This window comes from Rhodococcus sp. IEGM 1307 (genome assembly GCF_030056915.1).
GTDB lineage: Bacteria > Actinomycetota > Actinomycetes > Mycobacteriales > Mycobacteriaceae > Rhodococcus_F > Rhodococcus_F opacus_D.
Genome location: NZ_JASHKW010000009.1, coordinates 1 through 57,671, shown reverse-complemented (window position 1 = coordinate 57,671; position 57,671 = coordinate 1). Strand labels below are relative to the sequence as shown.

The window sequence follows — 57,671 nt, the reverse complement described above, 5'->3', positions numbered from 1 at the left end:
CCTCGCCGCCGAAGCGTACGAGTTCGATCGTTCCCTGGATCTGCCCCGATTCCATGTGCACGGAACCGATCGAGGATGCCCAGTCGAGGGTGACGGCAGGGTCGGCGAAGGCGACGAGCGAACCGTCGGGAATGTCGAGGTACGCCGGCAGGATCAGTTGCTCGACCAGGGGGCCGGGTACGAGCCGATCACCGACCAAGGCGATCAGACCGGCGACCGCGGTCAGGTCGATTCCTAGACCACCGCGGTTTTCGGGGCGGGTCAGCTCGGACCAGCCGAGGTCGTCGAGTTCGGCCATCAGCTCCGGGTCCCAGCCGCCGCCGCTGAGCAGGGCATGGCGGTAGTCGGATGTGACACGGCGGTCAAAGAATTCGCGGATCGGGGTGACGAGGTCCACGTCAGCTACGGTGAGAGTCATCATCAGCTCCTGGGTAGGCCGAGCAGTCGCTCGGCAACGATGTTGCGTTGGATCTGTGATGTACCGCCGTAGATCGATGCGGCACGCGAGAAGTAGTGATCGTGAATCAACTGCGCGGCGTTCAGCCCGAGAGGTTGTGATTCGGTGTCGAGGCGGAACGGTCCGAGGAGATCGGCGAGGGCGCGGCCGACCACCTGCTCTGCGTCGTTGAGGACGAGCTTGTCGATCGAGTCGAGCGGATGTGGTCCCTCTTCGTCGATCAGGCGTTGCACAGTTCGGCGGATCTGAGCATCCAACACCCGCAGCGCCACGTGTGACTCTCCGATGGCGGTGCTGATCCGACGATTGGTCGTCGATTCCAAGGAGGTGCCTCGTAGTCCGTCGATCGTCTTCTCGACACCCCAGCCGATCTCCACCTGTCGGCGCATTGCATAGTTGCCACGTTCCTGAGACAGGGTGTCGAGGGCAATTCGCCAGCCGTCGTTTTCCTTGCCGACCAGGTTGCCGACCGGGACTTCGACGTTGTCGAAGAAGACCTCACAGAATTCGGCATCGCCTGTCATCTGGACGAGTGGACGGACGGTGATTCCGGGGGAACTCATGTCGACGATGAGGTAGGAGATGCCGGCGTGCTTGGGTTCGGCGTCGGGGTCGGTGCGGCACAGCAATGCGCACCAACTGGCCTGATTGCCCCAACTGGTCCAGACCTTCTGTCCGTTGACGACGTACTTGTCCCCGTGGCGAAGAGCGCGGGTCCGCAGTGATGCGAGGTCGGAGCCGGCAGAGGGTTCGGAGAACCCCTGACACCAGATGTCTTCGCCCGCGAGCAGCGGTGGCAGAAAACGGGAGCGCTGCTCGGACGAACCGTACCGGTGGATCGAGGGGCCGACCACATCGAGGCCGATCAATCCGATCGGGGCGGGTGCATGAGCGCGCGCCAGCTCCTCGGAGAAGACTTGCTGGTGCCGCGCGGTGAGGCCACGTCCGCCCGCTTCACGTGACCATCCCAGCCCCATCCATCCGGCATCGAATAGTGTGCGCTGCCATCGACGAAGGACGTTGTACCGTTCCTCCAGCTCCAACGGCACGGTGGGGATCTCTGTTTCGGCAAGCCACCTCCGAGCCTCGCGCCGCAGATCGGCGATCTCGGTGATCTGCTCGACCGGCACAGGTGAAACAGCATTCATCTCAAGCTCCCGTGTAGGCCGGTGCGCGATGCTCGAAGAATGCTGCTACGGCCTCTTTGGCGTCTGAGTAAGCGGACAACTCGCCGGAAAGACCCTGCTCGAACTCGTAGCCGCCCTTGAGGTCCTGGTATTCGATCGCGTTGAGGCTGCGCTTGGCGAACCGCAACGTGACCGGCGAGTGCCGGACCATCTTGGCCGCCACGTCGTAGGCTACGTCGAGTAGCTGATCGGGATCGACGACTTTCAAGACGCCGCCCTGCTGCGCGAGTTCCTCGGCAGACAGCGGTTCGCCGGTGAGGTGCAGATAGCGGACCAACTGCTGCGGTACCAGGCGTGAGGCATGTTTGGCGCCGCCCATCACACCGACGTTGACCTCGGGAAGCGTGAAGGTGGCGCCCTTGGCTGCCACGACCAGATCACACGACGCTGCCAGGGCCAATCCGGTGCCCACGGCCACTCCGTGGACAGCTGCGATCACCGGCAACGGGCAATCGTAGATCGACCAGAACGCTTCACGGACCGCAAGCATGCGCTCACCGGCGTTTTCCGGCGTCATCGTCTGGAATTCGGTGAGATCGTTGCCGCCGCAGAAGTGCTTGCCGGCGCCGGTCAAGACGATCGCCCGAGCCTCGGGGAGGTACTCCTCCGTGTGGGTGAAGAACCACTTGATCTCTGCGTACATCTCGCGGGTGACCGCGTTGACCGGTGGGCGGGTAAGCCAGACCGTGCCTACCTTCTGATCGGTCTTCCATTGCAGAAATTGCAGATCCTTCATCGAGGTTCCTTTGTTCGAACGGGCGTAAGCAGGAGCTGTGACCGGCCGGGTGCGGATGGTCGCCTCCGTGAGGCGGCATGTCCTTGATCCCTAGTGGTTTGCGCCACGACCGGGTGTGCTTCTACTCACATTAGTAGGCCCCACCCCATAGATATGTCAATAGCTCGTATCTGAAAATGTGAAACTGCTCAAAGCCAGAGAGTTCAGAGGATGCATGGTTGATTTTTCGTCCATTCGGAAGCATATGACCTGTTCAAGCGGCAAATGTCGAGCAGGACGAGCTGCCGATCCGCTAGTGAACCGCGGCAATGCGAGGGGCGCATCGCTAAGTGTTGAGCCGAAAATGTCAGGCAAACGTATCTTTCATCGAATCAAGCACGTAGCATCGTGTAACGGAAGTTGTCCATGACTCTTATCGAAAATTGTGCATGCTGTTCGGGCTGCGGCCGTAGTGGAGACTTCACCTACGCTCGTACGCAGTGCGCCTGCGCCGCCCCGCGTAGAAGGAGGCATTGTGTCCGATCGGCCCTCGAACGGCGGTAGTGCGGGGTACTGCGGGGGGACCGTCCGCCGCCGGTATATCGTCAGAAGGCTGTATCAACGGCTGCGCCGCCAGTCCGGACATCGTGTGCATCCATATGGGCCTCGAGGAGGAAAAGGGGCGTCGTGACCGCATCGCAAACTGTGAAGACGTCCGCTGCCACGCGCCGGCGACCCCGTGACCGGCGTGCGCAGATACTCCACAACGCCAGTGAATTGTTCACGAAATACGGGTTTCACGCCGTGCGGATGGAAGACATCGCCGAGGCAACCGACGTCACCGCACGGGCGATCTACCGGCACTTCGCCAACAAGCAGGATCTACTGTCGCAGGTGGTCCTCGAAGACCAGGACCGACTGCTCATGGCAGCCCAATCCGCCGAGCGCTCCGAAACCGGCGTCTGCAGCTTAGAGGAGTTATTGACGCGGATGGTCGAGGCATCACTGGAGAGCCTTCGACTCGGCCCCCTATGGCAGCGAGAAGCACGGCACCTCACCGCCGATGACTTCGAGCGAGTGCGCGAGGGTACTCGTCGCATCGGAGGCGCGGTGCGAAGGGCCATTGAAAAAGCCGATCCCTCCAAGAGCAGATTCGGTGCCGACGTACGCGCGTGGATGGCGGTGAGCATCATCACCAGCCCAGGGCACTACGACCGGTCACTGTCACAGCGTCGCCTGTCCCCACTGCTGGTGTCTGCTGCGTTGGCAGCCATCAATACCCCCGAAAGCGCGTCAGCGTCACCCGAGTTCCGCGATGCGCCAGCGGCGGAGGCTCCAATCGCAAATGAACGACCAGGTACATCACGTCGCGAACAGATCATCGCAGCAGCGGCGCGCGCGTTCCGGGAGCGCGGTTTCGGTGGAGTCAGCCTCGACGAGTTCGGCATCGCAGGCCCTGCCGTCTACCGGTACTTCGACAGCAAGGCCGACATCCTTTCCGCCATGATCATCCGAGTACAGGAATGGATGGCCCTGGAGAGCTCCAGGGCCATGCATCACAGCGCCTCCGATGAACAGGTCATCGACGGCCTCGTGAGAGGTTATGTTCGTATCGCAACCGAAGCAACGGACCTGTTCGCGGTTTCAGTTACCGAAGCCCTCAACCTCCCCGCTAGTGCTACCGAGCGTGATCGGCGAATCCGCCAGGACGACCTCGCCGAATGGGTCAAATGGCTACGAACCTCGCGTTCAGAAGTCACCGAGGCAGACGCACTCGCGCTGGTGAATGCGGTTCGCACAGCACTCAACGATCTTGTCCGTATTCCGCACCTCTCACGACACGCCGAGTTCCCCGACGAGCTTGTTGCGTGCTCGATGAATGCTCTTCTAAATACCCCGATGCCATCGGCACGATCGGGTCGGCGGCGTGATGAATAACCGAGTAAACGCCGGCGATGGTTGCGATCGCGACAAGAGCGCTGGTACCTATCGCGGCTTTCCTCACCCTCATGATCTAGGTATCGCCCCAAGTCGACGCAACGTGACAAGCGCGTGCAACACCGACTCCCTGGTTTGCTCTCCATCATCGATCGGCACTCCGCAGGTTTGAATATCCCGCATTACCAGTAGCGTCGTACGCTCCGAGGATCAGCACGGCAACCGACCGGCTGCAGCCGACGAAGCCGATCGCCAAAACCGAACTGCGAGTCCGGATTGCGTGCTTGATCCAGGCTCAGCTCCGCTGGCCCGGAAGGTAGATCGATGTCGACCGTTTGGCCAAAATTCCTTCCATTCCAGCACTGTTCGCGGCATTTAGCATGATTCTGCTGCTCTGATTTTCCCAGTGCGGGGGACGGTGATGGGCAGGCCGCCGACGTTCTGGATGATCGACTCCAGCTCGGCCAGCTCCGCCCGCCGATCCAGGTAGGACGCGCTCACGATGTCCAGGTCGTCGAACGCCAGGACGTCAAAGGGTGAGAATGTCACAGGGATTCGTCGTTGAAACGGCTTCGTCGCGTGTGCAATCCCCATGCGCCGCTGGAGCAGGCCGAACGAGGGCTTGCCGTGATCGAGTACGACGACCCCGCCGTCGAGAACGATGCGTCCGCGGCCGCCGATCTCGGGATATGAGGTGTCACCACGTTCATGGCGCGGGTCCACAGCACCGGCTCGCAGCCGCCCACCGAGGCCAGCATCCGGCACCCGTCGTACTTCATCTCGAAACTCCACGGACGGTCCGTGTTGTCCGGGAGTGTGCCGGCCGTGGCCAGCATGGGCGCGATCAGACGCATACGCCCGATTAAGCCCGTGACCTGGCCAAAGACGGTCCGCTTATTCCGGAACAGCGGTGATGTGGTCCGCCATAGTCATGTCAGCTGCGCGCGGTAGGTACTGGGTCAGTGCCAGGAGTTCCACCAGAGAACGATGGGCACCAGCCAAGGTGTCCACACCATCCAGCTGTCGCCCAACCCGTACGGGGGATCGGAATCACTGTCATCACCTCCGGGGTTAGTTGAAGCATTCGATCAATGCCACGATGGCACGCGCAATGTCCTCCGGCTCGGTTGGGTCAGGCGGTGATAAATCTGCTCGTTCGTGGTTCTCATACTGAGCTCGCGGGCGGCTGGGCGGTCATTCTCCGGTGATACCGACCCAGCCTCGAGCGATTCAGGTGCTACTCACCTGTGAAGGAACCCGGACGCTTCTCCATGAACGCGCTGACGGCCTCCCGGTGGTCGGCGGTGTGATGGGACAGCGCTTGCATGGCAGCGGACAACTCGAGCAAACTATCGAGACTCAGATGCTGGGATTCACGCAAAAGCTTCTTTGCCATCCGCACCGAGTTCGGCGGATTGACCGCTACGCGCTCCGCCAGCCCGCGCGCCTCGTCGAGCAGCTGCTCCGGGGCGACGACCCGGGAGACCAGCCCCCATTCCAGTGCAGTCGCCGCGTCGACGCGGTCCCCGGTCAACGTCATCTCGGCAGCGCGGGCCGCGCCGATCGCGCGTGGCAGCAACCACGCTCCACCGTCCCCGGGAATAATGCCCAGCTTGACGAAGCTTTCTGCGAAGAAGGCCGTGTCGGAGGCGATCCGCATGTCACACATGAGCGCGAGATCGCAGCCGGCGCCCACTGCGGGGCCGTTCACCGCCGCAATCAGGGGGACGTCGCAGTTGTACATCGCCCGAGGTATACGTTGAATTCCCTTCCGATAGCCCTCGCGCTGCTGGTGAGGCTTGCCTCCGAAGAGCCCGCGGCCTTCCGCCATGTCCTTCACGTTACCGCCCGCCGAGAACGCGGAACCGGCGCCCGTCACGATGACTGCTCTGGTCTCATGGCTGGCATTGACAGCGGCCACGCACGCTACGAGCGCGTCGATCACGTCCTCGCCGGAGATCGGGTTGCGCTCTTCGGGCAGATTGATTGTCCAGGTCTCGATAACACCGTCGCGCTGGACGAGAACGGGATCATCCATGAAAGTTGCTCCTTGTGTGAGGGTCAATCAGTCACGATGACTGACTTATAGTTGTCGGTCCCGACTTCGGCTGCAGTCCGCAGATTGTTCAGTATCGGCACGGCCGAGATCTCGGAATCAAGGACGGCAACGCCGACTACGCCGTTTCCGCAACATTTGATGGCATCGACGAGTTTGTCGACGTGGTGCCCTCCGCTCACCTGCTGAGCGGAGGGCACCACGTCCAGTTGATCGGGGGCGCCGACGTTCAGTGAGAACCGAGGGTGGGTTCCGGCCTCTCGCGCGACCGAGGTGGCCGAACGAGAAGTCGGAGTCGCTCGCCGAAAGTCGGTCAGGCCGGCTTCGAGGCTCGTTCGGTCAGAGTCTCACCGCCGATGGCCCAATCGTCCTTCGACACTTCTTCGATCGTCACCCAGACACTTGCCGGTTTCGCTCCTGTCGCGTCCACGTATGCAGCGGTCAGCTTTTTCAATAGCTCACGCTTTGCTTCGGCGGATTGGCCGGGGGTCTGGGTCACATGCAACAGCGGCATAGCGTGCTCCTTGAGGGTTTTTGTTGGGGAAAGGCACTCGACAAACCACTTCGCTAATCGAGATCAGTTGATCGGTGGGAACCGTGCCACGGCCAAGGGTAACAGCCTTAAGTATCGATTAAAAAGGTTGGGGTGCAACGAATATGATGATACAAGGTTGGTGTGTCGTGTCACTTAGCTTGCAGTAAAGCAAGTGTCAGATAGCCATTCTTCATGGTGGATGAGATCATCTGTGGAATAACCGCGTTGACAACGCGTCGGTAGTACGGTGCCTGGAAGGCGAGCCCTCCGGGGCCTTCAGGGTTGATGGGCGAAAGCGCGCGGTACGAACATGAGTTTTCTGAGCAATTGTGAAACACCATTACGAGATTGGGCGTGAATCTATGATCGAACTCGATCGCGACTGGCCGCGGCTTCACGTGGTGGCCGCGACCGCCCGGCCGCACTGCGCGACGACGCCGAGGCGCTGCGGGAGTGGCCGACGGCGCGACTTCTTCGAGTCGACGGGCTCGGGCAGGTTCGTCTCACGGAGAAGCGTGTGCTGCTGGAACCGGCCTCCGACCGCTACTTCGAGCCTCCCGAGCATGCGGTGCTGCTCGGGGTCTTCGACGGGGACCACGAATGGGCAGTGTGGGGCGACGAAGGTTTCAATGGTCGCTTACTTCCAGGCCGGTGCGATGGCTCGCTTGGATCGGGTTGGACGAGGCGTTCGCGCTGTGGGGTGGACCGCCGCTGATGTTGCGGATGGACAACGGACCGGAGTTCGTATCCACTGTGCTGCAATCGGTATGCCGTCCTCGGAACGCTCCCGAATGACGGATTTCACGGGTGTTGCGGCCCCGCTACTCCGGCAATACCCCGGAGCGGCGTAGAGACGCAACTTCGTTCTCGGAAAATCCGAGCTCGTCGAGAACAGCGTCGGTGTCGGCGCCGCGATGACGAGGGCCGAATCGTACCGAACCGGGGGACTCGGACAGCTTTACTGGTACGCCGACACCTCGGTACCCGTCGCATTCGATCACCATCTTTCGGTGCCGCACCTGCGGAAGGTTGAGTGCCTCCCCGACATTGTTCACGGCCCCCGAGGGAACACCGGCCAGTCGAAGCGCGGCGGCCAGGGCCTCACGCTGCCAACCGCCGATGAGTCCGCCGAGGACCTTGCGCAGCTGTACTGCGTTCGCCATACGATCGGTATTCGTCGTGAACCGTGGGTCCTCGGCGAGCCCGGGCGCGTCCAACGCGTTGGCGAGCGACCGGAACTGCCGGTCGTTGCCGGCACCAATGAAGAACGGTCCGTCACTGCAGATGAACGTCTCGTAAGGACAGATGGTGGGATGCGCGACGCCGGTGCGTTCCGGCGCGACGCCGGTAGCGAACCATTTGCCGGCGTGTGGGTGCAGGATCGACACCGCGCTGTCGAGCAGCGCGAGGTCGACAAGCTGCCCGCGCCCGGTCTGGCGCCGCACGTGCAGCGCCATGAGGATGCCGTTCATCGCATTGAGGCCGGTGATGATATCCACCAGCGGGATCCCGATCCGCATCGCCTCGCCGTCAGCTTCGCCGTTGATACTCATAAGCCCGGACAGTGCCTGAAGCACGGCGTCGTACCCGGGCGCGCCACCAAGCGGCCCGTCGGTACCGTACCCGGTGATCCGGCAGTGTACGAGGCGCGGGAACTCCGCGGCGAGTACTTCGTCGCCCAGGCCCCACCTCTCGAGCGTCCCGGCCTTGAAATTCTCGATCACGACGTCGGCCTCGGCGAGCATTCGGCGCAGGAGTTGCTGTCCTTCCTCGATTCGTAGGTCGACGCTGATGTTGCGCTTGTTGCGGTTGAGCCCGTCGAAGTACGTGCTGTGGTCTTCTCTGACGAACGGCGGGCCCCAACCGCGGGTTTCGTCGCCGGCTGGTGGCTCTACTTTCGTTACGTCCGCACCGTGGTCAGCGAGCATCTGCCCGCACAGTGGTCCGGCGAGCACCCGCGACAGGTCGACGACGCGAATGTCTGTGAGCGCGCCAGTCCGCGGAGGCAGCGCGGCTGAATTGGAAGAGGCGTCCCAGGCGTCGGCCGAAAGGGCGTTGACTGTCGAGTTGGTCATGGCTGCTCATTCTGGTGGGTATTGAAGGGTCGGGCCGGCCGAGGGGGAAGGTAAATCATGAAGCCTCTAGGCATCCAATTGAACAGGGAGTGGGGTCGGAAGGCTCCGAGGCGACTAGACATAGATGGACCTGTATTCAAGATAGTAATCCAGCGCCTCAGGGCCGAATTCTCGCCCAATTCCGCTGTGCTTCACGCCACCGAAGGGGGAGCCCATGTCGATCGAAAAATAATTGATCCCCATTGTGCCAGACCTGATCCGTGACGCGATATCTAGGCCATGCTCGTGATCGTCAGTAAAGACGACCCCGCCCAAACCGAAGACGGTGTCATTTGCGATACGAACGGCCTCATCCTCGGACCCGTACGGGATAACGGAGATGACAGGACCGAATATCTCCTCCTGTGCCAGTCGACTGTTATTGTCCACGCCTCCAAAAATAGTAGGCGAAACAAACCACCCTCGCGTTAGGCCATCAGGCGGCTCGGCGCCGCCACGGACAAGCTGGAATCCCTCAGACTCCCCAAGCCGGATATAGTTTCTAACTCGCTCTCGGTGTCGATCGCTCACCATCGGGCCCAAAGTGACCGCGTCGTCAAGCGGGTCCCCCATCGCCAGATCATCCACATAGGCAGCCAGGACATCTAGAACTTCCCGGGAACGACTATGGGGAACCAAGATACGGGAGTTTGTGGTGCACGTCTGCCCCCCGTTCTTGAACACAGCGTCGTCCAGGCTCCTAGCGAAGACATCCAGATCCGCATCAGGGAGCACAACGGCCGCCGACTTGCCACCGAGCTCGAGCGATACCCTCTTAAGGGACCGGCCTGCCGCCTCGCCTATCGCCTGCCCTGCAGCCGTTGACCCGGTAAATGCAATCTTGTCCACACCCGGATGAGCCACAAGGGCCTCGCCCGCGCGAACGCCACCAGCAACAATGTTGAGGACTCCAGGCGGTAGACCTGCATCTTCCGCTGCTTCCCCGAGCACATAGGCGTCAAGCGCAGTTTCGGGGGCTGGTTTCAAAACGATAGTGCACCCAGCGGCGAGAGCAGGAGCGATCTTGGCCATAGCCAGCAACTGAGGATAGTTCCACGCAACGATTGCACCAACAACACCGACTGGCTCTTGCCGCACAATGGTGTGCCCCTTCTTGCTGGGGCGGCGAGTCTCAAAAGTCCGTGCCTCGGCGAGCTCAGCCATTGAACGCAGTATCGCTACCGGGGCCGCAGCGTTACTGATAATCGATAAAGGCCTAATCATGCCATTCTGCTGACTGACCAAGCGCGCGGTGGATTCTCCTCGGCGCTCGAGGCTATCGGCGAACCGCCGCATAGTCTCGGCCCGTTCGTGCGGGGTGGAACGCCCCCAGGGGCCGTTGTCGAGTGCCGCCCGCGCGGCCAAAACAGCTTCGTCAATCTCCGAAGGACCACCCATTGCGGCAACGCCCAGCGGCCGCTCGGTTGCTGCTTCTGCAATAGTAAATAATTCTGGGTCGACAGCTTCTCGCCACTGACCGTTAATATAAAACTGTCTGCGGTCGGCGCCACCGGCTGGGGGCATAATGTAACCTCTCTGAAGTGGTCATATACCTTGTCTTCCAAGGTTGCTTACGAAAGACGATTACGGTCAATGCGCTGCCGCAGCCAAACGAAGGGCAAAGCGCTGGAGCGTCTACAGTTGAAGCGAATGACTAGATGACTGCTCGGCACCGTACCGATCGGTCCGTCTCGGGCCAGATCGAACTCCGTACGGACGGCCCACATCTAGGGAGATCAGGCCGGCCTACTGTGCGACGCCACGTCGATTCACCTGCGCGGTGCGGACGGTGCCTTGTGACTTACCTTGACCGAACTGCTCGAGAGTGGTCGCATTGCAAAACATGTACAGCACATCCAGGTCTGATCCGCCAAACGTGCACGCAACAGCCCAGGCGTCAGGCACGAGAACGGAATCGGTGATCTCGCCGCTCTCCTCAACGCGATAGAAGCCGCTCTCCGGACCGTTGGTCACGCCATTGCCGAACCAGACGCCACCTTCGGTGTCCAGTGCAATCCCGTCAGGGTGCATGCTCTCGTCGAGTTGTGCCCACACTCGGAAATTAGTCAAAGAACCATCGGCGTTTACGTCAAAAGCATCAATCCGGTGACCGAAGGTCTCCGCGAGGAGCAAAGTTCGACCGTCCGCACTAAGAGCAGCTCCGTTCGGGAATATCGCATCGCCTTCAACTCTGCTTACGTTGCCCTCGGGTGTTACGTGGGCCAAAGTTGTCGCCTTCGGATCCTCAGCCCCGAGGTCAAAGCCAAAGTTGCCAATGTAGGCATGTCCGGACGGCGATACCAGCATGTCGTTCGCCATTCCGCGGGCGATATGCGCGATATCGGCGTACTCGCTGACGGATCCGTCGGGCGCGATTCGCACAACCTTCTTCTTCGTCGGATCCAAGAGGACCACTAAGACCGATCCATCCTGTAGGAAACCGAGCCCAGACGGTGACTCTTCGAGCGTCGCGAATGCAGTGTGGCTGCCGTCCTCTTCGAAATGAAGGACGTGCTTGCCAAAAAAGTCGCTGGCCCATAGTCGACCATCGTGCCAGCGTGGTGCTTCGAGGTAGCCATGCCCACTGGATATTGTCTGCAGTGAATGGTTCTTCATTGCCTGCCCTTTCGGTGGTAGATATGGCGATTGCAGCTTCGAGTTAACGCATCCTAGGCGCTGGTCACGCCTCAAATTGCACTACGGTGTATTTCGCCGCGAACTTGGAGAGCAGCTCCTTTGCGCGAATATGAGCAGGATGCACGTCGTACTCGGCGTAGCCTGTTGGATCATGAAACGCAGCGGAAATCCCGTAGTCGCTGCTCACGTCGCGCGAACTGATGTCTCTTCCATGAGCGTAGGCATGTAGCAGTTCTGTACATTCGGCGGACAGCTGATCAAGCGCAATTGCGAAAGCCGATATATTCGAGTCATCGATCGACCGGGTCCATGATATAGCGACCAAGTGATGAAAAGTCATGACACGGTCAGCCCATCGGTATATCCGGACTCCTTTTCCTTCTGCCAGAACTGCAAGTATGTCGGTACGCCGTTTAGATACTGCAGCATCTGCATTTTCTTGCCCGGAATGTTGCCCCCGTTGTACCAAGACTTCGCCCGATTGAATAGCGCCGTGTCGTCGGTCTCGTTGATGTGCGCGGTCCAAGCTTTGTCCGCTTCAACTGTCGATTCGAAACGGGTGAGTCCGTTTGACCGAAGAAATTCGAAAAAGTCGACCATGACCTCGCCCTGAAGCTCGGCGTTCGTGGACCCGTTCGCAAATGCAGCAGGACTCTGGGGGCCGTAGACGAAAATGGCGTTCGGGAACCCGGCTGTGACTGCTCCGAGGTACGCGTCTACGCCCTGGCTCCATTTGTCACGTAAAGTGACGCCATTCGCGTTCTGAACGTCGATCGAGGTTAGTGCGCCGGTGTTGTTGTTGAAGCCTGTAGCGAGAACGACAATGTCAAACTCGCCGTGCTCGACTCCGTCGGCTGTGCGAATCCCAGTTTCGGTGAATCCGACGATCGGGGTCTCTTTGGTGGAGACAAGAGAGACGTTCGTCTGATTCATCACCTCATAATAGTTTTGATGGAGGGCCGGCCGCTTGGCTCCGAAGGGATGAGGGGCGATTTCTGGGACCAGCAGCTCTGCTTTGACTGGGTCTTTGATCTGGGGCTTGATCTTGTTCTTCCAGAACTCATATGTCAGCGCATTTGTTTCGTCATTGAATAGATAGTCCGAGAAATTTCCCAGCCAGAATGCGAATCCGCCCTGATTCCATAGGCGCTCAAAGACAGCATTGCGCTCGTCCTCTGGGGTTTCGACACCGCTCCGGGGGTCAAAGTCGTAGTCGATCGCTGCGTGGGTTTCGCGACATTTCGCGGCAACCTCGGGCATTTTGTTCTTCAGGGCGGCTTGTTCCTCATCATCCAAGTACTTCTGTTGCATAGGCAACGAAATATTCGGAGTGCGCTGGAAAACCGTGAGGTTTTCGACTACTGGGCCTGCTTCCTGCACTACCTGAACAGCGCTTGCGCCAGTTCCGATAATCGCGACGCGCTTTCCCGTCATGTCCAGATCGGAACGCCATCGGGCGGTATGAACCAGTTCTCCTTGGTACGCATCCATATCTGGGATGGATGGTGTGTAGGGTTCCGTGGTCGACCCTGTAGCGAACACCACAAACCTTGCCCGGAAAGTGGCTCCGTCCTGTGTTTCGAGGTTCCACATCCGCTGCTCTTCGTCGAACGTCGCGCCCACGACCTTAGTGTTGAATCGACTGTCCTTGCTCAGGTCCAGTTTGGAATCAACATAATTGAAATAGCTACGCATTTCCTCATGATCGGGGTACATCTGCGAGAAGTCCCAATCCTTCCAGAGGTATTCGTCAGTGAACTGATATACCGGTGCGTGGCTGTCCACCCTTGCTCCCGGATAGCGATTGAGGCTCCATGCCCCGCCGAAACCGCCACTGGCTTCAAGGAGGATCACAGAGAATCCCCGGTCCCGAAGATGGCGTAGCTGATAGATGCCACCGAAACCACCACCGACAATGATGACGTCATAGGTAGGTGTTTCTGCAGACTGTGCCAGGTCGTTCTTTGGAGCGTGGATTGCGGTCATCGATTTGGACCTTTCGAACGCTGAGATGGGGCAGGGTTGCCGCTCGCTGTAGCCCTCTGATCAGAGGTGATTAGAGGGCCGAACGAGCTGGAGGGGAGCGAGACCTGGAACCTGTGTGACTGCGACCAAGTCTTGCTTGGGATGTGGTGTACACCATAGGCTTCAGGCTTCAAGTCCGCAACTAAAGAGAATAATTCATAACTACGTAAAACACGGACGCTTCAGTAGTGTTTTGCTGCGTTGGCCGCGCGGCGCGGGCGGGCGATGGCTGGAGCGGCGAGCACGATGGTCGGGTACGCCTCGATCGACTCGCGGGTGCGGTGGAAGACCGGTCGGGCCTTCAGTTCGGACTTGGCGAGGCGGAAGAACTGCTCGACTTTCCGCAGGGTGTGATAGGTGGCCACGACCGCCTTTCCGACCATCGCGGTCGGCTCGATGTCGGTGACGTAGCCCTTGTGGCCGGCGGACTGGCGGGCCCGCTCGATCGATGCCTCATCCAGGATGACGCTCTGTCCGGTGACCTTGACGGATCGTTACCTTCGTAGTGGTTCTGCCCGGTCGCCTACGCGCTGGGTGCGGTCGATCTGCGCGTTAGTGGTGCGCCGGTCGCGTTGGGCGCGCTGCCACTTTTAGTGCCACACCACCCTGCGGTCGCGCCGGTCAGGGCCCTGGCCCATCGAGCGGGTCAGCTCCGCGGTGTCACCTTCGGCGATAGTGTTACCGCGGCGGCCGAAGTGATCCTCGAGTTTCCCTGGGGGCCTTGGAGGTTCGGGAGGCGACGATGAACGACGGCCCCGCAGGTTGGCGTTGATCGTGTTTCGGGGGGTGCTTGGACGCCGATGTCTTCGAGCGCCCGGTCGTGTCGAGCTTGCCGTTCGGCTCGATCAGTCGGGCGCACACTAGCGACTTTGAATGTCTCATCGCCGATCTCATCGAACCCCAGCGCCTAGTACGTCCCGACCAGGTCGGCCCACAGGACCTCGCTGGAGTGCGAGCGCACCACCGCATCCCCGCCCGCGCGGACCTGCGACTCCGGTCCAGCTCCAGCTCGAGACGTGTCTGATCAGCGTCGATCCTGCCCCTGGTCACCGCCATCAACGTCGTGGGCTCGACTAACCTGCGGGTCGCCTCGCCCCGCGCGTTCTTCGCCGCACCGGGAACGACCCCAGTGGCACGAAGCCCTCCTGTTGCGGGAGTCTCAGCACCAGCCGTTGGAGTCACTGCTCTCGAGCTGTCGGCCGCTCTGTGGGCGCTCGCGCATCACACCGAGGTCACCGTGAGGCGCTGACGGCGTTCGCGGGCAAACGCGCCGGCAAATATCAGGGGCGTTGACCCGAGAGATCGCGTTCGTCCTACATCTTGTGAGAACGTTCGTGCACTCGGCATTCGCACGGAGTCGCGCGCCTAGCGGTCAGCGAAAGCCCCACTCCTCGGCGTGCCGGAGACAGATCTTAACGAGCTCGTCGCGCCGCTCTATGATCGTCTCGCGAACGCCGACCACACCGAGTGTGGCGATGGTTCGGCCGCGTTCCCGGAGAGCCACCGACACGCCGTCACCGCGTTCGACAGCCACGCCCGGGGCTGCACACACGCCGGTCGCCCGTAGTGCCTCGAGGGCGTAGAGGAACTGCTCGATGTAGTCGGCGTCGGCCACCGGGCGGGAGTTGAGGTAGGCCCAGATGTCGCGCTGCTCGCGGTCGGCCAGTAGCAGCCACCCCGCGGACGTGCGCAGCAGGGAGCGCCGCAGGCGGTTCTCCGCCAGGTACGCGTACTCCGGTTCAGAGGAGACGTGGTCAACGTAGAACAGGTCGTCGCCCACCGAGGTGGACAGCGCGATGGTCAGTCCGGCCTCGGCGTGCACTTGCTGGAGCTGTTCGTGACTTATCGACGTGACCGGGGGGCGTCCCGCGATGACGTTGAGCAGGTAGGGCGCTGTACCGAGGGTGTAGATACGGTCGCGCTCGTCGAGGTAGCCGACGGCGACGAGACCGTTGAGCAGCCCATGCACCGAACTCACTGGGGCGTTGAGAGCCTTTGCCACGGCCGTGAGGGTGAGACCGGCACCGGAGCGGGCGACGAGTTCGAGGATTGCCGCGACCCGGTCGATCATGCGATGGCGGGGACGCTCGGGAACCTGCTCGAAAGGTACAGCTCCGGCGGCCGGAGAAGTTTCCGTCATTGCGAAAGCGTAGCAATGGCATCCACGCTCACTAGATAGCGTATATACGTAGTCTGCTTCGCTATTGTGTATCTCTAGCGTTTCTGGAACACTTTCCAAGTGATGCGGGGCATCCTTCGCGGCAGGGCGACCCGCGGTCTGGACTGACCCTTGATTTGACTGTGCGCACTCCCCGAACAGCGGCACAGTCGACCCCGATCGCCCGGGCGCCGCCCGGGCAGGACTCATCAGGAGGCCCCATGAGTTCGACTCTCGCGCCACCGACCACGGTGGCGACCGATGAGATGAACGCCCTGCGTGCCGAGGTACGCGCGTTTCTCGCCGAGGTGGTCGACGCCGGGCGGCTCATACCCTGGATCGACACCTGGCTCACCCGCTGGGACGAGGACTTCACCCGACGCCTCGCCGAACGCGGCTGGGTCGGGATGACGATCCCCACGGAGTTCGGTGGCCGCGGCCGAACCCACCTCGAGCGCTTCGTCGTCACCGAGGAACTGCTCTCCGTGGGCGCCCCCGTCGCCGCGCAGTGGGTCGCCGACCGGCAGATCGCCCCGTCCCTGCTTCGCTACGGTACCGAGGAGCAGAAGCACGATTACCTGCCCCGCATCGCCGCCGGCGAGTGCTGCTTCGGCATCGGCATGTCCGAACCGGACGCCGGCTCCGACCTGGCCAGTGTCCGCACCAAGGGCGTTCAGGTCGACGGCGGCTGGCGGATCACCGGGACCAAGGTGTGGACCTCCGGGGCCCAGCACGCGGAGGCCTTCATCGCGCTGTGCCGCACCGAACCGCTCGACACCTCGTACCGTCACGCGGGTCTGAGTCAGTTCATCGTCGACCTGCGCAGCGAGGGCGTCACCATCCGGCCGATCGTCTCCCTCTCGGGGGACCACCACTTCAACGAGGTCGTCCTCGAGGACGTTTTCGTGGCGGACTCAATGGTCTTCGGCACCCTCGGTAACGGTTGGGAACAGGTCAACTCCGAGCTCGCCTTCGAGCGCAGCGGCCCTGAACGGTTCCTCTCCTCGTTCCGCCTGTTCGCCGCGGAGATCGGTGCGATCTCCACCGGAGCCCTGCCCGAGCGCAGCGACCTCGGCCGGACCGTGGCCCGGATGGCCGGACTGCACAACCTCAGCCAGAACATCGCCGGCGCGCTGCAGCGCGGTGAACCCGCCGACACCCCGGCAGCCCTCGTCAAGCTGCTCGGCACCGCCACCGAGGGTGACATCGTCGACACCGTCTCCACCCGGCTCGGCGACGAGCGGGCACCCGGTTTCGCCGGCACGAACGGCACCGCCGCGGTCGCCGAGATCCACGGCCTGCTGCGCGCGGGCCTCCACCAGCGCCCGGGCTTCACGCTCCGCGGCGGCACCAACGAGATTCTGCGCGGCGTCATCGCGCGGGGACTGGGGATGCGCTGATGACCACCGCCACGACCGTCGACCTCTCCGTCGACGAGGACCTGCAGGCGATGCTCTCCGACGTCGTCTCCGGTTTCTCCGGCCCCGACGTCCGGCCCGACGCCGACGCCGTGTGGTCGACACTGCGGGAGGTCGGCGTCGCCCGGCTCACCGCGCCCGAGGACGCCGGGGGCAGCGGAGCCGGCTGGGCCGAAGCCGCCGCGCTCCTGCGCACCGCGGCTGCCGCCGGTGTGGCCGTCCCGTACGCCGAGACTGACCTGCTGGCCGGGCCGCTCCGGCGCGCCGCCGGGATCGACGACTCGTCCGACTCCACCGCCACCGTCGCGCTGCTCGATTCCTCGGGGACCGCGCACGGTGTCCCGTGGGCCGGTGCCACCGCCACCGTCGTGTGCGTGCGCCCCGCCGGCGATACCCATGAGCTCGCGGACGTGCCAACCGACCGCTTGACGATCACGACCATTGAGGGCATCTCGGCAGTGCCGACCGGCTCTGTCACCGTCGGTGAGGGCATCTCCTGGTCACCCGTACCCACCGCGGCCGTCGAGGCGTACGTCCTGCGCGGCGCGCTCGCCCGTGCATTGCAGTGCGTCGGCGCGATGGACGGCATGCTCGCCTCGGCGATTGAGCACACCACCGCCCGCAGCCAGTTCGGTCGCGCCCTGGCGAAGTTCCAGTCCGTGCAGAACCTCGTCGTCGACATCGCCGCCGAGTCCGTGCTGGCCCGCGCTGCCGTGGACACCGCGCTCGCCGACGCCCTCACCGACGACCTCGACGGCGAGCTGTCCCAGTTCCGCGTTGCGGTCGCGCGCAGCGTCGTTTCGCAGGCCCTGGCCGTGGCGGTGCGCAACGTCCACCAGGTGCACGGCGCGATCGGGACCACCCACGAGCACACCCTGCACCGGGTCACCCTTCCCGCCCTGCAGTGGCGCGGCGAGTTCGGGTCACCGGCGTTCTGGGAGGGGTTCCTCTCCCGCGCGGCCATTGTCGGCGGCATGGACGGTGCGTGGCCGATGGTCGCCGAGGGCGCCCGCGTCGAGGACTCCGCGAGCCGGTACCTCGACGCCGTGATCGCAAGGTCCGTGTCATGAAAACGGAACCGCCACGATCTCCTCCGTAGCCGAGCCTTCAGCTCCCTACTCGAGGCCGAACACAGAAACCGACCACAGAAACCGACCACAGCCGACACCCTCACACCTCCGCCCACCCGTGACGCTCGGCGGTTCGGATCGTCACCGGCGTAGCCCGGCCGCCGTGGTGGTCAGCGGCCGCCCGGGGTGCCGGGGACATGTCGTGCCGGTTCTGTGAGCCCGAGGGGGGTCATAGTGGAACGTGATGTGAACACGACGAAAGGAAGATCGTGGACCATAGCGCGCTGTTGACCGACGCCTTCGATCGCATTCAGGAGACCGTGCATTCCACGCTGGCCGATCTCCCCGCCGACGCCCTGACGTTTCGGGTGGACGCGAAGGCGAACACGATCGCCTGGCTGATCTGGCATCTGACGCGAGTGCAGGACGACCACGTCGCCGGTGTCGCGGGCACCGCGCAGGTGTGGACCTCCGGCGGGTGGGTGGAGCGCCTCGACCTCCCGTTCCCGGTTGCCGACATCGGTTACGGGCACTCCGCGGACGAGGTGGCGAAGGTTCGGACCGGCGCCGGCCTCCTGCGGGAGTATCACGATGCCGTGCACGACCGCACCGTCGATTACGTCCAGTCGATCGGCCCGGACGACCTCGACCGGATCGTCGACGAGAATTGGGATCCGCCAGTCACTCTCGGTGTCCGGTTGATCAGCGTCGTCTCCGACGATCTTCAGCATGCCGGGCAGGCGGCGTACGTCCGCGGCATCTACGAGCGCCGCTGAGCCCGCGACGACGTCTCGTTGGCGGCGAGCCACGCCTCGACTCGTCGCCGGGAGCGTCGGCCGACGCGGTCACGGACCGCCGGACTCACTCTGGCTGCACCGTGCAGCGTCCCGTTCCCCGCCAGTGCCAGCGGAACGAACCAGGCGGGCACGACCGGCAATCCGAGTTCCTGCATGCCGCGCTTGCCGGAGAACAACCGCTGGATGCTGAGCAGACGCTGGCGGTTGAGCCGGCGTCGCAGGGACTCTGCATGCGGGTAGTGGAAGGTGGCCCACGACTTCTGCAGTGAGTCGGCCAGCACCCTGGAGTTGTCGTCGGGACCGGGAGCGAACATCCCGATCTGGCACATGTTGCGGCGTCCGGTGTTCTCGTCGTCGACCAGCCAGTGCTCGTCGATGCCCATCAGCCAGCCGATGTACCGCCACAGATGCATGACGTCGCGGCCCTCGTCGGCGGAGACCCACACCCCCAGCGACCGGAGTCCGACGAGGAATGTCGTCGAGAAGAGGGCGAGCGTCCCGGCCTGATCCGACTGGTTGATCGGCATGCCCCAGTCGGACACGTCCCAGTTCTCGTCCTGCAGCAGGGTCAGGTTCACGAACGCGTGCATCAACCGGACGTGCACGGACAACTGCCAGCCCCGGCGGTCGCGGTCCATGCCACCGGGCAGGACGCACTCGTACCACCACCGCACGGTCTCGGCCACGCGCTGACCGGCGCCGTCCCCGACGAGCCTGCCGGTGGCCACGAGTTGGCGGGAGGTGGCGGCGCTGCGGTAGCCGTTCATGAGGGAACCGGTCGCGAGCAGGTCGAGTCCGGTCATGCCGCTGCGCAGGCAGACGGCGGCCCCGTGCTCGAGGCGGCGGTCGTCGACCCACGACGGCCGACGGTCCACTGCGTCGAAGAACGCGACCAGCGGTTGCGCGGCGTCGGGCACGCTGCCGATGCCGTCGGAGAGTGCCCGGGAGAACTGGGCCATCGTCACGGTCTTGTCGACGAGGACGGCCCGCGCCAGAGCGGCACCGATCTCGTCCTGACCGACCACCGCCCGGGCGTGGAGTTCCCGCTCCGCCGGGGTGGGCGTCGGGTCGCCGTGCACGAACCGCGACAGCGTCCGCATCGAGCGGCGACCCCACTCCGAGTCCATGTCGAACCGCCGCGGCGGCGTGAAGTCGGAGAAGCCGGGCGCCGACTCCCGGGACTGGGTTTCTGTCATTGCGGTGCACTCGATTCGGTAGTCGAGAAGGGGGCGTCTTTGTGCCTCAGCCCCGGCTCGCGGGGCTGTGAGTTACAGTTCACCCCACCGAATCGGACGGGTACAAGTCGCATTGTGAGGCAGACCGGGAGGGTTCAGCGAATGGGCACTGGCCAGCGGAAAGACCCCTCCCAGCAGCGGTCGCAGGAGACGGTCGCGCGCATCTTGTCGGCAACTGGTCAGGTTTTGCGGGCCAAGGGTTACACCGGCTGCAGCACGAACGCCATCGCGGAGGCCGCCGGCATCTCGAAGGGGTCGGTGTACCAGTACTTCGCGAACAAGGACGAAATCATCGAGGTCCTGATCGACAAGATCATGGAAGAAACCACCGCCACGTTCGGGACGCAACTCGAGCAGGCCGTCGCGAAGGGCACGTTCCTGAAGGACGCGGCGCTGCAGTCCCAGCTCCTCGCCGTCCTGGACAGGTATCGCGACATCCTCGGTTCGCTGCTCAACGACGCCCCGCACCTGGCCCTCACCGCTCACCGTTCGGTCCGGATCGAGGAACGGTGCCGCGACCTGTTGCGTACGTATGTGACGTTGAATCCGTCGGCGATCGGTCCGGATGTCGACCTCGAAGCCCTGCTCCTGGTGCTCACCGTCAGCTACCGCGAGGTGAGCCTCGAATATCTCCGCCGCGACCTCCGCGAGCGGCGAAACGAGCTGGCCACCGTCCTCTACGACATGACGATGGGCGGCCTCGCCGGGCGCGCGAAACGCGGGGTGTAACGCCGAGGGGGCTTCGAGAGAAATACACAGTGAGCCCATGGCGCTGTCGGACCCCGACCCGGCAGCGCCAGGGGCCTTCTTTTTTGCGACGGCCGCTCCTACCGCCGCCGCCTGGTCGGCGACCCCGGCACCTCCAGCCACACGACCCTCTCGAGCGCACGCAGATCGCTTTCGATCCGCCGGAACAATTGATACACGGCGATGAAGGCGAAGATGCCGCCCAGACACAGCGCGCGCACCGTCGCGTTCACGGCGTCGCCGGTGCTTCCGCCGACGAAGCTGAGCCCGGCGACCCCGATCAACGGGACGGCCGCGGCGACGGCGAGGTACCGCGGCATGCTCCGGCCGAGGGCCCGGATGTTGCGTCCGTCGTTTCCGCGCAACTCGCCGTGCGACAGCAGGATCGGGCAAAGACACCGCACCGCATAGAACGTGAGGATGAAGAACGGGTAGGCGAGCGCGACCGCCCCGCACACGGCCAGGGACGCGAGGAGTTGCGTGTATGCGCGCAACGGAATCCCGCCGGCGGTGATCTCCAGGGCGACCGGGTAGGCGACGCCGGCGACGACCCACAGCCCGAAGCTGACCACGACCGCGCGGTGGCCGAGTCCGAGCGTCGTGGCGCGCGCCTTCTCCAGCACCTCGGAACTGTAGGTTCTTCCGTTGCGGAGACCGCGCGGCACCGTGAGCGCGAGTCGACACCAGTAGACGATGAGCACTGCGCCCAGCGGGAACGCGATCCCGCCGATCACCAGGTGCACGAATTCGAGATCCTCCTGCGCCTCGACGGGCAGCGTCGCGATGATCAGCACCTTGTTGTAGTAGTAGTTGTATCCGGCTGCCAGCAGGTTCGGGATGCCGACGGCGGCGATCACGATGGGAAGCGCCCACCGCCACATCGTGGACCGCACGCTTCCAGGCGCCGGGTCGACGAGATCGCGGGCGTGCGGGTCGAGGCACAGCGCGAACTGCCGTGTCAGCTTCCGGCCACTCGACCACCGATCGTCCCGGTCGGGTGCGAGCGACTTCACCAGGATGCGCCGCAGCGCGGCGGGACAGTCCTCGGGGAGCGCGGATCGTTCCGGGTCGACTCCCCGGCGTCGCGACTCGAGAAGGACGCGAGGAGACGGCGGTGACGTGGTCCCGTCGTCGTCCGGGAACGGCCGTGCCCCGGTCAGCAGTTCCCACAGCATGACGCCCAACGCGAAGATGTCGCTGCGGGTGTCGAGGTCGGAGGCGGTCCGGTGGATGCTCGGGTCGATCACCTCGAGCTGTTCGGGTGACATGTAGGCGACGGAGCCGCCGATGAATCCTCCGGCGCCGCGATTTTCGACGCTGTCGCTCGAACTGACGTTGAAGTCGGCCAGCTTGGGGATGCCTTCGAGCCCCAGCAGCACGTTCGCCGGTTTGATGTCGCGGTGCAGGACGCCGTGCTCCTCGGCGTAGTCGAGCGCATCAGCGAGCCGCAGCCCGATCCACGCCACCGTCTCCGGCCACGACAGCCCGGCGATCTCGTCCCGCACACTCGAATACTCGGGCCGGATCTCGCCTCTCTCCGCGAGGATGCGGTCCACCGAATCGAGCAGCAGCTGTCCGGATCGCTGCTCGGGCGGGGTCTTGCGGACCAACCGCACCACGTCGAGGAGCGTGCCACCGGGCACGTATTCCATGAACAGCACCCGCAGCCGGCGGTCCTCCAGCACCCGCTGGTCGTAGACACGGACGATGTACGGGTGGTCGAGCTGCGCGAGTGTCTGCGGCTCGTTGCCGATGTTGCGGGAGATCTTCAGCGCCACCCAACGCTGCATCGAACGCTGCCGGGCGAGGAACACCCGCGCGAACGCGCCGTGACCCAGTTCCATCATCAGGTCGAAATCGTCGAGGCGTTCACCGACGTCGAGGTCGTCGCCCGGGCCGAGTTCCGCGGTGATGGTGCGCCGGTCCATGCGGCGGTCGTGTTCGAGGAGGGTCTCGAACCGGGCCGCCTGCTGCGGGTATTCGCTGACGTACTCGTCGGGATCGACGTCGGCGCCGCTTTGACGGCGGACCCGGTACTCCAGGTAGACGAGTTCCGGTGGCAGTGGTTCCGCGAGCAGCTCCGGGAATTCGAGGCAGTAGTCGGCAATGCGCTTCGGGTTGCCCGACCGCAGCCACCGGTATTCGAGGTCCACCTTGATCAGCTCGATCAGCGCGGCCCGCCTGATCGCGGCCGTGTCGGGGAGATACTCGGTGAGCTCGGCCGGTGAACCGGACGACTCCCAATCCGCGACCAGGCGTTCGACACCGCTTTCCACGACGAACACCGATTCGGCGCCCGACGTTGTCGACGGCGGCAGCTGGGTGTCCTGACCCAGTTCGGTGGGCGGCCCAGACGCGACCGTCGAATCACTCGGCGGGCGATCGTTCATGGCGGTCCGATTCCGGGCGTTGCAGATTCCGGGAGGTGCATGGGGGCGTACTTGCCAGGGTATTCCTGACGGTGCGCGAAGGGTACGGAACAGCAGGCCGTCACGCGCTCCCGGCGGGGCCGGAACCAGTGCGAGGGGTGTTCACCTATGGCGGGCAATGATGTGGTCCTTGGTACCTCCACGAACTGAACGGGCAGGTAATCACGACGTCGGCCCAGCCGGCGGGAAGGTCGCGGCCTTCTTCACGGCCGCGACCTCGCCGCCTCGACGATCTGCACGTGCCAGCCGTACGCCTCGTAGCGGGCGGCGGTGTCCTCGGACAGCGCGATGGCGGTGTCGTCCTCCGGCGGCATTGCTGTCGAGTCGTCCCGACTTGACGGCACGGGCAAGGGACGACTGGATACGGTCCGCTGCGGCATTGGCCGAGGTGGTGTCGCGCTCGAGGCGCATAGGTATGGGTGTCGGTGAAGAAGTCGTACCGCGGCGCACCAGACGATGGCGACGAACGGCCCAGGTGAGTGGTTGGGAAGCAATTTCCAACCACTCCTGGGACCGAACACCAGGTGCGCCGCCGACGGACACCACACCGTCTATGGCTGGACGTGTGCGGTGACAGTCACCGCGGTGTCTGGCTGGACGGTGTTGATGAGGTCGCCGTGGCGGAGCCGGTCGAGTACGGCCGCCGCTGGGCGAGGAGAATGGGGACTGGTCTTACGGCGTCCCGGACCGCTATCTCCGTGGGCTGGGTCGCCTACTGGCGCGACGGCTACGAATGGCGCAAGGCAGAAGCCGCCGTCAACGCCTACGAGCACCATCGCGTTGTCCTTCCTGGAGTGAGTCGGTAGGTCTCTCGAAGAGTCATGCGATGGCCGCCTTCGCGGGTTTGCGACACGCCGGTCAGATCCGATTCCATTTCATGAATCATCATCTTCAATGGGCAGCCAGTGTTGCGAAGTAGGACACGAGTCACCTCATCCGTACTTCTAACCTTCTCAGGTGCGCAATCCGTGTGCATGTTCGGAACCGTTTCTTTTCCCCACTCGAGGAGTGACCATGGCCTTGTTTGCTGTGATCTGGTCGTATACCACCGATGCCTCTGTCAAAGAGGCTGCGCATGCCGAACACCTGATTTTCGTCAAGGATGCCGCTGCCCGAGGCATGCTGCAGGAGGCCGGCGCCTGGGCCGACGGCGCCGGAGCCCTACTGGTATTCCAGGCGGCCGGCGAAGACGCTTTGCGTTCCTTGCTTGCGGAGGATCCTTACGTCAAGCAGGGTGTCGTCGTAGAGCAGCGCATTTACCAATGGAATCCAGTCATAGGCCCTCTCGTCGGCATCTAGTGACAGTGGGGCGCGCTCATACCCTGGTGGCTCGGTGTCGAGGTATCTTCACGGTTTTCCTTCGTAGGTACCTGGTCGGCGGTGTTGGTCCAGACGAACGGCGCGCAGCGGGTGTTACATCCGTTGATGAAGGCGCGGATCTTGGTGGTCAGCTCCTTCACGGAGCCGAAGGTCCGCGGTGGACGGCCTGCCGTTCTTATTCCGAACCAGCACCTCCACAAGCTTCATCCATGATGCCGAGTGGCGATGTCCGTGGCGGAGAACAGGGTGAAGGTGCGGTGTCGGGCGTAGTCGTGAGTGTGCTTCCCTCCCGAGCCGATCCGCATCGACTGGGTCGGCGTGGTCCGGTCCAAGGCCTGAATCTGCGATGTTTGGTCCACACAAGCACGATTGCGTTCAACTGCGAACAGTGAGTTTCAAGCCGCGCCAGTAAAGTCACCTCTCCGTCTATGACGGTTGATCTCTCTGTGGCTCAACCTACGCTCCCGACTTGTGCTGTAGCTCCAGCGAAGGTGACCGCTGCCAACCCGCACCCTTCTCGCTTGACAAACGACGTCGGAACTGCGGTGACGGGCATGCCTGCTTGTGAAGTCCAGTTTCGAAGTCTCTGCGGTCAAGACAGATTGGCACGCGTGCGTCCCCAAGAATATGTTGCGCAAGGTTGTAAGGGGAGCGCGGGTATGCCGCCAGGATCGACCATCTATGCCGCCCACCACTTCGATCCCGCTACGTTTGTCGTGCATCTTCCCGCTCGGCACGAGCCGGCCGAAGCGTCAGGCAGCAGCGAGTCTGATGCCTGTGAGTCTTCAAAACGCACTGAGTGCAAGACATTTGAGGGCAAGAAAGCGAATTTCCCAATTCCTTCGACTACAGAACTGCCGAGAAAGGTTTTCGTACTGGCACGCCTGCCGCACAGCGCGGACGACTGATCAGGCAATTCAACTCCGCGCCGGGTGGTGAACTTCCAAACCAATTCTGCGCCTACACAGATCGGGGAACAAAGATGTCCATAAACGTGGACCACCCAGCATTGTCGTCGTCGAGCGCTGACGGGAGAACGCTGTATATCGCAGGCCGATGGAGCGCTGCCGCCGACACTTACGAGCGGGTAGACCCCTCCGATCTCCGCCGCGTGACGGGAATCTACGCTTCGGCGACTCCCGGCAATGTCGAGGCTGCCTATGCGGCCGCCGGCCGTGCTCAACCAGCGTGGTCCGAGACGACAGCGATTCAGCGGTCGGACTTTCTTCGTTCTGCCGCTGACCTTTTGGAAATCCGCGTTCACGACGCTGCCCTGACGATCACCGCGGACATGGGGAAGGCGATCCGCGACGCACGCGCCGAGGTCCTGCGAAGTGTCGCCATTCTCCGCTACTACGCCGGTGAGATCCTGCAGCCCAGTGGAGAGACATACCCCAGTGCTGATTCACACACGATGCTGATGACGGTAGAGGAGCCGCTCGGCGTCGTTTGTGCAATCACACCGTGGAACTTCCCCTTCGCACTTCCGACATGGAAAATCGCGGCGGCAATAGGTTTCGGGAACGCAGTTGTGTGGAAGCCTGCCGAACCGGCCTGCGGGTCCGCAGTGTTCCTGACGCGGATCCTCGAAGAAGCCGGGTTGCCCGCGGGGGTTCTCAATCTGGTGACAGGCAGCGGTAGAAAGCTTTCGGCGGCACTCACCGGAAACGCGCGACTCGCGGCATTGACATTCACCGGTTCGGGTGCAGTCGGGTCGCGACTACGTCAGGCCGTTTCCGATCGCAACGTCAAGGTCCAGCTCGAGCTGGGTGGCAAGAACCCGTCCATTGTTCTCGCCGACGCCGATGTCGAGGATGCAGCGCAACAGATCGTGAAGAGCGCGATGCTCCACACGGGACAACGCTGCACAGCGACGAGCCGGGTCTACGTGGACCGCGCCGTCGCTCCCAGACTACGAGAACTGCTGGTGAAGCACGCTGACGCGCTCGTCGTCGGTGATCCGTACGACGAAGCCACCGACATCGGGCCCCTTGCCTCGGTGGAGCAACGTGACACGGTGGTCGGATACCTGCGACTCGCCCGCGACGAGAACGCCGAGTTCCTTACGGGAAGGGAGTTCGATTCCGACACTTGCTATATCGCACCAACAGTCCTGGCCGGAGTATCGGAGGAGAGCAGGCTCGTCAGGGACGAGATCTTCGGGCCAGTCGTGACCGTGCAGGAGGTCGATGGATTCGACGGTGCGCTGAAGGCCGCGAACGACACGGACTACGGCCTGTCCTCTGGAGTGTTCACCAGAGACATCGCGACGGCGATGACCTTCATCCGGCGCACACAATCGGGGTTGGTGCATGTCAATCGCGAGACGAGCAGTGTCGAGCCGCATGTGCCGTTCGGTGGCCTCAAAGGCTCGAGCAGCATGAGTAGAGAACAGGGCAAGGCCGCACGTACTTTCTTCACAACCACCAAGACTGCGTACGTCCGCTGGACCTAGAAGCTACACCGGACGAGCTTCCCCGCATTCAGCTCATCGCAGTCTGCGACACGGAGCGCAATCGACGAACCCCCAAGTAGCCCTTGGCATCAAGAGGAGACCAACATGAGCGCTGTCGCACCAGCCGTGACCGAAGTACTCGACGTTCTCGTTGTAGGAGCCGGATTCGCCGGGCTGTACCAGCTCGAAAATCTGCGGAGTCGAGGCTATTCGGTGAAAGTAGTCGAGGCGGGTGAGGGTCTGGGCGGAATCTGGCACTGGAACCGCTACCCGGGTGCCCGAGTGGACAGCGAAGGTCCCATCTACCAGTTCACGCGCCCCGACCTATGGGATGAATTCGCATTCTCCGAGCTCTACCCCGGAGGTGACGAACTGCGCCGCTACTTCAAGTACGTCGACGCGAAGCTAGATCTGAGCAAGGACATCTACTACAACACCCGGGTCGCTTCCGCCGAGTTCGACGATACGGCGAACACCTGGACCGTGACCGCGGAGAACGGAAGCACTTTCGTCTGCAAGTACTTCGTTCTGTGCACCGGATTCGCGGCAAAGCCGATCTTCCCGAAGCTCCCGGGAATGGACAGCTTCGCAGGGATCAACCACCACACCGGTCTGTGGCCTGAAGGCGGAATCGATTTCGCAGGAAAGCGAATCGCCATCATCGGTACCGGCGCCAGCGGCGTGCAGGTCGCTCAGGAGGCGTCGAAGGAAGCCGCACAGCTGACCATCTTCCAGCGCACCCCCGTTCAGGCGCTCCCGATGCGACAGCGCCAGCTCACCGACGAGGACAACGCGAAGATCAAGTCCGATCTGGCGGACAGATTCAGTCGTCGTGCGGCGTCATTCTCCGGCTTCGACTTCGACTTCATTCCCAAGTCAGCCCTCGAAGTGAGCGACGAGGAGCGAACCACCACTTATGAGCGATTGTGGGAGTACGGTTTCGAGTTCTGGCTCGGAACGTACCAAGACGTCTTCGTCGACGATGAGGCAAACGACACGGCCTACGAGTTCTGGCGTGACCGGACGCGTGCCCGGATCAAGGACCCGGTCATCGCCGAGAAGCTGGCGCCGATGAAGAAGGCGTACCCCTTCGGCGTGAAGCGTCCGTCGCTGGAGCAGACGTACTACGACATCTTCAACCAGGACAACGTGCGCCTCGTCGATCTGCACGAGGACCCGATCGAGACGATCACGCCCACCGGGCTGAAGACCACATCGGAAGAGCACGAGTTCGACATCATCGTCTATGCAACGGGCTTCGACGCCGTCACCGGTGGACTAACCGCTATCGACATTCGCGGCACCGACGGTACGTTGCTCCGGGACAAGTGGTCGAACGGTGTGCGGGCAAACCTCGGGGTCGCAACGGCAGGATTCCCCAACCTGCTGTTCCTCTACGGACCACTGAGTCCGTCGGGCTTCTGCAACGGGCCCAGCTGCGCCGAGATCCAAGGTGACCTCATCGTGGACACCATCGACTACATGCGGGACAACGGATTGAACCGCATCGAGTCCGAGGCGGACGCGGATGCTGCCTGGTCCGATCACGTCGCCGAGCTGACGGCCGAGGTCCTCTATGACAAAGCCGACTCCTGGTACATGGGTGCCAACGTCCCGGGTAAGCCGCGGCAGTTGCTGAACTACCCCGGTGGTCTTCCCCTCTACCTGGCCAAGTGGGACGAGACCGTGTGTGCGGGATACAAGGGCCTCACGCTTTCCTGAGCAGTCAATTTGCCTCCCTCGAGTAGTGATGAAAGTGAGCAAAACATGTCCGTGAGCAAAGAATCCCTGTTCCTCAACGAGCTGTACGCTTCGTGGCTTACCCGGTCCGAAGGAATGGACCTCGCCAGTCAGCGAGATATGTTCGAAGAGTGGCATCTTCCGACCATCGAACCCATCGGCGTCACCTATGAGGAAGTGACAGCCAACGGTGTGCCGGCAACATGGGCCAAGCCTTTGGGGGCCGCCGAGGACCGCGTGATTGTCTTCACCCACGGTGGTGGGTTCGTGACAGGTTCACGGTTCTCACACCGCAAGCTCGCAGCACACCTCGCCAAACTGGCGGGTGTTCACGCCCTGATCGTGGACTATCGGCTCGCGCCGGAGCACAAGCACCCGGCCCAACTCGAAGACTGCATGGCCGTCCACAAGTGGCTCCGCACGCAAGGTTACAAGGCGGAGAACACGGCGACTGTCGGCGACTCGGCGGGTGCCAATCTCGCGATCTCGACAGCATTCGAACTCGCGAGCGTGGAACTACCCACTCCTGCTGCCGTCGTCACGCTTTCGCCTTGGCTCGACATGGAGATCAAGGGGTTGACGGTCGAATCGAACGACGCGGTCGACGTATTGGCCAAGAGGGCGGTTCTGGAAATGATGCGGGAGATGTTCCTCTCCGAACCCGCAGATGCAACGGACCCGCGCGCGAACCCACTGCTCAACGACTACACCGACTTCCCTCCGGTGTACGTATCGGTCGGAGGCTTCGAGACGCTGCTGGACGACTCACGTCGGTTGGCCGACTTGATCGAGAAGGTGAGCGGCGAGGTCGTGCTCGACGTGGTCGATGAGCAACAGCATGTATTTCACTTCAACGCGGGACGGGCACCCGAGGCGGATCAAGCGTTGAGCCGGATTGCCCAGTGGCTGCGACCCAAGTTGGGCCTCGCCTGAACTGCGCCCGCGCCGCGTGCGCATGAACGCGAAGGCTCTCGGCGGCAAGAGGTGAACGTGCTCGTCGACGGCGGTCTGTCTGGACCGCCGCCGACGAGTTCGTTCGCGTGCCGGTCGGGTATCAGTTGAACGATCGATCCGCAGTGAAGATAAGGGAGATACACCCATGGATAGTCCAGTCCTCGTCCAACGCGACGGGTTCATCGAGACATGGACGATTAATTTACCCGCGCAGAGCAATCCTATTTCCGGGATGGAGGTGGTCGACGCATTGGTCGCCTGCGTCGAGGCCGTCAACGCCGACTACGGTGTGCGAGCTGTCATCGTCACCGGTGCCGGATCGACGTTTTCCGCCGGCGGCAACGTCAAGGACATGGCGAATCGTCGCGGATTGTTCGGGGGGAAGCCTCACGAACAACGGGATGGCTACAGAGCTGGGATACAACGGATTCCGCGGATCATGTACAACTGCGACGTGCCTCTCATCGCAGCAGTGAACGGCCCTGCCATCGGTGCCGGATGCGACTTCGCCCTCATGTGCGACCTCCGCATTGCCAGTGAAAAGGCATTCTTTGCGGAGAGCTTCGTCAAGCTCGGAATCATCCCGGGTGACGGTGGCGCGTGGCTGCTGCCCAAGGCCGTCGGGATGGCGCGGGCAGCAGAGATGATCTTGACGGGCGACCGTGTCGACGCGATCAAGGCACTCGAGTGGGGATTGGTCTCCAGTGTCGTTGCGCCGGAGAAGCTGCTCGACGAAGCTCGCGCGCTCGCCGGCCGGGTGGCCGCCAATCCGCCACATTCGGTACGGATGGCCAAGAGGCTCCTCCGCGAGGGACAGCACCAAAGCCTCGACAGTCTCCTCGAATTGTCCGCTGCCATGCAGGCGCTGGTTCAGCAGACGACCGATCACACGGAGGCAGTCAACGCCTTCATGGAGAAGAGAACTGCCGCCTTCACCGGCGAGTGACGTTCCCGAGAAACCGAAGAACTCCGTGGATGCGAATTGGATGCTTCCACGGAGTTCTTCTTTCAGGTCTGCTCGCGAAACTGGTGCCCTTCTGGTGACGCCTGGGCACTTCAGCGGGTGATGAGGCCCCAGATATTCTCGCAACCTGCTTCGAGAGCGGCGGTAGTCAAGATGTCGTCCCAGTAGTGGACGGATCCGAATTCTGAGCGCCACGCCAGGGCGGGTTGGGTGAATTCGTGCAGCCTGTGCTCGCGAGTGGTGCCGATCGCGCCGTGCACCTGGTGGGCGTTACGGACGACGACCGATGCCGCGTGTCCAGCACACGACCGGGCGACGGCAATGAGGAGTTCGAGGTTCTCACTCGACCACTGTGTGCGGACCGCTTCCGTCAGTGCTGCTTCGGTCGCTGTTCGGGCGAGGGAAGCTTCTGCTGCCATGTCAGCCACCAGGTTCTGCACGGATTGGAACCTGGCCAGTGGGCGTCCGAATTGCACTCGTTCGGTGGTGTGGGCGACGGAGAGATCGAGGATGCGGTCGAGGGCGGCACACACCTGCAGCGCTCGGATGAGGGCGCCCCGCAGAAAGAGTTGTCGGATCACCGAGTCCGACACTGCGGTGCCCGACAATGCGATCGTGTCAGCGGAAACGACGTCGCGGGGTTCGTCGGCGAGGTTGGACCCGGAGGTGATGTCGAAGAAGGTTGACTCGAGGTCGGCGACGACGTACGTGTCGTTCTTCCGCCAGACCGTGACGATCTTGTCTGCCTGGGACGCCCACGGCACGCCGCGGGCGACGCCTTTCTCGTCGAGTACGCATGCGGTGAGGCGCGCATCGTCCATCGGTAGGCCGGCCTCTTCGAGAAGCCAACCGGCGAGCAGGTCGTGTTCGGCGAGAGGAACCCGGACCCCGTGCGATGCCGCGGCGCGCACGAGTTCCGCGGCCTCGTACCAGCCTGCGCCGCTGCCGCCGGTCTCTTCGCGGCCGGTCAACCGGACAAGACCCAGTTCGTCGAGTTGTGCCCACAGGGAGGGATCGCACGTGGCCATACCGTTCTCGGGCCCGTTCCGTTCCCGGTGAGCGGAAAAGACCGCGGACATCATGTCGGTGAGGTCCGCGTCGACCGTGGTTGGTGCGTGCATCAGCGCATCCCCAATCCCCGCGCGATCACGCCGCGCAGAACTTCGTTGGTGCCGCCCCGCAGAGTAAATCCTGGGCGTTGGACGATGGCGTCCTCGAGCATCGAGGCGTAACCAGTAGTCGAAGATTCATCGGTGAGGAGGTCGGCAAAGTCGGCTATGTCGCCTTCGGTGGACGTCCCGAGGACCTTCACCACGGCTGCGGCGGTGTCGGCGGGCTCGTGGCGCTCGAGTGCGCCCGCCACTGCGGTCGACATCTGGTGCAGACCGGCGATCCGTCCGAAATACCGGCCCAGATTCGAATGCCGCGGCAAGGTTCCCTGCTTCATCTGTTCGGCGGTCTTCGCGAGCAGGGCGAACGTCGACAGGAATCGCTCCGGGCCGCTGCGTTCGAAGCTGAGTTCCGAGGTGACCTGCTGCCACCCGTTATCGATGGTGCCGAAGACCATCTCGTCCTCGACGAGGACCTGGTCGAGGAGGACCTCGTTGAAGTGGTGCTGCCCGTTCATCGACACGATCGGCCGGATGTCGACCCCGGGGGCGTGCAGATCGACGATGAACTGGCTGAGGCCATCGTGTCGATGTGCCGGATCGAGTTGGGCGGTGCGAGCAAGGCAGATGAACGCGTCAGCGCGATGAGCACCGGAGGTCCAGACCTTGACTCCGGTAATGGACCACCCTCCGTCCACTCGGGTGGCCTTTGTGCGCACACTGGCCAAGTCGGACCCGGAATCCGGCTCGCTCATACCGATACCGAAATAGCATTCTCCGCGCGTGATCGCCGGCAAGAACTTGTGCTTCTGGACCTCGGTGCCGTACTTCAGCAGCGACGGGACGATCTGCCGGTCGGCGATCCAGTGGGCGGCGACGGGGGCGCCGGCGGCGAGCAACTCTTCGGTGACGACGAACCGTTCGAGGTGGCGGCGACCATGGCCGCCGTACTCGGCCGGCACGGTCATGCCGAGCCATCCGCGGGCGGCCAATGCACGTGTGAAGTCTTCGTCCCAGCCAGTCAACCAGGAGTCGACCTGTCGGCCGATCTTGCCTTCACTGAGTTGCTCGGCAAGAAACTCACGGACTTCGGTCCGCAAGTCGTCCATGGCGTGTGGGTCGCTGGAGACCGGGGGCACCAATCTGAGGTTGGTCATGATGGTTCTTCCATTCAGGAGGAGGTGGCCTGAGGCGACGTCGCCGTCACGACGGATGCATCGGCCAGCGCATGGACGCGGTCGGCGGAGAGTCCGACGACCTTGTCGGCGATGACGTATTGGGCATAACGAGGTTCTCCGTCGATGAGTTCCGCGAGTTTCGCGGCGCCGGACGCGGCTTGCACGATGTCGTCATAGGCGGGGTAGTCCCGGAAGGCGGTCTCGGAGCCGTACGCCTGTGCGGTGCAGAGGATCAGTCCCGGATTGACCTCCGAGAGTCGCTCGTAGGTGATGCCCAATTTCTGCCGGGAGCGCGGCCGTAGATTCGTCACCAACACATCCGCGTTGCGCACCAGATCGTCGAGGATCTCGCGGCCCTCCGCGGAGGCGAGGTCGATCGCGATGCTGCGCTGTTGCGCTGAAGGTTGAGTGTCAGAGCGCTCATACCGTCATGGCGGCGGGCACCTACATCTCGGCTCATGTCACCGTCGAGACTCTCGACCTTGATGACGTCTGCGCCCATGTCGGCGAGGGTTGCGGTGGCGAAGGGGCCCATGATCACGGTCGTCAAATCGATGACGCGCAGACCGTGAAGAGCGCCGGGTGTGAGTTTCACTGAAACCTCTTTCGCTGCGACAGGAAGCACTTCATGGACTATGTCAGTCTCAACAGATTTCCGCAATAATGGAGTGAATTACAGATATAAGTAAGATAGAGTGGTGGTGACCGCTCGGATGGAGCAGTGCCCGTAGGGAGAATGTGCCGTGATGCAACCAGATGACGCCCCCAATGTTCGAGGCCGCAGTCGCCATCGAACCGTGGACCGCATTGCTGCGATTCTCGAACTCGTAGCCCGATCCCACACCGGACTCACCTTGAGTGGGATGGCCAAAGAGCTCGACGCGCCGATCAGTTCGACGCAAGGTCTCGTCAACGGCCTCGTTGCGACGGGTTATCTCGAGGAGCACGAGCGACGGTACTCGCTCGGCAGTGCCCCGTATCTACTCAACCGCCTCGCTGGGCGGCAGCCCGTCTCGACGGTCACGCACGCCGACCTCGAAGACGTCCACGCGAGTTCCGGCTTGACGACCGTGCTGTCGATCGCCGTCGGTCCGAACATCTTCTACGTCGACTACTGCTCTTCCGACCCACGGTTCGCGTACCTCGCCGAGAACTACGTGAGGCGATCGCTCATCCGTACCTCCGGCGGCTGGATACTGCTTGCCGGGATGGAGAAGCGTGACCTCTGGGCGTACATCCAGACTCTGCCCGACGAGGATCGCGACACTGTCGAGCGGTTCTTCGCTGCCCTACCGGAGATCGAACAGACCGGAATCTGCGCCTCCCCCAACGAGTCGACCGACGGCGACGGTGTCTCGGTCGCGGTTCGTGAGAACGGCAAGACCGTCGCCGCCGTCGGTGTCATCGCACCACACACCGTGATCACGAAGGAGCGCGACAGGCTGGTCGCACTCTTGGAGCAAGGTGCCCGGAGTTGGTCCGATCGCAGCGTACGACCGTAATGCAGCCGACCCGGGGCACCGCGGTCAGCCGGCGAACTGCTTGCCGAGGAATTCGACGACGGCACCGTGCAGTTCAGCGCTGCGCGGAATGGCACCGGTCATCCAGTACACGGCGTGGACAAGGCCTTCATACAGTTCGACCTGCACGGGGACGCCCTGGTCGGCCAACCTCCGGCCGTAGTCCACGCCCTCGTCCCGAGTGACCTCGTATTCGTTGAGCAACAACAGGGTGGAGGGAAGCCCCGACAGATCCGCGGCCTTGACCGGGGAGGCGTACGGATTCTCGGCGTCTTCCGGGGTGGCCAGGTACTGCTCCCAGAACCAGTCGATGGCTGCCGTGGTGACCAAGTACCCCTCGGCGTTCTCCTCGCGCGACGGGAATCGTGCCGTGCCGTCGATGACCGGATAGATCAATACCTGAGCGCGCAGTGCCGGGGCGCCGGTGTCGCGTGCCCGGAGGGCTGTGACCGCGGCCAGGTTGCCTCCGGCGCTGTCACCCATGACGGCTACGCGCGTGCCGTCGCCACCGAAGTCGGCTGCGTGCTCGACGACCCAGTTCAGTGCGGCGAACGCATCTTCGGGTGCGGCAGGAAACTTGTGCTCGGGAGCCAGTCGGTAACTCAGTGCAGCCACGATGACTTTCGCATCGGCGGCGAGCGCGCGACAGGGCTGCTCGGTGACGTCGAGGCTGCCGGCGACCCAGCCACCGCCGTGGATGTACACCACGATCGGCAGAGGTGTTTCGGACTCCGGGATGTAGAGACGCACTGCCTGGTCGCCACCGGGGCCTGGGTAGACCGTGTCGACGACACGAGCGACGTCCGCCTTCGGTGCCTGAAGGCCGCTGAAGGACTCGACGACCCCACGGACTTCAGCAATGCTCATCTGCTCGAACGACTTCAGTCCCTGCTCGTTCAAAGTGTCTATCAAATTCTTGACCGCAGGATCGAGTGCCATGGTGTTCTCCTTCATGTCATGAGCAAGTCTGTTCAGCCGGCAGGTGGAGCCACACTATGGGTGCGTTCGGCGCGGGAGTGTCCGAAAATCACACACGCATCCGCGCCCCGGTGTCACAGGCGTGTGTCTCACAATCGGACACACCGACGCCCTGCGGTTCTAGTTTGATTCGGAGTGATCAACAGACGGCTGGAATTTCAGCGTCGCCGACAGAGAGGAACGGCAGTGAACGCGATTGCAGCGATCGAAGGAAGCGGTGACCATCGGATCCTGGTGTTGCACGGCTGGGCGCTGGACAGCAGCGTATGGCTCACCGCCCGAGCCCGGACGGATCAGTCCCGCTTCACCTACGCGTACCTCGACTTTCCGGGATACGGGGTCAACCGGCCCGAAGCACCGGCCGACGGAATCGACGGGATGGCTGCGGTCGCCCTCGACGCCGCCGATCAGCTCGGGTGGTCGACCTTTTCCGTTCTCGGACATTCGATGGGGGGCACCACAGCGCTTCGGGTGGCGACCCTCGCACCTGAACGCGTGACCTCGGTCGTCGCACTGACGCCCGTCTCCCCGGCAGGTACCCCTCTCGACGAAGCGACCTACGGTTCCTTCGCCGGGGCCTGGGCCGACCCGGGTGCAGCCATCCGTGGCGCACTGGCACCGCACATCGACGAGACAGATCTGAAGAATCTCGTCGACCGCAACCGCTCGACGATGGACCAGGCAACCTGGGAGTCCTACCTGAAGAACTGGACCAGTCCCGACTTCCTCGACCGGATGGGCACCTACGAAGGGCCTACCACCCTGATCGTGGGTGAGAGCGACCCGTTCGTCACCGCCGAGTACCTCGGGGACACGTTGGCGGCCTTGAAGAACGGGAACCTGAAGACCATTCGGGGCAAAGCCGGGCACTACCCCATGGTGGAGAACGCTCCGGAGACGGTGGCGTTGTCGGAGCAATCTCTGTACTGATCTGACCGGGAACGCAATCCGGGTTCCGACCATGCCACGTTCGAATCACGAATCCAGGGAGGATTCTCACCATGTTGAATCACGTTGTGACATTCAAATGGAAGCAGGACATCAGTGACGAGCACATCGAGTCCTTTCACGAAGCTCTGAGCGCAGTCTCGGAGAAGATTCCGGAGGTCGTGGAATACCGTTACGGAAGGGATCTGGCCCTCAAGCCCGGCAGCGGCGACTACGCAATCTCCGCGACCTTCGAAGACGTTCCCGACTTTCGCACATACCTGGCACATCCCGATCATGTGCGTCTCGTCCAGGAATTCATCTCGGTGATGGCCGAATCGTATTCGTCCGTTCAGATCGAATTCGCCTCGTGATAGGCGCGACCGGACCGTCGTTCGTCGAACGGCGGTCCGGTCGACAGTGTCGCTCGTTTCCGAAAGTTGTGATCCAGTGGTGAGTGTCGAACACACCGGGCAGGCCCCGTCACGTGGTGCCCTGAGCCGTCCCGTCTCGGTGCGTGACGACGCGGCTGCGTGGGTGGAGGCGTGGCCGGATGCCCGAATACTTCGCGTGAACGGTCGCGGTCAGGTCCGGCTTGTCGACAGACAACTGATGCTGGAACCGGCCGCCGACCTCTACTCCGAGCCTCCCGCGCGCGCCGTGCTGCTCGGCGTCTGTGGCACGGTTCACGAGTGGGCGGTGCGGGACGAGTTCCTCGCTGACAATTCCTCTGCGGGAACCGACGTCGAGCTCGGTGACCTGCGCTCACACGGAGCACTCCTCGATGCTGCTGACGCCGACCGGTATGTCACAGCGTTGGCATTGCTGACGTGGCAGGACGACGCCCATTTCTGCGCGCGGGATGGGGCGCCGACAACGATCACCTCGGGTGGTTGGATGCGCGTGTGCACGGCGTGCGGCCGGGAGGAATATCCGCGTACCGATCCCGCGATCATTTGTCTGGTGCACGACGGGGTGGACCGAGTACTGCTGGCGCGTCAGGCGAACTGGCCGGCACGGAACTTCTCGACGCTGGCGGGCTTCGTCGAGGCGGGTGAGTCTCTGGAAAGCTGTGTGGCACGGGAAGTTGCGGAGGAGGTTGGTCTCGTCGTCTCCGACGTGGTCTACGTCGGAAGTCAGCCCTGGCCCTTCCCTCGCTCCCTCATGCTCGGATTCCATGCCACGGCCGATCCCCGAGAAGAGCTCGTCTTCATGGATGGCGAGATCGGCGAAGCTCTCTGGTGCACCCGCGCGGAGGTACGGGAGGCTCTGGCTGTAGGGGATTGGACGAGCTCGGCGGATGCGCACGTGTTGTTGCCCGGCGCAGTCTCGATTGCGAGGCGCATGCTCGAGGCCTGGGCGCGAGCCGGTGATTGACGCTCTGTCTCGATCGGCACGGTTCCGTCATCGACTGGGACTACTGCGGAAGGAACCGGCTTCCGTCGATTCCCAGGGCGCGCATTTTGCGGTAGAGGGTGGAGCGAGCTACCCCCAGGCGTTGCGCAGCCAGTAGTTTGTTGCCGTCGGTCTCGACGAGTGCCCTGAGCAACGCGTCACGCTCCGCCAATTCGAGTGAGGTCGAGGCATTTCGGCGGCGTAGATCACCGTCGCGGTATCCGTCGGGCAGATGCTGCACTCCGATGTCGGAGCCCATCGACCGCAGGAGCGAGGACGCCAGAACCGATTCGAGCTCTCTGACGTTTCCCGGCCAGTCCCGCGCGACCAGCAGTTGCAGAGCAGTGGGTTGCAGTCGCAGGCCGTTGCGGTCCGGGGAGTGCTTACGTAGTAGGGCGACACTGATGTCGGCGATATCTTCGGACCGATGTCGCAGTGGATCGATATGTATGCGGCGCATGAAGTGATCGCACAGTCGCCCGGCGGGGCCTTGACGGATCCCTTCGCCGGCGGTGGCAATGATGTGAGCGCGATTGTCGACGGCCTCGCTGAGGATCGCGCAGACGTTGGAGACCAGTTGTTCCGGCAGGAGATCGAGATGCCGGATGATGAGGGCTCCGTCGACCTTGTTCCAATTGACCAGTCCGGCAATCCACGCGTCGGGGTCGACGGAGGCGGTACCAGCGTCGAACACGGTGAAATGGCCGTCGGCATCCTGCATCCGGTGGAGGGCGCTCGCGGCAAAGAACTTGCCGGCGCCGGGTTCTCCGGTGACGAGCACAGGTGCGTCGATCGCGGCGAGTCGCTCGAGTTCGGTCTGCAGTCGCTTCGTCGCCAAACTGCGGCCGGGAATCTTGACAGTCTCCGTGCGCCTTTCGACGGAGGAGGCCGACGCCAATTGACGGGCGGGCGACTTCTTCGTATCGCGGGGATGTGGCCGCATCTCGATGACGATGCCCGCCGGCGTTCGGGAGTCTCCGACTCTACGTGCAGTTGCGGAAACCGTGACGTTGTCGGCGAGTCTGACGTCCCCGATGAACTCGTCGCGGCCGGCCAGCATTCGGCATGCCCAATCCCACAAGAGCGCCTGGTCGGACGTGTCGACGATCCGCGCGGCCATCGGAGTGGTCATGATGACATCTTGATTCAAGGACACCACTGCAGAGGAGCCGCGTCGAGAGGCCTGCAGGAAGGACTGGAGAAGCAGTTGCTCGCGATCGGAGGACTCGGCGTAGAGGCGCGACTGAATTTCGCGCACGGCTGATTGCGCCAGGGCACCCATCAGCGCGTTGGAGTCCGACAGGTTGGAGGTGATGTCGAGGATCCCCTCCACGGTGCGGGTGATCGGATGGATGATAGGAACACCGACGCACGCCAGGCTCTGCAGCGCCTCACGGAAGTGCTCACCACCGCTGACTTGGAACGGTCGTCGCTCCTCCAACGCGGTGCCGATCCCGTTGGTGCCGGTGTCCTCCTCGGCATAGCGGAAACCGGGTGCCACGTAGGCGCGGTCCAAACGCGCTCGCAACCCTGCGTCGCCCGCCCTGCGGTCGACGATCTGAGCGGCGGAATCGGCCAGCAGGATGGTCGCGGGCGCGTCCTGCAGGTGTAGGACGAGGTTGTCGATCACGGGATCGGCGGCTCTCCTCAACCGGCTGTCACGATCCACGTCCGGCGTGTAGGGAAGGTCGCCATCGCCGGACGAGACGCCGATAACTTCACACCGCCGCCATGACGCCTCGATCTCGGGTCGGAGGGTGCTCAACTCCTGGCTCTCTCGTGATGGCGCTGATGTCCAGAATCGTTCACGTTCGTTCACTGGCTCGCGGCCCGCCTTGTCGATACTCATAACCACCTTACATCACTGGTCAGGGGATTTTCCGAGCTGACCCTCCCTTCAATGTAACCTGGCTCACATCTTTGGGTGTGTCCCGTTTTGCTACAGTCCGCTCGCTGTCCCGGACCTGGTGGGGATGACTGCAACGCTGTGATCGCCACCATCGGAGATGGTGCTCGCCTGGTCCGTCGATGTGGGCTGACCTGTGTTTTCCCGATGCTGTCGTCTGATGTCGGCTTTGTCGATCTTGCCCATTGCAGTCTTGGGGATCTCATCGACCCTCACGAAACGATCGGGCAGCCAGAACCGGGGGAGGGTTGTCGCCAGGAACGTCCGGAGCTCCTCGTCGGTCACGTCGGCGTCCAGCCGGAGCCACGCGAGGGGGCGTTCCTGCCATGTGTCGTCCGGCACGGCGATGACGGCGGCCTCCGAGACAGCAGGATGAAGCATGAGCGCATTCTCGAGGTCCACCGAGGAAATCCATTCCCCACCGCTCTTGACGAGGTCCTTTTCACGGTCTTTGATCTGCAGGCCGGCGTCTGGGTGAACGGTCGCCACATCGCCGGTGCGCAGCCAGCCGTCTCGAAAGCTGTCCGGCGTTCGGGGATCGTCCAGGTATCCCCGGGCGACCCACGGCGAACGTACTTCCAGTTCGCCGACGGTCTGACCATCCCAGTCGTGTGGTGACCCGGATTCGTCTACGACGCGAAGCTCGAACAACGGCAGTGGCCTGCCCTGCATCGAGCCGCCGGGGGAGAACGTGCCCATCGGAGATGTCTCGGTCATTCCCCATCCATTTACGACGCGGGCGCCTTGCTCAGCCCACCACCGCGCCAGCGCGACCGGCGGCACCTGCCCGCCGAGCCACATCGTCTTCAGCTCCGAGAGGTCGTAGCCACAGTTACGGCGTAGGTGCTCGTCGCGCATGAGGGCGGCGACCGTCGGCGAGCCGACGAAGGTGTCGGGCCGTTCGCCATGGATCAAGTCCAGGAACCGCTCGGGTGTGGGGTGCGGTCCGGGCAGCACCAGACGTGCGCCCTGGAGCGCCGCCGCGTAGGGGACACCCCAGCCGTTGACGTGCGACATCTGGGTGGCGAGCAGGTAGGCCCGCTCCGCGTCGATCTCGACTCCGCCCTTGGTGCTGATCGCCATGGCGTGGAGCACGATGCTCCGGTGGCTGTAGACGACGCCCTTGGGCAACCCGGTCGTGCCCGAGGTGAAGCAGATCGACGCCGCAGTGTTTTCGTCGATCTCCTGGAAGGACCCGTGGGTGGATGCACGTGAAACGAACTGATCATAGGGAATGACCTGGTCGAAGCCATCGATCGCACCGGGTTCGCCCACCACGACGAGGTGACGAACCGTGGGAATCCGACCACGCATCGCCTCCACCGACGGGAGGAGATCCTCGTCGACGATCAGAACCTCATCTGAAACATGGTTGATCGTATAGGCCATGTGTTCGACCGGCATGCGGTGATTTACCGTGTGCAGGACGGCCCCGAGCGCTGGGACCGCGAAGTAGGCCGCCAGGTGCTGACGGGTATTCCACGCCATGGTTGCGATTCGGGACCCGCGTTTCACGCCGATCGATGCGAGCGCACCGGCCAGATCCCTCACGTCGGAGACCAGGTCCCGGTACGTGAAACTGCGAACCCCGTCCGAAGTCCAGGCCGTGTTGATCCGAGCGCCATTCACGTTCTCGGCGCGCCACAGCAGCCTCGCCACCGACAATTGACTACTCATCATGAGCCCATCCACCGGTCCCACCGCCTTTCATCAGATCGCTCCAAGTCGGGTCCTCGATGGATGCCAACTCTGCGACCACGTAATAGGCCGATCCTGTACCCCCCGTCAGGCACACGGTGTCCTATAACGAGTCATCCCTTGCCCCAACGTGGTGTTGCATTTTCGGACATTCGTTTGATCACTCAGCCGACAACAGTGGTGGAAACCGCGGGTTTGAAATGCCGAGCCCGAAACGACTCCAAATCTAAAGGGGCACAACCATGACCGAATACACGCTGCGAACCATTGTCGATGGCTACTCGTACCTCGAGGGCCCCCGCTGGCATGACGGACGTCTCTGGTTTGCGGACTTCTACACCCACACCGTGAATGCCGTGAACGCCGACGGCAGCATCGAACTTGTCGCGACGGTCCCGCACCAACCCTCTGGGCTCGGTTGGCTGCCGGACGGGCGGCTGCTGATCGTGTCGATGAAGGACCGCAAGGTGCTGCGTCAAGAGTCGGACGGCACACTCGTCGAGCATGCCGACATCCGCGACCTATGCGGTGGCCATGCCAACGACATGGTCGTGGACGCCCAGGGAAGGGCCTACGTGGGCAACTTCGGATTCGACCTCATGGGTGGGGCGCCACACGAGCACACCACTGTCGTCCTCGTCGACACCGACGGAAGCGCCTCGATCGTCGCCGACGGACTGTCATTCCCCAACGGCATGGTCATCACTCCCGATGGCTCAACCCTGCTGGTCAACGAATTGTTCGGCAATCGGATCTCGGCATTCGACATCCACCCGGACGGTACGCTCGGCGAGCGAATCGAATGGGCCGGCTACGGAGATCTCGGTGCCGAGCCCGACGTCGGCGCACGACTCGAGGCCGCCACGATCGTGCCCGACGGTCTGACCCTGGACGCCGAAGGCGCCGTGTGGATTGCCGATGCCGGGAACAACCGAGCGGTGCGGATCGCCAAGGGCGGCGAAATCCTCGACGAGGTCAGCACCGCACCCGACGGGGTGTTCGCGGTCGCGCTCGGCGGCGACGACGGGCGCACCCTGTTCTTGTGCGTCGCACCGAATTTCGACGAGAACGAACGCACCGCAACCCGGCTGGGGCGCATGCTCGCCACCGAAGTGGACGTACCACACGCCGGACGCCCCTGATCCTCCGGATCCCGCGGCGGAACCGTCTCCCGCAGCGGGTTCGGCGTTGATCTCACATCTCAACTGACCAAGGAGCCCCGGGGTGTTCACTACCTCCTTCACACGGATCTTCGACGTGGAGCATCCCGTCGTCTGTGGCGGCATGACTGCGGTCGGCACTGCCGACCTCATCGCCGCCGTCGCAAACGCGGGTGCTCTCGGATTCCTCTCCGCTCTCTCCCAGCCGACACCCGAAGCCTTGGCCGAGGAGATCGCAAGATGTCGGTCCATGACCGACCGACCCTTCGGTGTCAATCTGACGATCCTGCCAACCCTCAAACCAGTTCCCTACGAGGACTACCGCGCTGTCATCATCGACTCCGGCGTGGGCGTCGTCGAAACGGCGGGTAGCAACCCCGCTCCCCATCTGCACGCCTTCGCCGCCGCCGGCATCAAGGTAATCCACAAGGCCGTCTCCGTTCGCCACGCGCTGAAGGCGGAGCAGCTTGGAGTCGACGCGGTCAGCATCGACGGGTTCGAATGTGCCGGCCATCCCGGAAACGACGACGTCCCCGGTCTCGTCCTGATCCCTGCCGCCACCCGCAAATTGTCGATTCCCGTCATCGCCAGCGGCGGATTCGCCGACGGTGCCGGCCTGGCGGCGGCTCTGGCATTGGGGGCCAGCGCAATCAACATGGGAACCAGATTCGTCGCCAGCACAGAGGCGACGGTCCACGAGAACGTCAAACGCCAGATCACCGTCAACGACGAACGATCCACGCAACTGGTGTTCCGAGAGTTCAACAACACCGCCCGCGTCGCCCGCAACTCCATCTCGGAGAGAATTTCCGAGATCTCCGCGCTTCCGAACGCAACATTCGACGACGTCGCCGATCTGGCCTCCGGGGTGCGCGGTCGCCAGAAGGTGCTGGCCGGCGGTGACGTGGATGCCGGCTTGTGGTGGGCCGGGCAATCACAGGGACTGATCGACGAGATCCTCACCTGCGAGGAGATCGTGACCAGCACGGTCAACCAAGCCCATGATCTGATCGTGAACAGACTTCCCCAACTTACGGGTGCCATCCGATGATCCGCACCGTGGATGCCGAGTACGAGACGATCGCCCTCGAGCTGCGCGACGGCGTGCTGATCGTGACGCTGAATCGATGAGCTCGAGCACCTCTTCCGGGCCGTCAATGACGACGACGATGTCAACGCCGTGGTGGTGACCGGCTCGGGCCGCGCGTTTTGCGCCGGTATGGATCTCACGACCGACGGCAACGTGTTCGGCCTCGACGAGACGTTGGAGCCGACCCTCCACGATATGGGTGACTTGCAGGACCCGGTCATTGCCCGCGGCGTCCGCGACACCGGTGGTCGGGTCACACTTGCGGTGTTCGACTGCCTCAAACCCGTGATCGCCGCCGTCAACGGCCCCGCTGTGGGCATCGGAGCCACCCTGACCTTGTCCATGGATGCCCGACTCGCTTCCACAGCAGCACGATTCGGATTTGTCTTCGGACGCCTCGGGATCACACCCGAAGCAGCCTCGACCTGGTTCCTGACGAGGATCGTCGGACTCGATACCGCGCTCGACCTCGTGTACTCCGCCGACATCCTCGACGCGGCCGACGCGGCCGAGATCGGCCTGGTTCGCTCGGTCCACCCGCCGGACGAACTTGTCGATGCGGCGGTTGCACTGGCACATCGCTTCACTCGCGATCGGTCGCGTGTCGCGACCGCCCTGGCCCGGCAGATGATGTACCGCAACGCGCTTCCCGATCACCCCGCCGAAGCTCACCGCATCGATTCACTCGCGATGTTCTACACCAGTATCGGAGATGGAAAAGAAGGTGTCCAAGCATTCCGAGAGAAGAGGAAGCCCCAGTTCAAGGGACGCGTATCCACCGACCTTCCTGACTTCTACTCCGACTGGATAGAGCGGTAGCGCCGCTGAGACATAGGCTGTGATGCCGCTCGCGGAATACGGGTAGCACCTTTTCGTCGTCACTGCGTACCGGTCAGCGAATCCCAGCAGTGTCGACGAGCCCACGGGTGCCCGATGGCTCGCTACTGATCGTCTTGCCCACCTCATCGACGAAGGCATCCATGTCGCCGACCCGGAAGTCCGTGGCAACGCGGTACCAACGAGAACACGAACGGCATGGTTCGCCAGTACTTTCCCAAGAGCACCGACTTGCGCACCTACGCCATCGACGACCTGCGACGGGTCTAGGACCTTCTCAACAATCGGCCGCGCAAGAGTTTGCACTGGGCCACACCGGCAACGGCTTTCGCCGCTCGACTGCCACAATGATTACGCAAGCGTTGCGGCGGCCACTCGAATCCGCCCGGTCGTCTTCAGTGACCAGATTTGATCCACCCGATGTCTCGGTCATGTCGATCGCAGAGCATCTCGCCACTGCAGAACCTCGGGAGCCAGTGCTGTTCTGCCCCTCACTGGTGAGGTGGGCAAGTACGGTGCCACGAGGTCGGGGTGGATGCCGACACAGAAGCTGAGTTCCATGCTCTACGTGCAGAGTTGGGCAGAAGTGTCCGGATTCGCTACAGGCACTGTTCCGGTCAAAGATGTTGCTGCAGTGGCATGGTGCATGCAGGCTGATGAACTGACCGTTCGCCACGCGAGGCGTGCGTGAACGTGTGCCCGGTGCCTTCCGCGTGTCCGGTGGATCGATATCGGACAGTCCCAGGTTCTCGAACGACCCTAGCGTATGTGATGTCGGTCATACGAACCGGCCGGACCGGCACACATCGATCTGCTCCTCGGCGCGGGTCCCAGGCATTTCACTCAAGGAGGCAACATGGCCACGATATCGATCCATCCAAGGGAACTCGACGAGACGAACGGCGTCTTGGACGTCCTCGTCGTCGGAGGCGGCTTCGCGGGTCTGTATCAACTCGATCAACTTCGTTCACGCGGATTTTCGGTGAAGGTCGTCGAAGCCGGTGACTCGCTTGGGGGCATCTGGTACTGGAATTGCTACCCGGGTGCTCGAACCGACAGCACCGGGCAGATCTATCAGTACTCACGCGAGGACCTGTGGAAGGAATGGAGTTACGATGAGCTCTACCCGTCGTGGTCCGGTGTGCGCGACTATTTTGCCTACGTCGACGGCAAGCTCGATCTCTCTCGAGACATCATCTTCAGTACCCGGGTGACGTCTGCGGACTTCGACGGCGAGCGGAACCAATGGACAGTGCGCACCGATACCGGCCGGACGCTGCGTGCCAGGTCTGTGGTGATCTGCACTGGATTCGGTGCCAAGCCGTACATTCCCAACATCAAAGGGCTCAACAGCTTTGCCGGCGAATCTCACCACACCGCTCTGTGGCCCCAAGAAGGTCTGGACATGGCCGGCAAACGCGTGGGGATCATCGGCACCGGGTCGAGCGGCGTTCAGGTCACCCAAGAGGCCGCCGCAGACGCCGAACAGATCACCATCTTCCAGCGGACGCCCAACCTTGCGCTGCCGATGCGGCAGCAACAGTTGACAGGCCAGCTCAAGGAGAAGCTGAAGGAGCACCTTCCCGAGCGATTTGCCCAGCGCCGGAGGTCGTTTGCCGGATTCGATATGGACTTCATCCAGAAGAGCGTGTTCGAAGTCTCGGACGAAGAGCGAACTGACACCTACGAACAGATGTGGGCTACCGGCGGTTTCGAGTTATGGCTCGCCAACTATCAAGATATTTTGCTCGATGAACACGCGAACCGCACCATGTACGATTTCTGGCGCAACAAGGTCCATCAGCGCGTCACCGATCCGGTCAAGGCCGAGAAGCTTGCCCCGAAGGATCCGCCCCATCCGTTCGGGACGAAGCGACCCTCGCTGGAGCAGAACTTCTATGATGTGGTGAACCAGGAGAACGTCGACATCGTCGACGTCAACGAGGATCCGATCGAGCGGATCTCCCCGACGGGGGTCCAGACCAGGTCCGGTCTACGCGAGTTCGACATCCTGGTGTTCGCGACAGGTTTCGACGCGAACCGCGGTGGCATCACGTCGATCGATATCCGAGGCACCAATGATCAACTCCTGAGCCACAAGTGGTCCGAGCGGCTCGATACCTTCATGGGACTCGCCACTGCAGGATTCCCCAACCTGATGTTCGTGTACGGCCCGCAGAGCCCTGCTGGATTCTGCAACGGGCCCACTTGCGCGGAGGTGCAAGGAGAGATCGTTGTCGACTTCCTGACCCACGTTCGCGACGGCGGATACCAGCGGTTCGAGACCAGCGAGGACGCAGAGCAATCATGGACGGCGCACGTGGAGGAAGTCTTCCACATGTCGCTTTTTCCGCGGGCCAAGTCTTGGTATCACGGGGCAAACATTCCCGGTAAGCCGAGCCAGATGCTCAACTACTCTGGCGGCCTTCCTTCCTACTTCGACCACTGGGAGGAAAACGTCGCGGCCGGATACAAGGCATTCACACTGTCCTGATCACGCGCGCGAGCCGCCGGCCCGACGATCGTCCGGCGGCCGCTCGTCGGCAATGGCCCCAAAGCGGCGCAACTGCTGTTAGAGCTTGTGGATGCACGAGCTCGAGCGCCGCGGTTTGTCGGCGGAGCGCGGACCACCACGCCCCCGAACGGACCCCTCAACCACGACCGGAAACGTCCGGAACGAGCAAGGACGGACAGCGCGGTGGCCGCTGATGCTCAATCATCTATGGAAATCTGCACCGTACGATCACACGGTGTGGTGGTCGGCGACCGGTAATACGTGACCTCGGACGAGTTCCTTTCGCGTCCCGGCGATCTACTGGTTTTCCGGACCGCCGGTCCGGGGTCAGAGCAGTAGATGGAAGATGTCGAAGGCGACGTTCCATTCGGCGGTGCCGGGGTTCTTGCGGTCCGGATCGACCGTGACAAAGGTATGCGCCAGCGCCACGCTCAAGCCTCCGGCGATCAGCGGCAGTCGCTGCTCGGTCTCCTCGGAGAGAGCCACGTCCAACGGCGGGCGGGCCGTCAGTTGATCGAGCAGAGGTTGAAGTTCGATCTCCTCGTCCAGTTTTTCGAACCGGTGGATGCTCTCCTGCAGCCCCTTGGTGATCGGCAGGTCCCACGGTTCGATCACGTCACGCAGGTTTGCCTTTGCCGAGGCTTTGCCGATGAGGATCAAATCGTAGATCTTGTCGTCGATGAAATCCGTATAGCGCTTGAGGTCGTTCCGGTCGACCTGTAGTCCAGCCGCTGCCCGGAAGAACCGCTGGAATTTCACGGTGCCCATCACTGGCATGTCGTCAGCTCCTTTCGAAGTATTCATGGATTTGGCGTACCGCCATCGCTCCTTCACCGACTGCGGATGCGACTCGTTTCACCGAGCCGCGGCGGACGTCGCCCGCCGCGAACAGGCCGGGCAAGCTGGTTTCGAGCGTCCTGGACAGCCCGGCGCTGATCGGCCGGTTGCCGTCTCCTCGGGCGTGGACCGCGTCCATGCCCGTGAGGACGAAGCCGTGGTCGTCGAGTGCGATCGCGTCGGCCAGCCACCCGGTGTGCGGCGTCGCCCCGATGAAGACGAACAGGGCATGTACCCGGATCGTGTCCTGGTCGCCCGTGCGATTGTCCTCGACCACGATTTCGTCGAGGTACTTCTGACCGTGGACCGCACGAATCTCGGTGTTCCGGTGCACGGTGACGCGCGGGTGGTGCTCGATCTGGTCGACCAGGTATCGGGACATGCTCTTTCCGAGGTCGTCGCCGCGGATGAGCAGGTGGACGTGGGAGACATGGTCGGCGAGGAAGACGGTGGCCTGGCCGGCGGAGTTTCCGCCGCCGACGATAGCCACCGGGTCGGTGCCGCACATCCGCGCTTCCTGATGGGTCGCGGCGTAGTACACGCTCGTCCCCTCCAGTTCCTCGATCCCCGGAACGGCCAACTTGCGATATCGCGCCCCGGTGGCGAGCACGACCGCCCGGCCGCGAACCGCGCCGCCGTCCGCCAGTCGGAGCACATGGTTCCCGGCCTCGGATCCCAAACCGGTCACCTCCGCCGACACCAGGATGCGGGCGCCGAACTTACCGGCCTGGATTACGGCCCTCTCGGCCAATTCGGAGCCGGAGACCCCTGCCGGGAAGCCCAGATAGTTCTCGATCCGGGAGGAGGTACTGGCTTGGCCGCCGGCGGCGATCGACTCCAGTGTCACCGTGTTCAACCCGTCCGAGGCGCCGTACACGGACGCGGCCAGACCGGCTGGTCCGGCACCCACGACGACGAGGTTGCACACGTCCTGGGCTGCGTCCGGGACCGAGTCCGGGACCGGAAGCCCGACGATGCGTGCGAGTTCCGCATTCGTCGGATTGCGCAGCACCTTCTCGCCGTGCCAGATCACGACGGGAGTGTCCTCGGGGGCGACGTCCAGGCTGCGCAGCAGCTGCTCCGCCCGTTGGTCACGCTCCAGATCGATCCACCTGTGGGGCAATCGGTTTCGCATGGCGAACTCGCGAAGCCGCAACGTGTCCGGCGAATAGCAGGAGCCGATGATCCGGAACCCCGAGCCGAGCCCGATCAGTAGGTGCCGGCGCACCAGGTAGGCGCGCAGGATCAGATCGCTGAGCACGGGATCTTGGGCCACCAGCTCGCGCACCCGCTCGGCCGGGACGACGAGGACCTCGCCGTCCTCGATCGCTTCGGCGGTGAAGAACGCCACCTGGCCTTCCAGCAGTCCGAGCTCGCCCAGGAAGCGGCCTGGACCGTGCACGCGCAGTATCCGGCGTTCGCCGTCCCCGTCGCCCTCGTCGATGACCGCGACCTTGCCGGAAAGGATGACGAAGAAATCGTTGCTGGGCGCGCCCTCTCGGATCAGCACCTCACCGGCGCGAACCGATCGACGCGTGCCACCGGTCTCGAGGCTCGCGACCTGGTCGTCCGTCAGCCGCGGAAATGCTCCGACCGCATCCGGAGTCTCGTCGTCGACCGGCGGACTGTTGCCGACGGGTCCGGCGTCCTCAGACGAAGTTCTGGTCGACATAACACCACCGCCAATCTTCACCTGGCTCCATCGACTGGACGATCGGATGGCCGATGGCGTGAGCGTGCGCGCTCGCGTGCTTGCCCGGCGAAGAGTCGCAGCAACCGACGTGTCCGCACGTCAGGCACAGCCTCAGATGCACCCACGGGGTGCCGAGGCGAAGACATTCCTCGCAACCCTGCGGGGTCCGGGGCACCACGTCCCGGATCGCGGTCACGTGTGGGTCGGCATGGACATAAGTCATGACTTCGCCTCCTTGCCTGCATCTTCCGAGAGCGCCTGATCGAGCCACGTGCGCAGCTGGGGTACCGGAGCTGCGCCCGCCTGACGAGCGAGGACCTCACCCCGGTCCATCACCAGCAGAGTCGGTACGGCGCGGACGGTGAAGCGTTCGGCCGTCTGGGGCGCAGCATCCACGTCGACCTTGACCAGCTTGATCTGACCTGCGCGTTCTGTGGCGAGCTGCTCGAGCGCCGGGCTGACCATGCGGCACGGGCCGCACCACGTCGCCCAGAGATCGACGAGCACAGGCACCGAGGACTTCTCGGCGACCTCCGCGAAGTCGCCGTCCCCTGCCGAGGCGATCCAGGGCAGCGGCTCGTGGCAGTTCCCGCAGCGGGGTCTTCCGTCCCCGGCCGCAGGCACCTTGTTGATCTTACCGCAGTGCGGGCACTTCACCTTGTCGGATCCCATGACGACACCTCTTCTCAGGCCGCCGCGACGGCGGGTTCCGCATACGCGACGGCGAGCTCGCCGCCGTCCACCGTGACACTGATGGTGCCACCCGGTGCGATTTCGCCCCGCAACAGCGCACGACCGATCTTGGTCTCGACCTCGTGGGCGATGTACCGCCGCAGCGGCCGCGCACCGTAGACCGGGTCGAAACCGTGTTCGGCGATGAGCCGGCGTGCTTCCGGCGTGATATCCAGGTGTATCTGGCGCTCCGACAACCTGTTCCGAAGATCGGTGAGCTGCAGCTCGACGATGTGCTCGATCTGGGGCAGCGTGAGCGGGGTGAACAACACGATGTCGTCGACCCGGTTGAGGAACTCGGGACGGAAGTGCCCGCGCAGTTCCGCCAGCACCCGCTCCCGGGCGTCCGGCTTGATCTCGCCGTCGGCTGTGACTCCCTCGAGGAGATGCTGGGATCCGATGTTGGAGGTCATGATGATCACCGTGTTCCGGAAATCGACTTGCCTGCCTTGAGAATCGGTGATCCGGCCGTCATCGAGCACCTGCAGCAGGGTATTGAAGACGTCGGCGTGGGCCTTCTCGATCTCGTCGAAGAGCACCACGGAGTACGGCTTGCGGCGCACCGCCTCGGTGAGCTGGCCACCCTCGTCGTACCCGACGTACCCGGGGGGCGCACCGATGAGCCTGCTCACTGTGTGCCGCTCCTGGTACTCGCTCATGTCCAGGCGCACCATGTTGTCTTCGCTGTCGAAGAGGGCGCTGGCCAGCGTCTTTGCGAGCTCGGTCTTTCCCACCCCCGTCGGTCCCAGGAAGATGAACGAACCGATCGGCCGGCGCGGATCACGGATGCCGGACCTCGCCCGGATCACCGCGTCTGCGACCAGTTGCACCGCCTCGTCCTGACCGACGACCCTCTCGTGGAGAATCTCGTCGAGCTTCAACAGCTTCTCCCGCTCACCTTCCTGCAGCCGGGCGACCGGGATACCCGTCCATGCGGCCACGATCTCTGCGATCTCGTCTTCGGTGACCACTTCACGCAGCAACGGATTCCGGCCCTGCCTGGTAGCCAGTTGCTCCTCCGCCGCCTCGAGCCTGCGCTCCAGCGCGGTGATCTCGCCGTACCGCAACTCGGCGGCCCGATTGAGGTCGTAGTTGCGTTCCGCCTCCTCGGCCTCGTGGCGCAATCGTTCCAGCTCTCCCCGCAGCTCCTGCACCCGCCGGATCGCCTGCCGCTCCGCCTCCCACTGAGCGTGCCGGGCGTCGGCCTCGGCCCGTAGATCGGCCAGCTCCTTACGTAGCTCTTCGAGGCGCGTCTTGCTGGCCGCGTCCGTTTCCTTGGACAGGGCGGCCTCTTCGATCTCCAGCCGGGTCACCTTCCGGGTGAGCTCGTCGAGTTCGGCGGGCATCGAATCGATTTCGGTGCGTAGCCGGGCGCACGCCTCGTCCACCAGATCGATCGCCTTGTCCGGAAGGAAGCGGTCGGTGATGTACCGGTGCGAGAGGGTCACGGCGGCCACCAGTGCTCCGTCCTGAATCTTCACGCCGTGAAACACCTCGAGGCGTTCTCGAAGTCCGCGCAGAATCGAGATCGCATCCTCGGCGCTGGGCTCGTCGACGAGAACCGTCTGGAAGCGACGCTCCAGTGCCGCATCGGATTCGATGTGCTTGCGATACTCGTCGAGAGTGGTGGCACCGATCATGTGCAGTTCGCCGCGGGCGAGCATCGGCTTGAGCATGTTGCCGGCGTCGAGAGACCCTTCGCCGCCGACTGATCCCGCACCGACCACTGTATGTAACTCGTCGACGAACAACAGGATGTGCCCCTCGGCCGCCTTCACCTCGGACAGCACCGCCTGCAGTCGCTCCTCGAACTCGCCGCGGTACTTCGCACCGGCCACCAGGGAACCCATGTCGAGCGAAAAGATCGTCTTGTCGCGCAGGCCCTCGGGCACGTCGCCGCGGACGATCCGCTGGGCGAGGCCCTCGACGATCGCGGTCTTACCAACGCCGGGGTCGCCGATCAGCACCGGATTGTTCTTCGTCTTCCGGCTCAGGATCTGCGTTACCCTGCGGATCTCGGCATCTCGGCCGATGACCGGATCGAGTTTGCCTGCCCGCCCCTCGGAGACGAGGTCGCGTCCGTACTTCTCCAGCGCCTCGTACGCCCCTTCCGGGGTGGCCGAGGTGACGCGCTGATTGCCGCGCACTTTCGTCAGCGCCGTGAGGAAGGCGTCTCGTGTGACCCCATGACTGGCGAGGACCCGTCCGGCCGCGCTGGCCGACCCCTCCTCGGAGAGGGCCATCACGAGATGCTCCACCGACACGTAGGAATCCTTGAGTCGCTTCGCCTCCCGTTCCGCGGCGTCGAGCAGCTTGGCCAGGCGCTGGGTGATCGTCACCTGACCGGGTGTCGCGCCGGGGCCGCTGACCTTCGGCCTACGCGACAGTTCACGTTCCAGATCGGATCGCAGGGCATCGACGTTCGCGCCGGCCTGCTCGAGCAGTCGGGGTACCAACCCTTCCTGCTGATCGACCAACGCGAGCAACAGGTGCTCTCCGTCGACCTCGGTGTGACCCATTCTGGTCGCGACGTTCTGGGCTTCCTGCAGGGCTTCTCGTGACTTTTCAGTCAGGCTGCCGGTGTCCATGGGGGTGTCCTCCTTCTGCGGGAAGCTGCTTCGAGTTTCTCGATTCGATCCAGCAGATCGAGCACGAGCCCGATTGCCGAGTAGTTCAGGCCCAGGCCGGTCCGCAGCCGTTGGATGCGGGCGGCGTGGACCACTTCGGATGGTTCGAATGACATCTCGCCGCCGGCGTCGCGGTGGGCGTCGAGCAGGCCGAGAGCCACAAGCTTTCGTGCCAGGTCGGGGTGCAGCCCGGTACGTTCGGCGAAGGCATCTGGCGACAAACCGGCACGGCGAACCAATACGTACTGGGTGACCGGGGTCGGGGTGCTCATGTGTCTTTCCTCGGATCGAAGTTCGATTCGGTGGCCAACTGCTCGAACAGCTCGCGTTCGCGTGCTGTCGGTTTCGGCGGCACCATCACCTTGATTTCGGCGTAGAGGTTGCCGTTGGCGCCCCGCGGATTGGGCATTCCCTCTCCGCGCAGGCGAAGCTTCCTGCCCGTCGACGAGCCCGGCACCACTTTGACTTTCGCCTCGCCACCCGGGGTGGGAACGACGACGGTCGACCCGAGGACCGCCTCCCATGGCGATACGGGCAGGTCGACGTAGATGTCCCGGCCCTGGACGCGGAACCGGGGATGCGGCTTGATCCGCACCACGAGGTACAGATCCCCGGGCGGCGCGTCACCGTTGCCCCGGCCGCCTTGCCCGGCCAGCCGGATTCGCTGTCCGTCCAGGACACCGGCCGGAATGTCGACGTCGTACTGCCGGCCGTCCAGTCTGAGAGTGCGTTTGCCGCCCCGATACGCCTCTTCCAGGGGCAGTTCCAGTTCCGCTTCCTGATCGGCGCCGGGGATCGGCCCGTACCCGCCACCGCCGCCGAACATCTGCCCGAAGAGGTCCTCGAAGTCGACGCCGCCCTCGCCACCGACACCGTGACCGAAGTGCACCCTTCTGCCCCCGCCCCCACCGCCGTACCCGCCGCCGCCGAACCCGCCGCCGTACCCACCGGCGCTTGCCCGGACCCGTTCGTCGTAGTCCTCGGGCACACGCCGGAAGTCGTCACCGAATCGGTCGTAGCGTTTCCGGGTGTCCGGGTCGGACAACACCTGGTAGGCCTCGTTGGCCTCCTTGAACTTGTCCTCCGCAGTGGGGTCCTTGTTCACGTCGGGGTGGTACTTGCGGGCCAGCTTGCGGTAGGCCTGCTGGATTTCGTCGGTGCCGGCGCCCCGCGGGACCCCGAGCACTTCGTAGTAGTCACGCGCCATCGGTGCTCACCCCTCGGGGCGGCTGACGACCACCGCGGCGGGACGCAGTTGCCGCCCGTCCTCTCCATAGCCCGGGCGCAAGACCTCGACCACGGTCCCGGAGGGAAGGTCGGGTTGGGCCACCACACTGACCACTTCATGGAGCTCCGGGGAGAACGGCACACCGACCTCGTCGTGGCGCTCGAAGCCGAACCGTGAGAGCACCTGCACCGCCTGATCCCGGATCGCCTTCACACCCTCGACGACGGTCTGAGGATCGCTGCCCGCATGGGCCAGCGCAAGCTCCAAATTGTCCAGTACCGGCAGCCACGCCGCGGAAACCTTCGCCACCTCCGCGGCGCGTTCACGATCCAGATCCTTGGCATACCGCTTGCGCAGGTTGTCCAGATCTGCGAGGGCCCTGCGCCAGCGGTCCTCGAGTTGAGCCAACTCGGCCCCCGTGTCGGTGCGATCCGGCGCCGTCTCGGTCTGATCCCCGTCGGTACCGTCGGTAGCCGGCTCGGTCGTCGAATGATCTGCAGACCTTTCCATCGTGTGCCTCAGCTTCGATCGAATTCGGCGTCGATCACGTCGTCGTCATCCGACGACGCAGCCTCTGCGCCGCCGGCCTGGTGTCCGTCGCCGCCGTCCTGGACTGGCGCGAGCCCGTAGAGCAGCTGCTGGAGCTCCGAGGTCAGGGGCTCTACCTCCGCGGGTGAAGCACCGTCTTTGACGGCCTTCCTGGCGTCGGCGATCAGCATCTCGGCCCGCGCCTTGTCGTGCGGTGGCGCACTGTCACCGAGTTCGGCGAGTCGCCGTTCCACTTGATAGGCAACCGAATCGAGCGCGTTGCGTGCGTCGACCGCCTTGCGCAGCGCCTCGTCCTCACCCCGGTTCCGTTCGGCCTCTGCCAGCATGCGCTCGACGTCACTCTGGTCCAGGTTGCCCTGCTCACTGATCGTGATGCTCTGCTCCTTGCCGGTGTCCTTGTCGCGGGCGGTGACGTTGAGGATGCCGTTGGCGTCGATATCGAAAGTGACTTCGACTTGGGCCTCGCCACGTGGCGCGGGGCGGATGTCTTCCAGCCGGAACCGGCCGAGCACCCGGTTGTCGGCAGCCCGTTCGCGTTCGCCCTGCAGCACCACGACGTCCACGGCGGACTGATTGTCTTCCGCCGTGGAGAACACTTCGCTGCGCCGGGCCGGGATCGTCGTGTTGCGCTCGATGATCTTGGTCATCACCCCGCCCTGCGTCTCGACGCCGAGGGACAGCGGGGTGACATCGAGCAACAGCACATCGGAGACCTCGCCCTTGAGCACGCCCGCCTGGACTGCGGCACCGAGCGCCACGACCTCGTCCGGGTTGACGCCCATGTGGGGGTCCTTACCGCCGGTGAGCCGGCGAACCAGCGCCTGCACCGCCGGAATACGTGTCGAACCACCGACCAGGATCACCTCGTCGATGTCGTTGGCGGTGACCTTGGCGTCACTCATCGCCTGCTTCACGGGGTCGAGGCAGCGTTCCACCAGATCCGCCGTCAGATCCTCGAACTTCGATCGCATGATCGTGGTGGTGAGGTGCTTGGGACCGTTCGCGTCAGCGGTGACGAAGGGCAAGTTGACCTGGGCCTGTGTCACCGAGGACAACTCGACCTTGGCTTTCTCCGCGGCCTCGAAGAGGCGCTGCAATGCCTGCGCATCCTTGCGCAGATCGATATTCTCCGCACGCTGGAATTCGTCGGCGAGGTAGTCCACCAGGCGTCGGTCGAAGTCGTCGCCGCCGAGGTGGGAGTCGCCGGCCGTGGAACGAACCTCGACCACTCCCTCGCCGACATCGAGCAGACTCACATCGAAGGTGCCGCCGCCGAGGTCGAAGACCAGTACGGTTTCGTGGGTCTGCTTGTCCATGCCGTACGCCAGTGCCGCAGCGGTCGGCTCGTTGATGATCCGCAGAACCTCGAGGCCAGCGATCCGGCCGGCGTCTTTGGTGGCGTTGCGCTGCGCGTCGTTGAAGTAGGCCGGAACGGTGATGACCGCTTCCTTGACCTTCTCACCGAGGAACTTGCTCGCGTCGTCGACGAGCTTGCGCAGCACGAGGGCGCTGATCTCCTCCGGCGCGTACTTCTTTCCCCGCACGTCGAATCGGGCCTCACCGTTGTCACCCGGCACGACGTCGAAGCTGACCGCTTTGGCCTCCTCGGAGATCTCGTCGTAATGACGTCCGATGAAGCGTTTCGCCGAGTAGATCGTTCCCTTCGGATTCAAGATCGCCTGCCGTCGGGCAAGCTGACCCACCAGGCGCTCGCCGCTCTCGGTGAACGCCACCACCGACGGCGTCGTCCGCGCTCCCTCGACATTGGAGATCACCACCGGCTCGCCGCCTTGCCAGCTTGCGATGACCGAGTTGGTGGTGCCCAGGTCTATACCCACAGCAGTCGCCATGACTCATTCCTTTCGATCGGTCCGGCCGGTGAGCAAGCGGACGGCTTCGTCCGCGACCTCGACATCGGCGAGGACTTCGTAGTGACGTGGTTGTAATGACTGGATTGAGGTGAAGTCGCGCCGGCCGCCCTGCAGCGCATACATGAGCAGGCCGAGCAGAGCGCCGACAACGGCACCGAATACCAACCCGTAGAAGGCGAGCGCGAGGCCCGTGAGCAGCGGCTGGACCCAATCGAGTAACCCGAAGATCCAGCCGAACAGCGCACCCGTCAACGCGCCCGCGGCGGCGCCGCGCAGAGCGGCCCAGCCGTAGTTCAATCGGCCGACGATCTGCTCGACCAGCTCGATGTCGCGACCGACGATGGCCAGTTTGTCTACCGTGAAATGCTGGTCGGAGAGGTAGTCGACGGCGCTCTCGGCGTCGGCATAGGTGTCGAATGTCGCAATCACCTGGCGTGCAGGTGGGTGTGGACTTACGGCGGAGGTTCCGCCACTGGACTCTGACATCACGCCCCCTAGGCGTCGATGACTTGGGATTCGCCGAGCCCGCGTACCAGTTCGGCGTTCGGTCGATCAGTCAACCGTTTGAGCTCACGGAGGCTCAACCGCCTGAGAGTTCCTCATCCGCCTCTGGGCGTCATCAAGATTCGCCTAATGGGCGTCCACACAACGGGAGACAGTGGCGTCCACACCTCACCCAGGGCATAGACGTCCGCCGGAACCCGCTCGAGGTGGCCGGTACGCGCACTCCGGGCATCAGTACTACTCGGGGAATTCCATGAGTTGAACTCCCGATAGGAAATTTTCGCAGCCGAAGGAGGTGGGTCACAAGGCCCCGCGTTGACTCATCCAAAATGCCCGCGTAAGCCCCTTCGTTGCCTCACGTGAGAA

At 63.5% G+C, this 57,671-nt stretch carries 50 protein-coding genes and 5 pseudogenes (1 of these 55 running past the window's edge); 20 read left to right on the top strand and 35 right to left on the bottom strand.

Annotation, left to right across the window (positions count from 1 at the left end; translation table 11 throughout):
* The 3 genes in view from QM841_RS18950 to QM841_RS18940 are tightly spaced (at most 19 nt apart) and all read right to left on the bottom strand, a layout consistent with a single transcriptional unit that may run on beyond the window.
* Positions 1–418 carry the beginning of an acyl-CoA dehydrogenase family protein gene (locus tag QM841_RS18950; protein ID WP_283333096.1) on the bottom strand. Its footprint begins 656 nt before the window's first position, so the window shows 418 of its 1,074 coding nt (coding positions 1–418); the start codon lies at positions 416–418; its stop codon lies beyond the left edge, outside the window.
* A 2-nt stretch (positions 419–420) separates the two neighbouring features.
* Positions 421–1,587 carry an acyl-CoA dehydrogenase family protein gene (locus QM841_RS18945; RefSeq protein WP_317569501.1) on the bottom strand — a complete coding sequence of 389 codons (1,167 nt, stop codon included), beginning with the start codon at positions 1,585–1,587 and terminating at the stop codon, positions 421–423.
* Between the two features lie 19 nt (positions 1,588–1,606).
* Positions 1,607–2,380 (bottom strand): enoyl-CoA hydratase-related protein, encoded by a 774-nt coding sequence (locus QM841_RS18940; protein ID WP_005264718.1) that lies wholly within the window; start codon positions 2,378–2,380, stop codon positions 1,607–1,609.
* A 666-nt stretch (positions 2,381–3,046) separates the two neighbouring features.
* Between QM841_RS18940 and QM841_RS18935 the strand changes: the two genes are divergently transcribed.
* Positions 3,047–4,297, top strand: coding sequence for a TetR/AcrR family transcriptional regulator (locus tag QM841_RS18935; RefSeq protein ID WP_283333094.1), 1,251 nt, complete (start codon positions 3,047–3,049; stop codon positions 4,295–4,297).
* Positions 4,298–4,672: 375 nt separating this feature from the next.
* Here QM841_RS18935 and QM841_RS18930 read toward each other — a convergent pair whose 3' ends face one another.
* From QM841_RS18930 to QM841_RS18875, 12 genes and pseudogenes are all read right to left on the bottom strand, one after another.
* Positions 4,673–4,846, bottom strand: a complete 174-nt coding sequence (locus QM841_RS18930; protein ID WP_283333093.1) for a hypothetical protein — start codon at positions 4,844–4,846, stop codon at positions 4,673–4,675.
* On the bottom strand, positions 4,843–5,151 hold the full coding sequence (locus QM841_RS18925) for a DNA ligase-like domain-containing protein (RefSeq protein ID WP_283333092.1): 309 nt from the start codon (positions 5,149–5,151) through the stop codon (positions 4,843–4,845). Before QM841_RS18925 ends, QM841_RS18930 begins: the two co-directional genes overlap by 4 nt.
* Before the next feature lie 383 nt (positions 5,152–5,534).
* On the bottom strand, positions 5,535–6,335 hold the full coding sequence (locus tag QM841_RS18920) for a crotonase/enoyl-CoA hydratase family protein (RefSeq protein WP_011595734.1): 801 nt from the start codon (positions 6,333–6,335) through the stop codon (positions 5,535–5,537).
* 331 nt (positions 6,336–6,666) lie between these two features.
* On the bottom strand, positions 6,667–6,867 hold the full coding sequence (locus QM841_RS18915) for a tautomerase family protein (protein WP_005264727.1): 201 nt from the start codon (positions 6,865–6,867) through the stop codon (positions 6,667–6,669).
* Positions 6,868–7,282: 415 nt separating this feature from the next.
* On the bottom strand, positions 7,283–7,486 hold the full coding sequence (locus QM841_RS18910; RefSeq protein WP_283333091.1) for a hypothetical protein: 204 nt from the start codon (positions 7,484–7,486) through the stop codon (positions 7,283–7,285).
* A gap of 223 nt (positions 7,487–7,709) precedes the next feature.
* Positions 7,710–8,963 (bottom strand): CaiB/BaiF CoA transferase family protein, encoded by a 1,254-nt coding sequence (locus tag QM841_RS18905; RefSeq protein ID WP_283333090.1) that lies wholly within the window; start codon positions 8,961–8,963, stop codon positions 7,710–7,712.
* Between the two features lie 114 nt (positions 8,964–9,077).
* Positions 9,078–10,526 carry an aldehyde dehydrogenase gene (locus QM841_RS18900; protein WP_283333089.1) on the bottom strand — a complete coding sequence of 483 codons (1,449 nt, stop codon included), beginning with the start codon at positions 10,524–10,526 and terminating at the stop codon, positions 9,078–9,080.
* Between the two features lie 222 nt (positions 10,527–10,748).
* Positions 10,749–11,618, bottom strand: a complete 870-nt coding sequence (locus QM841_RS18895) for an SMP-30/gluconolactonase/LRE family protein (protein WP_283333088.1) — start codon at positions 11,616–11,618, stop codon at positions 10,749–10,751.
* Positions 11,619–11,682: 64 nt separating this feature from the next.
* Complete coding sequence (locus QM841_RS18890) at positions 11,683–11,979, bottom strand: Dabb family protein (RefSeq protein ID WP_083849750.1); 297 nt, start codon at positions 11,977–11,979, stop codon at positions 11,683–11,685.
* Positions 11,976–13,625, bottom strand: a complete 1,650-nt coding sequence (locus tag QM841_RS18885; protein WP_283333087.1) for a flavin-containing monooxygenase — start codon at positions 13,623–13,625, stop codon at positions 11,976–11,978. The genes QM841_RS18890 and QM841_RS18885 overlap by 4 nt, the downstream gene beginning before the upstream one ends.
* Positions 13,626–13,882: 257 nt before the next feature.
* Positions 13,883–14,429, bottom strand: a pseudogene (locus QM841_RS43415) (IS1634 family transposase); the annotation flags it as partial.
* Positions 14,430–15,036: 607 nt separating this feature from the next.
* Positions 15,037–15,804, bottom strand: coding sequence for an IclR family transcriptional regulator (locus QM841_RS18875; protein WP_283333086.1), 768 nt, complete (start codon positions 15,802–15,804; stop codon positions 15,037–15,039).
* 239 nt (positions 15,805–16,043) lie between these two features.
* Here QM841_RS18875 and QM841_RS18870 point away from each other — a divergent pair, with 239 nt between their 5' ends.
* From QM841_RS18870 to QM841_RS18860, 3 genes are all read left to right on the top strand, one after another.
* A complete protein-coding gene (locus QM841_RS18870; protein ID WP_283333085.1) occupies positions 16,044–17,222 on the top strand; it encodes an acyl-CoA dehydrogenase family protein in 1,179 nt (392 codons plus the stop codon).
* On the top strand, positions 17,222–18,310 hold the full coding sequence (locus QM841_RS18865) for an acyl-CoA dehydrogenase family protein (RefSeq protein ID WP_283333084.1): 1,089 nt from the start codon (positions 17,222–17,224) through the stop codon (positions 18,308–18,310). The genes QM841_RS18870 and QM841_RS18865 overlap by 1 nt, the downstream gene beginning before the upstream one ends.
* A 269-nt stretch (positions 18,311–18,579) precedes the next feature.
* Complete coding sequence (locus QM841_RS18860) at positions 18,580–19,086, top strand: mycothiol transferase (RefSeq protein ID WP_283333083.1); 507 nt, start codon at positions 18,580–18,582, stop codon at positions 19,084–19,086.
* Here QM841_RS18860 and QM841_RS18855 read toward each other — a convergent pair.
* Positions 19,071–20,303, bottom strand: a complete 1,233-nt coding sequence (locus QM841_RS18855) for an oxygenase MpaB family protein (protein ID WP_283333082.1) — start codon at positions 20,301–20,303, stop codon at positions 19,071–19,073. The two genes, QM841_RS18860 and QM841_RS18855, sit on opposite strands and share 16 nt — an antisense overlap.
* A gap of 141 nt (positions 20,304–20,444) precedes the next feature.
* Between QM841_RS18855 and QM841_RS18850 the strand changes: the two genes are divergently transcribed.
* Positions 20,445–21,071 (top strand): TetR/AcrR family transcriptional regulator, encoded by a 627-nt coding sequence (locus QM841_RS18850; RefSeq protein WP_280779562.1) that lies wholly within the window; start codon positions 20,445–20,447, stop codon positions 21,069–21,071.
* A gap of 98 nt (positions 21,072–21,169) precedes the next feature.
* Here the strand turns inward: QM841_RS18850 and QM841_RS18845 are convergent, their stop codons facing one another.
* A complete protein-coding gene (locus QM841_RS18845) occupies positions 21,170–23,479 on the bottom strand; it encodes a serine/threonine-protein kinase (protein ID WP_283333081.1) in 2,310 nt (769 codons plus the stop codon).
* A gap of 251 nt (positions 23,480–23,730) precedes the next feature.
* Positions 23,731–23,826 (bottom strand): annotated as a pseudogene (locus QM841_RS18840) (thiamine pyrophosphate-binding protein); the annotation flags it as partial.
* 351 nt (positions 23,827–24,177) lie between these two features.
* Here QM841_RS18840 and QM841_RS43190 point away from each other — a divergent pair.
* Positions 24,178–24,324, top strand: a complete 147-nt coding sequence (locus QM841_RS43190) for an epoxide hydrolase N-terminal domain-containing protein (RefSeq protein ID WP_349307410.1) — start codon at positions 24,178–24,180, stop codon at positions 24,322–24,324.
* A gap of 208 nt (positions 24,325–24,532) precedes the next feature.
* On the top strand, positions 24,533–24,817 hold the full coding sequence (locus QM841_RS18835) for a YciI family protein (protein WP_043787215.1): 285 nt from the start codon (positions 24,533–24,535) through the stop codon (positions 24,815–24,817).
* Here QM841_RS18835 and QM841_RS18830 read toward each other — a convergent pair.
* Positions 24,814–24,978, bottom strand: coding sequence for a hypothetical protein (locus QM841_RS18830; protein ID WP_283333079.1), 165 nt, complete (start codon positions 24,976–24,978; stop codon positions 24,814–24,816). The two genes, QM841_RS18835 and QM841_RS18830, sit on opposite strands and share 4 nt — an antisense overlap.
* A gap of 842 nt (positions 24,979–25,820) precedes the next feature.
* Here QM841_RS18830 and QM841_RS18825 point away from each other — a divergent pair.
* The 4 genes from QM841_RS18825 to QM841_RS18810 all read left to right on the top strand — a co-directional run bounded on the left by QM841_RS18825 (position 25,821) and on the right by QM841_RS18810 (position 30,933).
* Entirely contained in the window at positions 25,821–27,293 is a 1,473-nt protein-coding gene (locus tag QM841_RS18825; RefSeq protein WP_283333078.1) for an aldehyde dehydrogenase family protein, read from the top strand.
* Positions 27,294–27,398: 105 nt separating this feature from the next.
* Entirely contained in the window at positions 27,399–29,015 is a 1,617-nt protein-coding gene (locus tag QM841_RS18820) for a flavin-containing monooxygenase (protein WP_283333077.1), read from the top strand.
* 45 nt (positions 29,016–29,060) lie between these two features.
* Positions 29,061–29,966 (top strand): alpha/beta hydrolase, encoded by a 906-nt coding sequence (locus QM841_RS18815; RefSeq protein WP_283333349.1) that lies wholly within the window; start codon positions 29,061–29,063, stop codon positions 29,964–29,966.
* Between the two features lie 166 nt (positions 29,967–30,132).
* Complete coding sequence (locus QM841_RS18810) at positions 30,133–30,933, top strand: crotonase/enoyl-CoA hydratase family protein (protein WP_283333076.1); 801 nt, start codon at positions 30,133–30,135, stop codon at positions 30,931–30,933.
* Between the two features lie 110 nt (positions 30,934–31,043).
* Here the strand turns inward: QM841_RS18810 and QM841_RS18805 are convergent, their stop codons facing one another.
* From QM841_RS18805 to QM841_RS18795, 3 genes and pseudogenes are all read right to left on the bottom strand, one after another.
* The gene (locus QM841_RS18805) at positions 31,044–32,072 is read right to left on the bottom strand and encodes an acyl-CoA dehydrogenase family protein (RefSeq protein ID WP_283333075.1); all 1,029 of its coding nucleotides are present in this window, start codon (positions 32,070–32,072) and stop codon (positions 31,044–31,046) included.
* A complete protein-coding gene (locus QM841_RS18800; protein ID WP_283333074.1) occupies positions 32,072–33,217 on the bottom strand; it encodes an acyl-CoA dehydrogenase family protein in 1,146 nt (381 codons plus the stop codon). Before QM841_RS18800 ends, QM841_RS18805 begins: the two co-directional genes overlap by 1 nt.
* 14 nt (positions 33,218–33,231) lie before the next feature.
* Positions 33,232–33,773: pseudogene (locus tag QM841_RS18795) on the bottom strand (CoA transferase).
* A 211-nt stretch (positions 33,774–33,984) separates the two neighbouring features.
* On the opposite strand from QM841_RS18795, the gene QM841_RS18790 reads away from it, so the two are divergent.
* A complete protein-coding gene (locus tag QM841_RS18790) occupies positions 33,985–34,740 on the top strand; it encodes an IclR family transcriptional regulator (RefSeq protein WP_283333348.1) in 756 nt (251 codons plus the stop codon).
* Between the two features lie 24 nt (positions 34,741–34,764).
* On the opposite strand, the gene lipP1 is transcribed toward QM841_RS18790, so the two are convergent.
* Complete coding sequence (gene lipP1, locus QM841_RS18785; protein ID WP_283333073.1) at positions 34,765–35,697, bottom strand: LipP1 family hormone-sensitive lipase; 933 nt, start codon at positions 35,695–35,697, stop codon at positions 34,765–34,767.
* Between the two features lie 225 nt (positions 35,698–35,922).
* Here lipP1 and QM841_RS18780 point away from each other — a divergent pair, with 225 nt between their 5' ends.
* The 3 genes from QM841_RS18780 to nudC all read left to right on the top strand — a co-directional run bounded on the left by QM841_RS18780 (position 35,923) and on the right by nudC (position 38,040).
* Positions 35,923–36,666 (top strand): alpha/beta fold hydrolase, encoded by a 744-nt coding sequence (locus QM841_RS18780; protein ID WP_283333072.1) that lies wholly within the window; start codon positions 35,923–35,925, stop codon positions 36,664–36,666.
* A gap of 71 nt (positions 36,667–36,737) precedes the next feature.
* A complete protein-coding gene (locus QM841_RS18775) occupies positions 36,738–37,037 on the top strand; it encodes a Dabb family protein (protein WP_283333071.1) in 300 nt (99 codons plus the stop codon).
* Positions 37,038–37,113: 76 nt separating this feature from the next.
* Complete coding sequence (nudC, locus tag QM841_RS18770; RefSeq protein WP_283333070.1) at positions 37,114–38,040, top strand: NAD(+) diphosphatase; 927 nt, start codon at positions 37,114–37,116, stop codon at positions 38,038–38,040.
* 40 nt (positions 38,041–38,080) lie between these two features.
* On the opposite strand, the gene QM841_RS18765 is transcribed toward nudC, so the two are convergent.
* Entirely contained in the window at positions 38,081–39,907 is a 1,827-nt protein-coding gene (locus tag QM841_RS18765) for a sigma-54-dependent Fis family transcriptional regulator (protein WP_502943277.1), read from the bottom strand.
* A gap of 90 nt (positions 39,908–39,997) precedes the next feature.
* Entirely contained in the window at positions 39,998–41,644 is a 1,647-nt protein-coding gene (locus tag QM841_RS18760) for a long-chain fatty acid--CoA ligase (RefSeq protein ID WP_283333068.1), read from the bottom strand.
* 260 nt (positions 41,645–41,904) lie between these two features.
* Here QM841_RS18760 and QM841_RS18755 point away from each other — a divergent pair, with 260 nt between their 5' ends.
* The 5 genes and pseudogenes from QM841_RS18755 to QM841_RS18735 all read left to right on the top strand — a co-directional run bounded on the left by QM841_RS18755 (position 41,905) and on the right by QM841_RS18735 (position 47,243).
* Positions 41,905–42,804, top strand: a complete 900-nt coding sequence (locus tag QM841_RS18755) for an SMP-30/gluconolactonase/LRE family protein (RefSeq protein ID WP_283333067.1) — start codon at positions 41,905–41,907, stop codon at positions 42,802–42,804.
* 82 nt (positions 42,805–42,886) lie between these two features.
* Positions 42,887–43,873, top strand: a complete 987-nt coding sequence (locus tag QM841_RS18750) for an NAD(P)H-dependent flavin oxidoreductase (protein WP_283333066.1) — start codon at positions 42,887–42,889, stop codon at positions 43,871–43,873.
* A pseudogene (locus QM841_RS18745) lies at positions 43,870–44,731 on the top strand (crotonase/enoyl-CoA hydratase family protein). The gene QM841_RS18750 and the pseudogene QM841_RS18745 overlap by 4 nt, the downstream one beginning before the upstream one ends.
* A 171-nt stretch (positions 44,732–44,902) precedes the next feature.
* A pseudogene (locus tag QM841_RS18740) lies at positions 44,903–45,100 on the top strand (transposase); the annotation flags it as partial.
* Between the two features lie 505 nt (positions 45,101–45,605).
* Positions 45,606–47,243: a flavin-containing monooxygenase gene (locus QM841_RS18735; protein ID WP_283333065.1), complete on the top strand. Its 1,638-nt coding sequence runs from the start codon at positions 45,606–45,608 to the stop codon at positions 47,241–47,243.
* Between the two features lie 348 nt (positions 47,244–47,591).
* Here QM841_RS18735 and QM841_RS18730 read toward each other — a convergent pair whose 3' ends face one another.
* The 10 genes from QM841_RS18730 to QM841_RS18685 are packed head-to-tail and all read right to left on the bottom strand — an operon-like array spanning position 47,592 to position 57,287.
* Complete coding sequence (locus QM841_RS18730; protein ID WP_280779761.1) at positions 47,592–48,032, bottom strand: DUF1931 family protein; 441 nt, start codon at positions 48,030–48,032, stop codon at positions 47,592–47,594.
* 13 nt (positions 48,033–48,045) lie between these two features.
* Positions 48,046–49,773, bottom strand: coding sequence for an FAD-dependent oxidoreductase (locus QM841_RS18725; protein ID WP_283333064.1), 1,728 nt, complete (start codon positions 49,771–49,773; stop codon positions 48,046–48,048).
* Complete coding sequence (locus tag QM841_RS18720) at positions 49,751–50,017, bottom strand: ubiquitin carboxyl-terminal hydrolase 14 (RefSeq protein ID WP_280779583.1); 267 nt, start codon at positions 50,015–50,017, stop codon at positions 49,751–49,753. The genes QM841_RS18725 and QM841_RS18720 overlap by 23 nt, the downstream gene beginning before the upstream one ends.
* On the bottom strand, positions 50,014–50,466 hold the full coding sequence (trxA, locus tag QM841_RS18715; protein ID WP_005259202.1) for a thioredoxin: 453 nt from the start codon (positions 50,464–50,466) through the stop codon (positions 50,014–50,016). Before trxA ends, QM841_RS18720 begins: the two co-directional genes overlap by 4 nt.
* A gap of 14 nt (positions 50,467–50,480) precedes the next feature.
* Positions 50,481–53,114 (bottom strand): ATP-dependent chaperone ClpB, encoded by a 2,634-nt coding sequence (clpB, locus tag QM841_RS18710; RefSeq protein WP_283333063.1) that lies wholly within the window; start codon positions 53,112–53,114, stop codon positions 50,481–50,483.
* Complete coding sequence (locus QM841_RS18705; protein ID WP_005259200.1) at positions 53,096–53,425, bottom strand: chaperone modulator CbpM; 330 nt, start codon at positions 53,423–53,425, stop codon at positions 53,096–53,098. The genes clpB and QM841_RS18705 overlap by 19 nt, the downstream gene beginning before the upstream one ends.
* Complete coding sequence (locus QM841_RS18700) at positions 53,422–54,360, bottom strand: DnaJ C-terminal domain-containing protein (RefSeq protein WP_283333062.1); 939 nt, start codon at positions 54,358–54,360, stop codon at positions 53,422–53,424. The genes QM841_RS18705 and QM841_RS18700 overlap by 4 nt, the downstream gene beginning before the upstream one ends.
* A gap of 6 nt (positions 54,361–54,366) precedes the next feature.
* On the bottom strand, positions 54,367–54,891 hold the full coding sequence (locus QM841_RS18695; RefSeq protein WP_005259196.1) for a nucleotide exchange factor GrpE: 525 nt from the start codon (positions 54,889–54,891) through the stop codon (positions 54,367–54,369).
* 8 nt (positions 54,892–54,899) lie between these two features.
* Positions 54,900–56,780 (bottom strand): molecular chaperone DnaK, encoded by a 1,881-nt coding sequence (dnaK, locus tag QM841_RS18690; RefSeq protein ID WP_268790282.1) that lies wholly within the window; start codon positions 56,778–56,780, stop codon positions 54,900–54,902.
* A 3-nt stretch (positions 56,781–56,783) separates the two neighbouring features.
* A complete protein-coding gene (locus tag QM841_RS18685) occupies positions 56,784–57,287 on the bottom strand; it encodes a YflT domain-containing protein (RefSeq protein WP_005203454.1) in 504 nt (167 codons plus the stop codon).
* Positions 57,288–57,671 lie beyond the last annotated feature (384 nt).

Coding starts and splice junctions, on each gene's coding strand:
- QM841_RS18940 (WP_005264718.1), bottom strand. CDS start 2,380: ATGAAGGATCTGCAATTTCTGCAATGGAAGACCGATCAGAAGGTAGGC.
- QM841_RS18925 (WP_283333092.1), bottom strand. CDS start 5,151: ATGCGTCTGATCGCGCCCATGCTGGCCACGGCCGGCACACTCCCGGAC.
- QM841_RS18920 (WP_011595734.1), bottom strand. CDS start 6,335: ATGGATGATCCCGTTCTCGTCCAGCGCGACGGTGTTATCGAGACCTGG.
- QM841_RS18915 (WP_005264727.1), bottom strand. CDS start 6,867: ATGCCGCTGTTGCATGTGACCCAGACCCCCGGCCAATCCGCCGAAGCA.
- QM841_RS18905 (WP_283333090.1), bottom strand. CDS start 8,963: ATGACCAACTCGACAGTCAACGCCCTTTCGGCCGACGCCTGGGACGCC.
- QM841_RS18900 (WP_283333089.1), bottom strand. CDS start 10,526: ATGCCCCCAGCCGGTGGCGCCGACCGCAGACAGTTTTATATTAACGGT.
- QM841_RS18895 (WP_283333088.1), bottom strand. CDS start 11,618: ATGAAGAACCATTCACTGCAGACAATATCCAGTGGGCATGGCTACCTC.
- QM841_RS18890 (WP_083849750.1), bottom strand. CDS start 11,979: ATGACTTTTCATCACTTGGTCGCTATATCATGGACCCGGTCGATCGAT.
- QM841_RS18885 (WP_283333087.1), bottom strand. CDS start 13,625: ATGACCGCAATCCACGCTCCAAAGAACGACCTGGCACAGTCTGCAGAA.
- QM841_RS18875 (WP_283333086.1), bottom strand. CDS start 15,804: ATGACGGAAACTTCTCCGGCCGCCGGAGCTGTACCTTTCGAGCAGGTT.
- QM841_RS18870 (WP_283333085.1), top strand. CDS start 16,044: ATGAGTTCGACTCTCGCGCCACCGACCACGGTGGCGACCGATGAGATG.
- QM841_RS18865 (WP_283333084.1), top strand. CDS start 17,222: ATGACCACCGCCACGACCGTCGACCTCTCCGTCGACGAGGACCTGCAG.
- QM841_RS18855 (WP_283333082.1), bottom strand. CDS start 20,303: ATGACAGAAACCCAGTCCCGGGAGTCGGCGCCCGGCTTCTCCGACTTC.
- QM841_RS18850 (WP_280779562.1), top strand. CDS start 20,445: ATGGGCACTGGCCAGCGGAAAGACCCCTCCCAGCAGCGGTCGCAGGAG.
- QM841_RS18845 (WP_283333081.1), bottom strand. CDS start 23,479: ATGAACGATCGCCCGCCGAGTGATTCGACGGTCGCGTCTGGGCCGCCC.
- QM841_RS43190 (WP_349307410.1), top strand. CDS start 24,178: ATGGGGACTGGTCTTACGGCGTCCCGGACCGCTATCTCCGTGGGCTGG.
- QM841_RS18835 (WP_043787215.1), top strand. CDS start 24,533: ATGGCCTTGTTTGCTGTGATCTGGTCGTATACCACCGATGCCTCTGTC.
- QM841_RS18825 (WP_283333078.1), top strand. CDS start 25,821: ATGTCCATAAACGTGGACCACCCAGCATTGTCGTCGTCGAGCGCTGAC.
- QM841_RS18820 (WP_283333077.1), top strand. CDS start 27,399: ATGAGCGCTGTCGCACCAGCCGTGACCGAAGTACTCGACGTTCTCGTT.
- QM841_RS18815 (WP_283333349.1), top strand. CDS start 29,061: ATGTCCGTGAGCAAAGAATCCCTGTTCCTCAACGAGCTGTACGCTTCG.
- QM841_RS18810 (WP_283333076.1), top strand. CDS start 30,133: ATGGATAGTCCAGTCCTCGTCCAACGCGACGGGTTCATCGAGACATGG.
- QM841_RS18805 (WP_283333075.1), bottom strand. CDS start 32,072: ATGCACGCACCAACCACGGTCGACGCGGACCTCACCGACATGATGTCC.
- QM841_RS18800 (WP_283333074.1), bottom strand. CDS start 33,217: ATGACCAACCTCAGATTGGTGCCCCCGGTCTCCAGCGACCCACACGCC.
- QM841_RS18790 (WP_283333348.1), top strand. CDS start 33,985: ATGCAACCAGATGACGCCCCCAATGTTCGAGGCCGCAGTCGCCATCGA.
- lipP1 (WP_283333073.1), bottom strand. CDS start 35,697: ATGGCACTCGATCCTGCGGTCAAGAATTTGATAGACACTTTGAACGAG.
- QM841_RS18775 (WP_283333071.1), top strand. CDS start 36,738: ATGTTGAATCACGTTGTGACATTCAAATGGAAGCAGGACATCAGTGAC.
- QM841_RS18765 (WP_502943277.1), bottom strand. CDS start 39,907: ATGAGTATCGACAAGGCGGGCCGCGAGCCAGTGAACGAACGTGAACGA.
- QM841_RS18760 (WP_283333068.1), bottom strand. CDS start 41,644: ATGATGAGTAGTCAATTGTCGGTGGCGAGGCTGCTGTGGCGCGCCGAG.
- QM841_RS18755 (WP_283333067.1), top strand. CDS start 41,905: ATGACCGAATACACGCTGCGAACCATTGTCGATGGCTACTCGTACCTC.
- QM841_RS18735 (WP_283333065.1), top strand. CDS start 45,606: ATGGCCACGATATCGATCCATCCAAGGGAACTCGACGAGACGAACGGC.
- QM841_RS18730 (WP_280779761.1), bottom strand. CDS start 48,032: ATGGGCACCGTGAAATTCCAGCGGTTCTTCCGGGCAGCGGCTGGACTA.
- QM841_RS18725 (WP_283333064.1), bottom strand. CDS start 49,773: ATGTCGACCAGAACTTCGTCTGAGGACGCCGGACCCGTCGGCAACAGT.
- QM841_RS18720 (WP_280779583.1), bottom strand. CDS start 50,017: ATGACTTATGTCCATGCCGACCCACACGTGACCGCGATCCGGGACGTG.
- trxA (WP_005259202.1), bottom strand. CDS start 50,466: ATGGGATCCGACAAGGTGAAGTGCCCGCACTGCGGTAAGATCAACAAG.
- clpB (WP_283333063.1), bottom strand. CDS start 53,114: ATGGACACCGGCAGCCTGACTGAAAAGTCACGAGAAGCCCTGCAGGAA.
- QM841_RS18705 (WP_005259200.1), bottom strand. CDS start 53,425: ATGAGCACCCCGACCCCGGTCACCCAGTACGTATTGGTTCGCCGTGCC.
- QM841_RS18700 (WP_283333062.1), bottom strand. CDS start 54,360: ATGGCGCGTGACTACTACGAAGTGCTCGGGGTCCCGCGGGGCGCCGGC.
- QM841_RS18695 (WP_005259196.1), bottom strand. CDS start 54,891: ATGGAAAGGTCTGCAGATCATTCGACGACCGAGCCGGCTACCGACGGT.
- dnaK (WP_268790282.1), bottom strand. CDS start 56,780: ATGGCGACTGCTGTGGGTATAGACCTGGGCACCACCAACTCGGTCATC.
- QM841_RS18685 (WP_005203454.1), bottom strand. CDS start 57,287: ATGTCAGAGTCCAGTGGCGGAACCTCCGCCGTAAGTCCACACCCACCT.